General features: G+C 38.5%; 48 protein-coding genes and 1 riboswitch (2 of these 49 cut by a window edge). Of the genes, 28 read left to right on the top strand and 20 right to left on the bottom strand.

The features are described from left to right. Positions 1–348: the 5' end (the start) of a PcfJ domain-containing protein gene (locus PPBDW_RS07110; protein ID WP_230850430.1), read on the bottom strand. 843 nt of this gene lie to the left of the window's left edge; only the first 348 of its 1,191 coding nucleotides appear in the window; it begins with the start codon at positions 346–348; its stop codon lies beyond the left edge, outside the window. Between the two features lie 269 nt (positions 349–617). After that, complete coding sequence (locus PPBDW_RS07105) at positions 618–1,394, bottom strand: AraC family transcriptional regulator (RefSeq protein ID WP_036794359.1); 777 nt, start codon at positions 1,392–1,394, stop codon at positions 618–620. Between the two features lie 207 nt (positions 1,395–1,601). Between PPBDW_RS07105 and PPBDW_RS07100 the strand changes: the two genes are divergently transcribed. Then, entirely contained in the window at positions 1,602–2,774 is a 1,173-nt protein-coding gene (locus tag PPBDW_RS07100; RefSeq protein WP_036794357.1) for an MFS transporter, read from the top strand. 74 nt (positions 2,775–2,848) lie between these two features. On the opposite strand, the gene PPBDW_RS07095 is transcribed toward PPBDW_RS07100, so the two are convergent. The 3 genes from PPBDW_RS07095 to rsuA form a co-directional block, all read right to left on the bottom strand. Further along, positions 2,849–3,502: a DUF2913 family protein gene (locus tag PPBDW_RS07095; RefSeq protein ID WP_036794355.1), complete on the bottom strand. Its 654-nt coding sequence runs from the start codon at positions 3,500–3,502 to the stop codon at positions 2,849–2,851. A gap of 45 nt (positions 3,503–3,547) precedes the next feature. Continuing rightward, entirely contained in the window at positions 3,548–4,738 is a 1,191-nt protein-coding gene (locus PPBDW_RS07090; protein ID WP_036794353.1) for a Bcr/CflA family multidrug efflux MFS transporter, read from the bottom strand. 227 nt (positions 4,739–4,965) lie between these two features. After that, a complete protein-coding gene (gene rsuA, locus PPBDW_RS07085) occupies positions 4,966–5,664 on the bottom strand; it encodes a 16S rRNA pseudouridine(516) synthase RsuA (protein WP_036794351.1) in 699 nt (232 codons plus the stop codon). 307 nt (positions 5,665–5,971) lie between these two features. On the opposite strand from rsuA, the gene PPBDW_RS07080 reads away from it, so the two are divergent. The 3 genes from PPBDW_RS07080 (at position 5,972) to PPBDW_RS07070 (ending at position 8,134) form a co-directional block, all read left to right on the top strand. Further along, positions 5,972–6,466: a GNAT family N-acetyltransferase gene (locus tag PPBDW_RS07080; RefSeq protein ID WP_036794349.1), complete on the top strand. Its 495-nt coding sequence runs from the start codon at positions 5,972–5,974 to the stop codon at positions 6,464–6,466. 139 nt (positions 6,467–6,605) lie between these two features. Beyond that, entirely contained in the window at positions 6,606–7,157 is a 552-nt protein-coding gene (locus PPBDW_RS07075) for a LemA family protein (RefSeq protein WP_036794347.1), read from the top strand. A 17-nt stretch (positions 7,158–7,174) separates the two neighbouring features. After that, entirely contained in the window at positions 7,175–8,134 is a 960-nt protein-coding gene (locus tag PPBDW_RS07070; RefSeq protein WP_036794345.1) for a DUF3137 domain-containing protein, read from the top strand. A 51-nt stretch (positions 8,135–8,185) separates the two neighbouring features. Here the strand turns inward: PPBDW_RS07070 and PPBDW_RS07065 are convergent, their stop codons facing one another. Beyond that, a complete protein-coding gene (locus PPBDW_RS07065) occupies positions 8,186–8,590 on the bottom strand; it encodes an NlpC/P60 family protein (protein WP_158260008.1) in 405 nt (134 codons plus the stop codon). A gap of 438 nt (positions 8,591–9,028) precedes the next feature. Here PPBDW_RS07065 and PPBDW_RS07060 point away from each other — a divergent pair, with 438 nt between their 5' ends. Further along, on the top strand, positions 9,029–9,757 hold the full coding sequence (locus PPBDW_RS07060) for a 5'-nucleotidase, lipoprotein e(P4) family (RefSeq protein ID WP_036794342.1): 729 nt from the start codon (positions 9,029–9,031) through the stop codon (positions 9,755–9,757). A gap of 82 nt (positions 9,758–9,839) precedes the next feature. On the opposite strand, the gene PPBDW_RS07055 is transcribed toward PPBDW_RS07060, so the two are convergent. Then, positions 9,840–10,577, bottom strand: coding sequence for a hypothetical protein (locus PPBDW_RS07055; protein WP_036794340.1), 738 nt, complete (start codon positions 10,575–10,577; stop codon positions 9,840–9,842). Positions 10,578–10,758: 181 nt separating this feature from the next. Here PPBDW_RS07055 and radD point away from each other — a divergent pair, with 181 nt between their 5' ends. Continuing rightward, the gene (gene radD, locus PPBDW_RS07050) at positions 10,759–12,504 is read left to right on the top strand and encodes a DNA repair helicase RadD (RefSeq protein ID WP_036794338.1); all 1,746 of its coding nucleotides are present in this window, start codon (positions 10,759–10,761) and stop codon (positions 12,502–12,504) included. A gap of 66 nt (positions 12,505–12,570) precedes the next feature. Here the strand turns inward: radD and PPBDW_RS07045 are convergent, their stop codons facing one another. Next, positions 12,571–12,795: an amphi-Trp domain-containing protein gene (locus PPBDW_RS07045; RefSeq protein WP_036794337.1), complete on the bottom strand. Its 225-nt coding sequence runs from the start codon at positions 12,793–12,795 to the stop codon at positions 12,571–12,573. Between the two features lie 399 nt (positions 12,796–13,194). On the opposite strand from PPBDW_RS07045, the gene gss reads away from it, so the two are divergent. After that, positions 13,195–15,078 (top strand): bifunctional glutathionylspermidine amidase/synthase, encoded by a 1,884-nt coding sequence (gene gss, locus PPBDW_RS07040; protein ID WP_036794335.1) that lies wholly within the window; start codon positions 13,195–13,197, stop codon positions 15,076–15,078. A 152-nt stretch (positions 15,079–15,230) separates the two neighbouring features. Here the strand turns inward: gss and PPBDW_RS07035 are convergent, their stop codons facing one another. After that, a complete protein-coding gene (locus PPBDW_RS07035; RefSeq protein ID WP_036794334.1) occupies positions 15,231–17,273 on the bottom strand; it encodes a TonB-dependent hemoglobin/transferrin/lactoferrin family receptor in 2,043 nt (680 codons plus the stop codon). Between the two features lie 308 nt (positions 17,274–17,581). On the opposite strand from PPBDW_RS07035, the gene rplY reads away from it, so the two are divergent. Then, complete coding sequence (gene rplY, locus PPBDW_RS07030) at positions 17,582–17,860, top strand: 50S ribosomal protein L25 (RefSeq protein ID WP_036794333.1); 279 nt, start codon at positions 17,582–17,584, stop codon at positions 17,858–17,860. Positions 17,861–17,909: 49 nt separating this feature from the next. On the opposite strand, the gene PPBDW_RS07025 is transcribed toward rplY, so the two are convergent. Continuing rightward, positions 17,910–18,185 carry a DUF1289 domain-containing protein gene (locus PPBDW_RS07025; protein WP_036794332.1) on the bottom strand — a complete coding sequence of 92 codons (276 nt, stop codon included), beginning with the start codon at positions 18,183–18,185 and terminating at the stop codon, positions 17,910–17,912. A gap of 237 nt (positions 18,186–18,422) precedes the next feature. Between PPBDW_RS07025 and PPBDW_RS07020 the strand changes: the two genes are divergently transcribed. Next, a complete protein-coding gene (locus PPBDW_RS07020) occupies positions 18,423–18,740 on the top strand; it encodes a hypothetical protein (protein WP_036794331.1) in 318 nt (105 codons plus the stop codon). A 46-nt stretch (positions 18,741–18,786) separates the two neighbouring features. Here PPBDW_RS07020 and PPBDW_RS07015 read toward each other — a convergent pair whose 3' ends face one another. Continuing rightward, entirely contained in the window at positions 18,787–21,168 is a 2,382-nt protein-coding gene (locus tag PPBDW_RS07015) for a DNA polymerase II (protein ID WP_181319299.1), read from the bottom strand. A gap of 41 nt (positions 21,169–21,209) precedes the next feature. Further along, positions 21,210–21,980: a hypothetical protein gene (locus PPBDW_RS07010; RefSeq protein ID WP_036794329.1), complete on the bottom strand. Its 771-nt coding sequence runs from the start codon at positions 21,978–21,980 to the stop codon at positions 21,210–21,212. 214 nt (positions 21,981–22,194) lie between these two features. Between PPBDW_RS07010 and PPBDW_RS07005 the strand changes: the two genes are divergently transcribed. Then, positions 22,195–22,521: an HI1450 family dsDNA-mimic protein gene (locus tag PPBDW_RS07005; protein ID WP_036794328.1), complete on the top strand. Its 327-nt coding sequence runs from the start codon at positions 22,195–22,197 to the stop codon at positions 22,519–22,521. A gap of 107 nt (positions 22,522–22,628) precedes the next feature. Here the strand turns inward: PPBDW_RS07005 and emrD are convergent, their stop codons facing one another. The 3 genes from emrD to PPBDW_RS06990 all read right to left on the bottom strand — a co-directional run bounded on the left by emrD (position 22,629) and on the right by PPBDW_RS06990 (position 26,312). Continuing rightward, positions 22,629–23,810 carry a multidrug efflux MFS transporter EmrD gene (gene emrD, locus PPBDW_RS07000; protein WP_201257815.1) on the bottom strand — a complete coding sequence of 394 codons (1,182 nt, stop codon included), beginning with the start codon at positions 23,808–23,810 and terminating at the stop codon, positions 22,629–22,631. A 366-nt stretch (positions 23,811–24,176) separates the two neighbouring features. Next, positions 24,177–24,773, bottom strand: coding sequence for a GTP cyclohydrolase II (locus tag PPBDW_RS06995; protein WP_036794326.1), 597 nt, complete (start codon positions 24,771–24,773; stop codon positions 24,177–24,179). Positions 24,774–25,034: 261 nt separating this feature from the next. Further along, on the bottom strand, positions 25,035–26,312 hold the full coding sequence (locus PPBDW_RS06990; protein WP_036794325.1) for an alpha/beta fold hydrolase: 1,278 nt from the start codon (positions 26,310–26,312) through the stop codon (positions 25,035–25,037). A gap of 329 nt (positions 26,313–26,641) precedes the next feature. Next, positions 26,642–26,716: riboswitch (Fluoride riboswitch) on the top strand. A 212-nt stretch (positions 26,717–26,928) separates the two neighbouring features. Here PPBDW_RS06990 and PPBDW_RS06985 point away from each other — a divergent pair. The 5 genes from PPBDW_RS06985 (at position 26,929) to PPBDW_RS06965 (ending at position 33,916) form a co-directional block, all read left to right on the top strand. After that, complete coding sequence (locus PPBDW_RS06985; protein ID WP_036794324.1) at positions 26,929–27,621, top strand: iron-sulfur cluster assembly scaffold protein; 693 nt, start codon at positions 26,929–26,931, stop codon at positions 27,619–27,621. A 102-nt stretch (positions 27,622–27,723) separates the two neighbouring features. Then, entirely contained in the window at positions 27,724–28,731 is a 1,008-nt protein-coding gene (locus PPBDW_RS06980) for a GGGtGRT protein (RefSeq protein WP_036794322.1), read from the top strand. Between the two features lie 248 nt (positions 28,732–28,979). Then, complete coding sequence (locus PPBDW_RS06975; protein WP_036794320.1) at positions 28,980–29,888, top strand: manganese-dependent inorganic pyrophosphatase; 909 nt, start codon at positions 28,980–28,982, stop codon at positions 29,886–29,888. Positions 29,889–30,240: 352 nt separating this feature from the next. After that, entirely contained in the window at positions 30,241–31,470 is a 1,230-nt protein-coding gene (locus PPBDW_RS06970) for an outer membrane protein transport protein (RefSeq protein WP_036794318.1), read from the top strand. A 34-nt stretch (positions 31,471–31,504) separates the two neighbouring features. Next, positions 31,505–33,916 (top strand): VolA/Pla-1 family phospholipase, encoded by a 2,412-nt coding sequence (locus PPBDW_RS06965; protein ID WP_036794316.1) that lies wholly within the window; start codon positions 31,505–31,507, stop codon positions 33,914–33,916. A 77-nt stretch (positions 33,917–33,993) separates the two neighbouring features. Here PPBDW_RS06965 and PPBDW_RS06960 read toward each other — a convergent pair whose 3' ends face one another. After that, positions 33,994–35,193, bottom strand: a complete 1,200-nt coding sequence (locus PPBDW_RS06960) for a patatin-like phospholipase family protein (RefSeq protein ID WP_036794314.1) — start codon at positions 35,191–35,193, stop codon at positions 33,994–33,996. A 410-nt stretch (positions 35,194–35,603) separates the two neighbouring features. Between PPBDW_RS06960 and PPBDW_RS06955 the strand changes: the two genes are divergently transcribed. Both PPBDW_RS06955 and panP read left to right on the top strand, forming a co-directional pair. After that, a complete protein-coding gene (locus PPBDW_RS06955; RefSeq protein ID WP_036794312.1) occupies positions 35,604–36,596 on the top strand; it encodes a DUF2860 domain-containing protein in 993 nt (330 codons plus the stop codon). A gap of 160 nt (positions 36,597–36,756) precedes the next feature. After that, a complete protein-coding gene (gene panP / locus PPBDW_RS06950) occupies positions 36,757–38,421 on the top strand; it encodes a pyridoxal-dependent aspartate 1-decarboxylase PanP (protein WP_036794310.1) in 1,665 nt (554 codons plus the stop codon). A 577-nt stretch (positions 38,422–38,998) separates the two neighbouring features. Here the strand turns inward: panP and torR are convergent. After that, positions 38,999–39,712, bottom strand: coding sequence for a two-component system response regulator TorR (torR, locus tag PPBDW_RS06945; RefSeq protein WP_036794308.1), 714 nt, complete (start codon positions 39,710–39,712; stop codon positions 38,999–39,001). A 200-nt stretch (positions 39,713–39,912) separates the two neighbouring features. Between torR and torC the strand changes: the two genes are divergently transcribed. From torC to PPBDW_RS06905, 8 genes are all read left to right on the top strand, one after another. Next, positions 39,913–41,079, top strand: coding sequence for a pentaheme c-type cytochrome TorC (torC, locus tag PPBDW_RS06940; protein WP_080888833.1), 1,167 nt, complete (start codon positions 39,913–39,915; stop codon positions 41,077–41,079). A gap of 93 nt (positions 41,080–41,172) precedes the next feature. After that, the gene (gene torA, locus PPBDW_RS06935) at positions 41,173–43,701 is read left to right on the top strand and encodes a trimethylamine-N-oxide reductase TorA (RefSeq protein ID WP_036794304.1); all 2,529 of its coding nucleotides are present in this window, start codon (positions 41,173–41,175) and stop codon (positions 43,699–43,701) included. Between the two features lie 152 nt (positions 43,702–43,853). After that, positions 43,854–44,501: a molecular chaperone TorD gene (torD, locus tag PPBDW_RS06930; protein ID WP_036794302.1), complete on the top strand. Its 648-nt coding sequence runs from the start codon at positions 43,854–43,856 to the stop codon at positions 44,499–44,501. Positions 44,502–44,928: 427 nt separating this feature from the next. Continuing rightward, complete coding sequence (locus PPBDW_RS06925) at positions 44,929–46,065, top strand: hydrogenase small subunit (RefSeq protein ID WP_036794300.1); 1,137 nt, start codon at positions 44,929–44,931, stop codon at positions 46,063–46,065. A 3-nt stretch (positions 46,066–46,068) separates the two neighbouring features. Next, complete coding sequence (locus PPBDW_RS06920; RefSeq protein ID WP_036794298.1) at positions 46,069–47,772, top strand: nickel-dependent hydrogenase large subunit; 1,704 nt, start codon at positions 46,069–46,071, stop codon at positions 47,770–47,772. A gap of 13 nt (positions 47,773–47,785) precedes the next feature. Beyond that, positions 47,786–48,532: a Ni/Fe-hydrogenase, b-type cytochrome subunit gene (gene cybH / locus PPBDW_RS06915; RefSeq protein ID WP_036794297.1), complete on the top strand. Its 747-nt coding sequence runs from the start codon at positions 47,786–47,788 to the stop codon at positions 48,530–48,532. Positions 48,533–48,537: 5 nt separating this feature from the next. After that, the gene (locus PPBDW_RS06910; RefSeq protein ID WP_036794296.1) at positions 48,538–49,083 is read left to right on the top strand and encodes a HyaD/HybD family hydrogenase maturation endopeptidase; all 546 of its coding nucleotides are present in this window, start codon (positions 48,538–48,540) and stop codon (positions 49,081–49,083) included. Continuing rightward, positions 49,080–50,822 (top strand): Kae1-like domain-containing protein, encoded by a 1,743-nt coding sequence (locus PPBDW_RS06905; RefSeq protein ID WP_036794295.1) that lies wholly within the window; start codon positions 49,080–49,082, stop codon positions 50,820–50,822. The genes PPBDW_RS06910 and PPBDW_RS06905 overlap by 4 nt, the downstream gene beginning before the upstream one ends. A 72-nt stretch (positions 50,823–50,894) precedes the next feature. Here the strand turns inward: PPBDW_RS06905 and PPBDW_RS06900 are convergent, their stop codons facing one another. Then, positions 50,895–51,254: a hypothetical protein gene (locus PPBDW_RS06900; RefSeq protein ID WP_146145245.1), complete on the bottom strand. Its 360-nt coding sequence runs from the start codon at positions 51,252–51,254 to the stop codon at positions 50,895–50,897. 47 nt (positions 51,255–51,301) lie between these two features. Continuing rightward, positions 51,302–52,156 (bottom strand): aminotransferase class IV, encoded by an 855-nt coding sequence (locus PPBDW_RS06895; protein WP_054262006.1) that lies wholly within the window; start codon positions 52,154–52,156, stop codon positions 51,302–51,304. A gap of 82 nt (positions 52,157–52,238) precedes the next feature. Here PPBDW_RS06895 and PPBDW_RS06890 point away from each other — a divergent pair, with 82 nt between their 5' ends. The 3 genes from PPBDW_RS06890 to PPBDW_RS06880 all read left to right on the top strand — a co-directional run bounded on the left by PPBDW_RS06890 (position 52,239) and on the right by PPBDW_RS06880 (position 57,195). Beyond that, positions 52,239–53,228 (top strand): LysR substrate-binding domain-containing protein, encoded by a 990-nt coding sequence (locus PPBDW_RS06890; RefSeq protein WP_036794293.1) that lies wholly within the window; start codon positions 52,239–52,241, stop codon positions 53,226–53,228. Positions 53,229–53,481: 253 nt separating this feature from the next. Then, entirely contained in the window at positions 53,482–56,088 is a 2,607-nt protein-coding gene (locus PPBDW_RS06885) for a family 20 glycosylhydrolase (protein WP_036794292.1), read from the top strand. 204 nt (positions 56,089–56,292) lie between these two features. After that, a complete protein-coding gene (locus PPBDW_RS06880; protein ID WP_036794291.1) occupies positions 56,293–57,195 on the top strand; it encodes an EamA family transporter in 903 nt (300 codons plus the stop codon). A gap of 81 nt (positions 57,196–57,276) precedes the next feature. On the opposite strand, the gene PPBDW_RS22770 is transcribed toward PPBDW_RS06880, so the two are convergent. Beyond that, positions 57,277–57,671, bottom strand: the 3' end of a protein-coding gene (locus PPBDW_RS22770) for an HNH endonuclease (RefSeq protein WP_054262005.1). The gene runs 445 nt beyond the window's last position; the window shows 395 of its 840 coding nt (coding positions 446–840); the start codon falls outside the window, past its right edge; it ends in the stop codon at positions 57,277–57,279.

The following is a 57,671-nucleotide window of genomic DNA, read 5'->3' as shown; positions in this document are numbered from 1 at the left end:
ACGTTGAGACAATAACTGGCGTGCTTTATCACTCATAGCAGCAATCTTTAGCATATAAACACCAAGATCAGCATACACCCGCGCTTTATTCACTAACTCCGCAGGAATACTTTCAATCCACGCCTTACCACCATCAAGCGATTCAATATGTTCAATATAAAACGAACAACTCCCTTCCAATAATTCACGGTGACCATCAGAATAGGCTCTATACATCGCAAGACCATCACGCCAATCATAAAATTCGAGCACAAAAGGAAAAAAAGTTAATGTTTCATCAAATGATAATATCAATGGCGTCGAGACATGATCATTTTCATATTTAGTACAACAAACAGGCATAGACATCCATATTTATCTGTTGGTCTTAGCAACCATTATATCAATAGTCATAATGGCAATATTATTCACGGTAATTAATAAGACTATCATGACTGATAAAGATGAAGATTCAACTTAAAAACTACTAAGGTGAGAGTCTTACACAATATTTTCATTACATAATATGTCAGACTGTTTCGATGTTTGTTTAACGTTAAGTTGTCGCAAAAAATCAGTCAATTTAGGCTGAATTTTAACTTACTCTCTTTAAATAAAAACATAGAATGCAGGATTTATTATTTGAATTCAATCATAAAATTAAGTGGTGTAAATCCTGTTTTTTGACGGAAAAAACTAATAAATGCACTATCATTAGCAAAATTAAGTCGATATGAAATATCTGAAATACGTTGACCTTGTGAAAGTAATTCCACTGCTGCTAATAGTCGCCATTGTTGGCGCCAACTCTGATATGGCATCCCTGTTTCTTTATTAAAAATACGGGTAATCGTCTTCTCGCTCGCACCAACAAGTGCGCTAAGTTCTGCAAGTCTAGGCGCTAAAAAGTCCGGACTATTAATATCAACTAACCATTTCTGTAATCGTTGATCGTGCGGTAATGGTAGGTTTAAATGACTCTCAGTAGCAAGATTAAGTTCTTCAATCAATAAGTTAACTGAATTTAGTTGTTCTTGTATCGGCTTATCAAATGGCCACATTGACATTCTTTCAAGCAGTACAGCCAATAGCGGATTGATATCAATAATCCTCATCTCACGACTAAGTTGCGACTGCAATGATTGATCAAAATACAATGAACGATAATGGGTCACATTGTTCATTTGGGCATTATGTAACACACCCGCAGGGATCCATGCGGCTCTCATCGGTGGCAATACACACTTTATCCCTTCTAAGGTAATTATCATACAACCATGATGAGAAAATAGCAGCTGATCCTTATTATGCCGATGTTCACCAGAGTCATGTCCACCAAGATCGACGGCAAGGCCAATGACTAGGCTATCATAATCGTCAGCACAAAATTGTTGTTCCATCGTAATATAAGCCATCTTAACTCCCTTTATTAGTTTGTCCTTAAAGTAATATATATCGTCCCAATATTAATATTACACCATCTGTTAACACTATATAATTTTCCATATTGAAATTACAGTCAGACCAGCAGCTTTTACTATTGCGATAGTTAATATTTTAAATATTAATAAATAAGCAATGAATATAAATGCAGTGATTACTGGTTAAAAAGGATATTGGAAATGAATATAAAAAAAATATCAACACCATTAGCCATTGCTCTTTTGATGTTCCCACAATTAATTGAAACCATGTATAGCCCTGCACTTACATCTATTAAAAATCATTTTGCAGTTAGCGCTGAGAATGCAGCCCAAGGTTTATCCATATTCTTTATGGCATTTGCTTTTGGTGTCGTTTTTTGGGGTAGATTATGCGATATAATTGGTCGCCGCTATTCAACTTTAGCCGGTTTGGCTCTTTTTATTATTGCAGCAATATTTACTTATTTAGCCCCTAACTTTGATCTATTCCTCTTTGGGTTTGGCAGTTGTGCCTTTGGTGCTGCTGTTGGCTCGGTATGTACACAAACAATTTTAAGAGATAGTTTTGAAGGCGCTGAATTATCACGGCTGTTTTCAATTGCTGCAACATCTGTCGGTATTAGTCCTGTAATTGGCATGATTATTGGCAGTTGGCTAACATCTCATGGTGATTATACTTGGGTCTTTGCCGCTATGATTGTACTCATTGCACTACTATTTATTTGGTCAAGTATTCAGTTACCTGAAACAAAACCAGAAAATATTAAACGTGATAGTTTACTCTCTGTTGCCAATAAAATGATCCGCGATAGCCATATTTGGTATATCACATTAATGATCGGATTCGCTAACGTTGCCCTCTTCTCTTACTACAGTATTGCGCCATTTATGTTTGAACAACTAGGCGCAAGTGTGAAATTCTTTGGGTATACCGGTTTTGTTTTAGCAATAGGCTCAGTATTAGGCTCACTGATTAATATGAAGCTAATTCGTTATAAACTAAATGGCGATTCTATTGTATTTATAGCAATGGTTTTAATGGTCATCTCAGGTATCGGCGTTTATTTATTACAACACACTATTTGGTTCTTTATTCCAATGGCTCTAGTTTCTGTTGCTTTCGGTCTTGCTTTACCGAACCTATTTAGTACTGCTTTAACAAATTACCGCAACCATCTTGGCAGTGCTGGCGCTTTATTAGGGTTATCTTATTATCTCATTATTGGTTTCGGTTTAGATCTTGCGGCATCAATCGGTAACTTGGCGATAACATTATTAACCTGCGGCTGTTGTTGTTTATTATTAGTTTGCATCAAACAATTTCTCACTAAGTTGACCCAACTACGTAACGCGAAAATATTAACGGACTAAAAATTTCGTTTTTACTATAAAAACGCCGCATGAGTTATTAACCCATGCGGCGTTGTATATACTAATTATTACCACTAATTAGCAACTGTCGGTAATTCAGGTAGATGCCCACCAGCATTCATCGGGTAAATAATATACTCACCATGAAACTTAACTTTCGACTTATAGTCAGTAATTTTATAAAGCAAAATGCCATGTTGATAAGCAATATCAATAAATTGCTGCGTATTACCACGGACATAAAGAGATAATGGTTTTACTAACTCACCATTTTCATTCATTGATTCGGCATACTGAGCCGAACAAACCACTAACGATGCTTTACCATCTGTATGGTGGCTAACCTTACGGTTCACTTCATATTCATTGGTTACTAACCAGTCTTGCTGTTCTAGCGCAGTATAAAACGTTGCCATAACAGCAGGAGTAATAACGGTTGATTGTCCTTGCTCATTTGTTACATTCGCGTAAGTTTCAGCTAAACGCGAAAAATGCAGTTTTAGTTGTGCATTTTTACCCATAGTCCGTGATTGCTGTTGCCATTCTTGTAGTGTTTTCACGACACAACGATCAAAGCTATGTTGTTTAAGTACTTTTGTTACCCAAGCGCTTAAAAAGATACTTTCACTGACAGGGTTTTTCTGTGCTTTACCTGTTGCTTGCGCTTCTTGTAAAGCAGTTAACCCGCTACTAACTACATTGTAAATTTCATTAAAAAAAATGGTCATGATTTATTTCAAACAATCCAAAAATATCAAACCACGACACAACCTCTAAGCTGTGCGTGCAAGGAACCAATAAAAACCAGCTGATAATATAGCACATGATGCCATCGTCAATGCCATTGGCCATACATTACTATCTGGCATTAATGCAACAAGTCCGCCCACTATAGAGCCAATACCAAAACGGAATGTCCCACCTAAAGAAGAAGCAGTACCTGCCATCTGAGGATAACTCGATAATAAACACGCCATGGTATTACTACCAATAGTAGAAAGTGTGCCAATAAATAACGCGACGGGAATAACCACACCCCACAAGCCTAAATCTAACCATTGCCCAATAAGTAACAGTACGCCGGCAATTAATTGTACTATCAAGCCTAAACGTAGCATCCAATGCGTACCTTTTCGCTTAACAAAACGACCATTTATACTAGTAAAAAGGATCATGCAAAGAATGTTCAAGCAAAAGTAGTAGCCGAAGGTCTCAACACTGATACCATAAATATCAATATATACAAAGGAACCAACAGTTAGGAAAGTAAACATACCAGCAAAAGAAAATCCACTGCAGCACACTAACCCGAAGGCAACGGGATTTGATAATAACCGCTTGTAATTTTTAATAATTGACGTTAAATGAAAAGGGATTCGTTTTTCTTTCGGCAATGTTTCTTTAATTTTAAATAAAATCGAAATTAAAACAATTACAGAAAAAATAGCTAACGCCCAAAATACTGCACGCCAACCAAACCAAACAGAAAGATGACCACCAAGTACCGGCGCAATTAACGGTGCAATAGTCATCACTAAGGTAACAAATGACATTGTCCGAGAGAACTCCTCACGTTCAAACATATCACGTACCAATGCACCAATGATAACCGCTGCTGCCGCACCAGCAAAACCTTGTGCCACTCGAATAATGGTTAACTCTGTTATATTGGTACTCAGTGCACCAAAAACAGTTAACACCATGAAACAGACAGTGCCTGCTATCAACATCGGACGGCGACCATAACTATCCGCTAATGGACCGTGAATTAACTGACCAAAGGAAAACCCAGCAGTATAAGCAGTTAATGTGACTTGAACCGCACTTGGAGATACTAAAAAGTCTTTTGCAATACTAGGCATTGCTGGTAGATACATGTCAATGGCAAAGGGGGTTAAAGCAGCAATGGCACCGAGAATGAGAATGAGCTGTAAACTCAATTTAGATGAGGCTTGTTGAGTCATAAATATTCTTTTTATAAAAATAACAACGATAGGCAGGATATAATTGCTATTAAAGAGACAATAGGATCATTGTACGCTAAAAAACTGGAATCATTGTTTCCTGATAGGAAATAAAAAATTTCTAAGTTTTCTTAAAATAAAGGAATGATAATCATTTGATCTTGGGTGGATAAAAAAAGCATAAATAATAATATTTATGCTTTCTTGATATTAAAATAACAATAACGTTATTTAGCTAAAAATGATGCAACCTCTTCCGCCGTTAACGGACGGTATTGGCCAGGTTCAAGATCTTCATCCAACTCAAGCATACCGACTCGCTCACGATGTAATCCAACAACGCGGTTACCCACAGCTGCAAACATACGCTTCACTTGATGGTACTTACCTTCAGTGATGGTTAATACACCCTCACGCTCGCCTACAATCTCTAATTTAGCAGGTCGAGTAAGTCCTTCTTCACCATTTAATTGCACGCCCGCTTCGAATTGAGCAATATTCTCTGCAACAATAGGATCAGCTGTTTCTACAAAATACACCTTCTCACACACATGGCGTGGTGAAGTAATACGGTGTGACCATTGACCATCATCGGTTAATAACGTTAAACCAGTAGTATCACTGTCTAAACGCCCCGCTACATGCATTTTCTCAGGGCTAACTTCGTCAAACAACACAAAAACAGTGGGATTGAAATCATCAACATGTGAACACACAAAACCTTGTGGTTTATTCAACATGAAGTAACGAGGACCTTGTAGACGAAGTGGACGACCGTTAAATTCTACATCGTTATCATCACCGACAGAGAAAGAAGCACTACGGACAATCTCGCCATCAACTTCAATCATTTTATCTCGAAGAAGTTTACCGGCTTCTCTACGGGTGATACCTAAAGTGGTACCTAAGAATTTATCAAGCCTCATTGACTGGCTCCGCTACTTACAAAAGGGTCGGTATTATAGAAAGCAAATGACATAGATGCATTAAAAACTTCATTTTCATACACATTCATGCTTTGAACATAGATAAATATCTCGCCCACTAAAAAAATCAAATAATTAAACTTGTCATTATGTTATCAAAAATATGAACATTTCTATGACTCGATTGTCATATATCTGCTAGATTACAAATTAAAAAAACATTCACTCTATGCAAATACAACAATTTACTCACAAGTTGTAACCAATAAAGCCTTCAAAAAATAAGGGTTTAAATTAGGGACTCAGTATGAATATTTCTCTCAGCACACCAACACTTTCTTCGCTAGATAAATTTCTCCAATTGATAGATGAATTATTTGATTATGAAGCTTTACCCCAAAAAGCAGAACAAACAACAGCTGCAGTTAAACAACTGCTAAGTAATCCACAATTAGGGCAAGCATGGTTTATCGAGGTCGAACAACACGGTATTAAACATATCGCGGGGCACATTATCGTCAGTTATAGTTTTAGCCTTGAGCACGGTGGTAAAATTGGCTTAATCGATCAGTTCTATTTGAAATCTGATTGGCGCCAACATGGAATTGGCACTGAATTATTACCGCAACTAGAAACATTAGTGATCCAAGACGGTGTTAAAGCATTATCGCTAGAAGTCAATATTGGTAATGCGGGAGCACGTAATTTCTATGAAAAGCATGGCTTTACCCCTCGTCGTCAGTTTTGCATGATGACAAAAAACCTAACTGAATCCCATATACCACTCACTGTTGTCTCGTAGATAAATCTAGCAATAACAATAAATCTGCATTTAAGCCTTGTTTTGACAAGGCTTTTTTCGTTATAACTAGAACATAACCTTAATATCTGCCGTGAAAATCATGAATCTCGGCCGTTGGTTTATATAAAGGGAAATACAAATGCTAACAAGTATAATCGTCTTTGTGGTACTGGTTGCATTGTTATATATGACAATGCGTAACAGCCTCATCGGTAAAAAAAATCAAGTCGCTAATGCAGAAGCCAGTATTGATGTAATGCTAAAAAAACGCTTTGATTTATTACCTAATTTAATTGAAACCACCAAAGCTTATATGATACATGAACAGGCAGTGCTCACTGAGCTAACGGCATTGCGAGAAAAAACACACCATCTCGACACGGTTAATAAGCCACAACTAGATAAACAACTATCAGCAGTAGTGTCTAATTTTAGAGTCGCTGCTGAGGCTTACCCTGAATTAAAAGCCAATGATAATACAATGCTATTAATGCGTTCTATTAATGAAACGGAAGAACAACTATCGGCTGCTCGACGCAGTTTTAATGCTGCTGTAACGCGCTATAACAACGCCATTGAGATGTTCCCATCAAGCCTTATTGCTAATCAAATGATGCTGACCACTTTACCTTTATTTGAAATTGCTGACACCGAACGCATCAACATTGATGCAGCTCGTTTATTTAAGTAATTAGGATATGATTACCTATGGATAGTAAGCTAACTGTACTGTATGAAACACACCTCAAACCTCAACTTGAAGCGCTTGATCATGATCGTAAGAAAGTTATAAAACAATACTGGCTATCATTACTGATCGGTGTCGGTTTTGCGGTTACTATCATCCCGTTAAGTTTCATGTATGACTTACAAGCATTTGGTATTATCTTTACCATTATTATCGCTATCGTCATGCATCGCTTATACAACAAACGTTGGGATCAATATAAAAAAGATTATAAGCATAAAATAATCACTAAACTTATTAGCTCAATTGACAATAGTTTTAGTTATAAACCAACACAATGTATTGATAAACAAGACTATAACAATAGTGCCCTCTTTGGCCGACATTATGATCGTTATCGCGGTGAAGATTTTATTGAAGGTCAAATAGACAAAACGCATTTACGTTTCTCTGAATTACATACTGAATATAAAACTCAAAGTCGTGATAACAGTGGTAAAAACCAAGATCAATGGCATACCATTTTTAAAGGTCTTTTTTTCATCGCTGATGCTAATAAGCACTTTTCTGGCCAAACAACCATCATGCCTAATAATCACAGTATTTTTTCAGCATTGGGTCAGAAACTCTCCGATATATTCAGCAATAACCAACAGCAAGTTATCCTTGAAGATCCTGAATTTTCGCAGCTTTTTAATGTTTATAGTAACGATCAAGTAGAAGCTCGTTATCTACTTTCACCAACAATGATCCAACGCTTGATTAATTTCAGTAATCGCTCTGAACATGCGATAGCCTTCTCATTCGTCAATGATCATCTGTATATAGCAATTTCAAGTTCAAAGAATTATTTTGAACCTAAACTTTTCCAGCAAGCCGATTCTCTCGCCTTTATTGCTTCTATTTATTACGATCTTCAATTTGTGATAAATATCGTTAATGAATTAGATCTCAACACTCGAATATGGACTAAACCATAAATAGCACCTATAAAAAAACGGAAGCTCATGGCTTCCGTTTTTTATCACACATTATATTGTAACTAGTCGTCTAATCTGCCAAAAATGTCGTTTCCAAAAAATATGATGTAAATTTGAAATGGAAACCCCTCGCGAACTAGCAGAATTCATAAAATCACCATTAGAGAGATAAATGCCTACATGTCGCTCATTATGACCAGTTTTAAAGAAAACTAAATCCCCTAACTTAGCTTGATCCTTACGAATTCGTCGACCTAATTTTACTTGCCCTAACGTTGTTCGAGGCAGATAACGATGGAAGACTTGACGATACATTTTCATCACAAATGCAGAACAATCAATTCCTCGATGGCTTGAGCCACCAAAATGATAAGGCGTTCCTTCCCATCCATAATATGCATGAAAAATTTTATGTTTTACCAATCGAACATGTCGTAACTCTTGCAACTTCGTCAAGTGATGATGCTTAAGTGTATGGTGCGTGTGGTGTATTATTCCTCGATGCTTATTTATATGTGAATAATGACGATAAATACGAGAATGATGTACTATCGTATGAGCAGTCGTTTTTGTTGTCGAAGCAGCGGCATACCATGATAAAAATGCCGATAAAATAATAACAATTCTAAAAATATAAAGCATTGGTCGTAATTTTTTAATTATAGGTAAAAATCATAGCTAAGTTACAATGTAACATTATTATTAATTTGTATATTATTGTATTTCTGCAATATATAAATTCAATAACGACCATACTAATCCACACAAAATAGCTCAATATTTCCTTGACAGTTTGAGCTATGAGATATCCTATCTATGTTAATACAAATGACACATTAATCTACTAGCCTACCCCTAATCTCAATACATACCTTTTAGGGATAGAACGTAATTATGAACATCAATTTTTCTCTCATAGCTCTTTTACTGTCAGTAGTTAGCGCACCAACATTTGCAGCAGATACTGCATGCAATATAAAACAGTACGAAATGGGTCTACGTTATCAACAACAATCCGCTGAAATTATGGCACTACAATTACAGACCTATAAGTTTGCTCAACAACAGCTTAATGAGAACTTAACCCGAATAAAAACAAAGAAAAAAAAAGCTATTATTATAGATCTCGATGAAACGGTATTAGATAACACACCATTATTAATAAAAGATCTGAATAAATGTCACGACTATACTCAATGGGATACATGGGGAGATTGGGAGAAAAACGGCAAGCCAAATTTAATTCCAGGCGCTAAAGATTTCCTTAACTTCGTAGATAAGCAACATATTGCCATCTTTTATGTTTCCGATCGCAGTCAGGAAAATAAGCAATCAACGATAAAAACCCTCGCTAGTTTACACCTGCCGCAAGTTAATAATAACCATATATTACTTGCTAATAAATCAAAACAACTACGGCGAGAAGATATCAACCAACACTATCAAGTTATCATGTTATTAGGTGATAGCTTGGCTGATTTTGCTGCAGAGTTTAAAACTAAAAAGCCAACAGCCGAACAACGTCAGCTTGTAGAACAACACCAACAGATGTTTGGTACTCAATGGATTATTATGCCTAATAGCAGTTATGGCTCATGGTCACAGAGTCAACTTAAAAGCTAATTAGTATTAAATAGGCGTAAGAGTGATAATTAAATAATACTCTTGCGCCTTAAATTCTAATTCCATTTATATTCGTTAATTATTATATTCTCAATGCTAGCTGAGTCACAATTTCTTGTACTGTTTTATTCATTTGCTGAGTATTATTAGTATTAAAATCTTTAATATTAATATTTGACTCATTCGCCTCAAACACAATAGCTTGATAACGGGCATTTTTCACTTGGGTCATATCAACAATAGCCAAGATACGATCATCTTGATGGTTTAAAATGGGTAAATCAAAATTACCATCAGAGTCAACATCAACTTTTCTCGCTAATTTAACAAATGCCGCATAAGCAATTCGCTGACGTTGCATATTAATAGCATTCGATATAAAAGAACTATTCTTAATAATATGTTGTTTTAATTGATACTTTACTCTCAATGCTTGACCACTATCGTTATCACTTGTTGTTAATGATAATAGCGTCTCTTTTACCACAGCATTCCAGTCAGGTTGAGTATATTGATAACCTTGCATGATTGTTTGTAATTGTTGAACTTGTGCAGGATTAATATCAACTAACGGTGTATCTATCAATGCATTCATCACCTCAATATCATTACCAAGAGAAATAAATGATTGCTTTTCGATTATTGTCTCTAATTGTGAAATTTGACGTTGATGTAAAACGTACATTTTTGCGCCATCAAAATTAGCTTCTTTTTTATTTAAAAAGCTATTATGGCTTAGATGATTATCATTATTACAACCGCCTATAAGTAATAAGGGTATTATAAGTGACAACATTATTTTTTTATTTAAAAAATCCATTTTATAATCCTAAAAACACATCTAATTATAATGTTACTATTTATTAATAATATTAGACAACTAATTACTTTTTACTGTTTATACCGCAATACAATTCAAATATATAAAATCAACTGAGCCTCTTGCTAAACCACTGGGTAAATGTACACTAGTCATAGTTTATTTGTAGCAGATTTACGGTATGTATACTTTACGCCCTTACCAACAAGATAGTGTTAACGCCACCCTTCATTACTTTCGTAAACACAACTCTCCCGCTGTACTTGCTCTACCAACAGGAGCCGGTAAAAGTCTTGTCGTCGCAGAATTAGCCCGTATTGCACGTGGTCGAGTTTTAGTACTCACCCACATTAAAGAATTAGTCGAACAAAACCATGCTAAATACGAAAGCTATGGCCTTAAAGCAGCCATCTTTTCAGCAGGTTTAGGGCGTAAAGAAACCGATCAGCAAGTGGTATTTGCTTCCGTACAATCGATGGCCAATAGCCTTGATAAATTTAATGAACAATTTTCTTTATTAGTCATCGATGAATGCCACCGTGTTCCTGATGATGAAAATAGTGCCTATCGTAAAGTTATCAAACATGTACAAACGGTAAACCCCAACATCAAGGTGCTTGGACTTACAGCAACACCTTATCGGTTAGGCATGGGCTGGATTTATAAATACCACACCCGTGGTCAAGTAAAAACCGAGACTGAACGCTTCTTTCGTGATTGTATTTTTGAATTACCGATCCGTTATTTACTTGATGAAGGTTTTTTAACTGAGCCTAAGGTCATGGATATGGCAGTATTAGGCTATGATTTCTCATCACTGACACCATCAAATACAGGCCATTATAAAGAAGCAGATCTTGATAGCGTAATCGAACAATCAGGCCGCGCAACACCGATGATCATCGAACAAGTGATCGATTACGCTAAAGATCGTCGCGGCATCATGATCTTTGCTTCAACCGTTAATCATGCTCAAGAGATCATGGGCTATCTCGCACATGAAAATGCGGCCTTAGTCATCGGAGATACCCCTCTCGATGAACGCGATAGGATCATTAACGATTTCAAGCAACAAAAGATTAAATACTTAGTTAACGTCTCAGTATTAACGACCGGTTTTGATGCGCCCCACGTTGATCTTATTGCTGTATTACGACCAACGGAATCTATTAGCCTCTACCAGCAAATTGTCGGCCGTGGCTTACGCTTATTTGAAGGTAAAAAAGACTGCCTTATTCTTGAATATGCTGGTAACTGTTACGATCTTTATCAACCAGAAGTAGGTGATCCTAAACCAAATAGTGACAGTGAAGTGGTTATGGTTCCCTGCCCTGCTTGTGGTTTCAATAATAGCTTTTGGGGCAAACTTGATCCTGCTGGTTTTCTCGTTGAGCATTATGGTCGTCGCTGCCAAGGCTACTTTGAGGATGATGATACCGGTGAGCGTGAAGAATGCGGCTACCGTTTCCGCGCTAAATATTGCGAAGAATGTGGTGCTGATAATGACATTGCTGCTCGTCGTTGCCATCAATGTGATGCGGTAATGGTTGATCCTGATAAAAAGCTACGTGAAGCGTTAAAACTCAAAGATGCAATGATCATGAAATGCCATGACATGCGTTTAGAACCTGGAAAAAATAAGTTTGGTAAGCCACAACTTAAAGTGGTTTATATTGGCGATGAAGACAATGAAATTAACGAAATTTGGCAGCTATCAACTAAGACTCAAAAAAATGACTTTCTCGCCAAGTTTATTAACCCACACTTAGTGGATCGACATCGTCCTTTTACTGATACAGCACCGACAAAAGTGGCGAATAACGAACATCGATTACGGCCACCAGAGATCGTCATTGCTCGTAAAAATGGTCGCTTTTGGGCGATCCGCGATAAATTGTTCGATTTGGATCAGTATCAAAACAAATGATCGTCGCCAACATAAATGCCCTATTCTTGTAGGGCATTTATGCGCGTAATATGATCATAATTACGACTAATCATTACGCCATTTAATTTGAAACTCAATTTCTTCTTCCTTACCTTCCCGCTCATGTTCTACGCTGTATTCTGCACGAACAGGAACATAGATACGCTCCCCTGCAATTTGAATTTCAAACCGAGTACCACTTTCTACCGCATCAGCCAAACGACGTAATTTAGCCGCAAACTCAGCATTGGAGTATTGTTTTTCAATGTCTCTTTGTTTTTTCTCTGCCATTTTCACTGCCTCCAAAAGGGATATAAAACTTATTTAAATTACACCACCACAACCTCAATCAATAAATCCATCTTATGCAATAAATTACCAAATCAATGATAAGTAAAAAACCACATGTAAACTGCGACTTATAATGGGTAAATCAAAAAATAATATCAGCCGACTATCGTTCAGTTGCTAATTTCTCACCTTAAATCCAGTCGATTTCACATAACGTTCAAATCATTGAAATATAATTACAATTTTACGTTCCGCATTGAAAACTGTTCCCGAAAGTTTTAGGTTAATAAAGACTTTATTTCCATACTCCCCCTGATGCGAATGCATACCTTACTTGCTCAATATTTTGAGCCACATCATCGGTCGTAAAAAGATTAAACCATCAACTAGGCCAAGATCATGAATACAAGCAATACCTTAAACAATGCCCCTTTTGGTGCTTTGCTCGGCTATGCCCCTGGTGGCATCGCTATCTACTCTTCCGATTACAGCACCATAGATGAAGATAAATATGATGATGCCTGTGACATGCGTAGTTATGTTCATGGTGAATATATGGGTTATAAATGGCAATGCGTCGAATTTGCGCGACGTTTTTTATATATCAACTATGGACTGGTATTTACCGATGTTGGTATGGCTTATGAGATATTCTCGTTACGCTTTTTACGCCAAGTAATTAACGATAAGATTTTACCTTTACATGCTTTTGAAAATGGATCGCGCCAAGCACCTGTTGCAGGCGCATTACTGATTTGGCAAAAAGGCGGTGAATTCCAAGATACTGGTCACGTTGCAATTATTACTCATATTGCAGACGATAAAGTGATGATTGCCGAGCAAAATGTCACCTTTGAGCCATTGCCATTAGGTCAGCAATGGACCCGTGAACTGGCACTACATGTTAAAGATGGTCACTACATCATTGAAGATAGTTTTGATGATACCGAAATTTTAGGTTGGATGGCTTATAATACTGACTCAACCTATAGTTTACCGCAGTCCTCACCTGATCCTAAATTACTTAATATTCAATGTGCCCAACGTTTGAATAGTGGTCAATTTGCAGCTAACTGGTTAGATAGTACAGATCAACTTGAGCAGACTTATTTACAGGCCAATGCCAATAAACTACTTAATGATGATATATATCGTTATTTTACTATTTCAGAAAGTGCCGAACACGAACTCGCGAAAGCAACCAATGAATTACATCTAATGTACTTACATGCCACGGATAAAGTACTGCAAGACGATAATTTATTAGCACTGTTTGATATTCCTAAAATTCTTTGGCCTCGTCTACGACTATCATGGCAAAAACACCGTCACAGTATGTTAACGGGTCGTCTTGATTTTTGTATGGCTGACAATGGCTTAAAAGTTTACGAATATAATGCAGACTCAGCCTCTTGCCACACCGAAGCTTGTTTAATTATTCAAAAATGGGCAGAACAAGGCGGCGATATCACTGAAAATAGTCCTGCCGAAGACTTACTAAATGAACTCGCCAGTGTATGGAAATATAGCCAAGAATATTCATTTGTGCATATCATGCAAGATGATGATGCAGAAGAAGATTATCATGCTTTATTCATGCAAAAAGCGCTCTCTTTAGCCGGTATTGAAAGTAAAATACTCAAAGGTTTAGATTGTATTCACTGGAATCCAGCAGGCCAATTAATTGATGATAACGAGCGTTTGATTGAATGTGTGTGGAAAACATGGGCATGGGAAACCGCAATAGACCAAGTTCGTGAAGTCAGTAGTACCGAGTATGCCGCAGTACCTATTCATACCGGCTACCCTGATACTAAAGTACGCCTGATTGATGTGTTATTACGTCCAGAAATAAAAGTGTTTGAGCCGTTATGGACAGTGATCCCAAGCAATAAAGCTATTCTGCCAGTATTGTGGTCTTTATTCCCCAATCATCATTATTTATTAAATACTGATTTTAATATAACAGATGAATTACGCAGTACGGGTTATGCAATTAAACCCATTGCTGGTCGTTGTGGCAGTAATATTGATTTAGTAAGTCACAATGAATCAGTATTAGATAAAACTGACGGTAAATTTAACGATCAAAAGAATATTTATCAGCAATTATGGTGTTTACCTAAAGTTGCTAATAAGTATATTCAAGTGTGTACGTTTACGGTTGATGGTAATTACGGTGGTGTATGTTTACGCTCTGATAATTCACTCGTGATAAAAAAAGACAGTGATATAGAGCCATTAATTGTATTAGAAGATAATGCGTTTCTAAGAAATTTATAGCCTGAATGTTTAATTCGCTAATTTGACATAAATATTAAATGAAAAGCCGCGTAATAGCGCACTATTACGCGGCTTTTTTATCTATTTAACACCTAACGCTAAAGAAAAAACCATATATCATTTAAGAAATATACAGCTAATAGCAAAGAGTATTAAAACTGATATTGAGCAGATATTTTATAAGAACGACCAGGCTCATACACTTGTGTCCACGGCGTGCGATAGTTTTCATCAAAGGCATTAGCAACAGTGAAATCCACTGTTAAGCCTTCTAACCTCGATGTTGGTTCCCACGTTGCATAGAAATCAACTAGCTCATATGAATCGTAAGAGCCTTCCTTATCATCTTTAGGTAATCTATCTTGAGTATTGGCAAAAATAGCTCGAGTACCGACCTTTGTATCTATTTCCCAAATACCATAATCAACTTGAGCAACCCACTTATCTGCTGGAATATTGCTTAACCACTCGCCTGTTTTATCATCTTTTCCACGAGTTTGTCCGTACGATAGCAATGTATTTAATCGGTTATAACGATATTGAGCAACGACTTCAAAACCTTGTAATTTCGCGTTATCAATATTATCTGAGCGGCTCGTACCACCACAACCGTCACCGGAACCACGATTAGCCATCATACAAGCAATCATATCATTACGATTTGGGACTGTTACGTCTAAATTAATGAAGTCTTTTACTTTATTTTGGAAAGCGCTCGCGGTGAGTAATAACTCATCATCACCTAAAATGTTTTCAAAATTAAATGTACCTTTCAGTTCAATATTATGTGCTTTTTCCGGCTTTAAATTAGGATTAGGTTCAAATACATTTGTAATAGGTCCCATAGCAAAGTGTGTACCGTCCATATAAAGTTCAGAAGTGCTTGCTGATCTAAATGCTTCATCATATCGTAAAGACCATGCCATCCACTCAGTAACTTGCCAATTAGCACCTATTGATGGTGACCAAGCATCTTCACTATTACCTTCATAGCCTTTAGCTTCTGACTTAAAAGTATCGTACCGTAAGCCAGCATCTAGATCTAATGTTTCAAGTAATGAGTAATTCACATGGGCAAAACCCCCCAAGGTTCTCGTCTTAGCCCCATCAGGTGGTACTGGACGTCCTGCTGTGGTAGTTGGACGTTTGGTATCTAATTTATCTTCATAGCCATCAGCTCCGATAAAGATCTGATAACGATCTAAGTTTGATGTGTTAGTAACAGAAAAACCATTCGTCGTAATTGAACTAATATCTTTTTCAGTCCTGCCACTACCAAGCTCTTTAATATCCGTATCATTTCTATAAATACGAACTGAGCTATCAATTAGCTTGCTTTCTGGATTATAAGCATATTTAAAAGTGATATTTTGATCTGATGAGGTGCGATCGATCAGATTATCTTTAAACTCTAAAGACTCACTAGAACCAACAACAGGAGGACGGCCATTATAATCTGAAATTCGATAGTCTAAACCAACACTTTGACTATCTGTAAACTGCCAATTAAACTTTGCCAGACCCGTTTTATTTATTGCTTCAGTACCATATAACTTATAGCCATTACCTTGCTCCATAACGCCACTGTCTTGGTAACTACCAGCAATTAACCAATCTACATTATTTTGCTTATTCGCTATTGCACCAACTGTAGAAACTACATTGCCATTACTCTGATAGCCCGTTTTAACTTTTCCGCCAAAACCAGAATTATCAACAAGATCATCTGCTATTATTGTATTTTGAATTACAATGCCACCAATAGCACCAGAACCATATAGCGAACTAATTGGTCCTTTAACAACTTCAATATCACGAATTAAACTTGGATCTAAAAAGTACGATGGTCGATGCTCAAATTGTGCATTTTGGCGATTACCATCAATAATTTGAAGAACTTTATTTCCTTCTAAACCTCGAATATTAATCGATTGGTTACTCGCAACATTACCGCCAGCAACAGATACATTAGGTATAAAACGCACAGCATTGGCAACAGAGTTAACTTGCATTTCATCAAGCTCTTCGCTGCTAATTTTTGCAACAGTCCTTGTCTGATCTTGGTTTGTTTTGTCCACTCTTGAACCCGAAACAACAATTTCATCAAATTGAGAAACGCTATCTTGCGCAAAAAGTGATGGTGAAGAAAATGCCATAACGAGTGAGCTGGCGATAAGTGTCAGTTGCTTATTCATAATTCCCTGCTTTAACAAAAATCCAACGATACGGTTCGATGATGATTATACATACCGAAATGATAATTACTATCATTATCATTCAATTTTTGTAAAGTAAGTTTACTTTAATAAGCAGCTGTTTAGCCACATAAAAACTAAGGAAAACGCCGATATATTCACCAATAATGTGCTGAGATAATAAAAATAACAATATCGCGTTTAATATGCTTGCATGTACTTATTGGGATTGTTAGTATGCGCGCTCGTTTTACGACGCTAAGTAAGGTCGCATTACTTAGTGAATTATTAAATTAAAGAGTATTATTATGAAATTTAATGCAATTGTACGTACAGACCTTGGTAAAGGTGCGAGCCGCCGCCTACGTCTTACTGAGCACTTCCCTGCAATCGTTTACGGTGGCGAAGCTGCACCAGTAGCTATCACTCTAAAGCACAGTGATATCATCAACCAAATGGATAAGCCTGAGTTCTACGAAGGTTTTGTTCTTGTAATCGACGGCCAGGAAGTTAAGGTTAAGCCTCAAGACATCCAACGTCACGTGTACAAGCCAAAGGTTGAGCACATGGACTTTAAACGCATCTAATTGCGTGTTCATAAAACTCTTCAAAAAAGCACTCTTCGGAGTGCTTTTTTTATGTCTTCGGTTTATCGATATCATCAAATATAAATTGCTGCTGCGGTGACTGAATACTACTTTCTTGATCATTCTTATGTTGTTTACGTCGCATGACTCGTAAATAACGTTGCCGACATAATTTTATGACCTTTATTTTTTGATCTGCTGTCATTTGTTGCCAATAAAATCGCTCATCACGGCTGCGATAACATCCCTTACAATAGCCTCGATTGTTTACCTGACAACAGCCAACACAAGGGCTAGGCACATCAAAAAAATCAAGTTGCTCCATGTAGATTCACTCTTTAGTCATTCTAACTTAGCTGTATTAAAATCGTATAAATACGCACCAAATGTTATTAAAAATAATGACAATGTTTTTATTGTAAATCTTATTTGTTATTTTGTCGTATTGATTTTTAGTCACTAATTCTGCTAAGGTTATTAACATTGTCACGGTAGATGATTAATTATTGATTATATACATCAATTATCCATAACATAATTAATGTATTAACTGGAGGGAACCATGGATTTTTTTGTACCATTAGCTAAAGATATTGATCAAGCTCAATCTGTTTATACATCGATTGCAGAGCATGTCTCAGCACCTACACCAACTAATGATAAACGTATTCAAAAGTTAATTTGGACCCATGAAGGTGTTGAATGTATTGGCGAAGTAGGGAAATTACCGCCAGAGGTATTCCGTGCTGACGATGAAATTTTAGCTATTTTCGAATGCGATAATGTTTACAAAATTTGTACCCAAAACCGTGGTGTTATCAATTTTGATCCTATTTTAGCAACGACTGATACCGTAAAACGTGTGATTTATTTTGATTAAAATCATTCTTTAAAAACGCGCTTATAAAAGCGCGTTTTCTTTATTATTAAAATAGACCTAACTGCGACGCGGTTATATTATCAAAAGACTTTCCGATAAAAATAAGAATACCATCAGCGACTGGCTTTAATTGTTTTTCTAAATAATGATTATAATCGATAGCGCTTTGGCGATATTCTACAGGCTCAGCGCCTGAAGTCGTAAATACATATTCTATTGCACCTTTTTGTTGATATTGTAATGGCCGTCCTAATTTAGCATTCATTTCATCAGCCAGTCGCGCAGCACGCACCTGTGGTGGAATATTTTTCTGATAATCATCTAAATTACGCCGTAAACGCTTACGATAAACTAATTGATCATCAAACTCACCTGCCAAAGTACGATTAGTATAGTTACGTACATAATCATCGACGTCCTGATCATGAAATACCATTGAATACAGCGTTTGCTGAAAATGTTGAGCTAACGGCGTCCAATCGGTACGTACCGTTTCTAAGCCTTTAAAAACCATTTTTTCAACATCACCACGCCATACTAATCCTGCATAGCGTTTTTTACTGCCTGTTTCTTGTCCACGAATCGTTGGCATCAAGAATTTGTGATAATGGGTTTCATATTCAATTTCAAGTGCTGATACTAACCCATATTGCTGCTGGAGATGCTGCCCCCACCATTGATTGATATGTTCAACTAACACATCACCAATAGCATTTGCATCTTGTTGAGAATGGGATTTTTTAAGTGATACAAATGTTGAATCAGTATCACCATAGATCACCTCATAGCCTTGTGCTTCAATCAACTCTCGAGTTAACTTCATGATTTCATGACCACGCATAGTAATGGATGAAGCTAAACGATGATCAAAGAAACGGCATCCTGATGAACCTAAAACACCATAAAATGAGTTCATAATGATCTTAATCGCTTGTGAAAAGGCTTTATCGCCATCACGCTTGGCACGATCACGGGCAGCCCATAGCGATTCAATCATTTCAGGTAAAAAATGACGTGTGCGATGAAACTGCCCGCCACGAAAACCTGCAATAGCTTGATGCTCTGCTTGACCCTCTTCTAACAATAATCCCTCAACCAGTCCCATCGGATCTATCCTGAAGGAGCGAATAATTGATGGATACAAGGATTTGAAATCCAACACCAAGACTGAATCATATAGACCTGGTTTAGAGTCCATGACGTAACCGCCTGGACTTGCTATCCAGTTTTCACTTTCAAGATTTGGAGCAATATAACCAGCTCGGTGCAACTGTGGCATATAAAGATTAGTAAATGCTGCCACTGAACCACCAATACGATCAAGCTCAACGCCAGTAAGACGACTACGCTCTATGGCAAATTCTAATAAATGCGTATGTTTAAAAATTCGAGTAACGAGTTTACAATCTTGAAGGTTATATTTAGCTAATGCTAATTTATCATGCTTAAACATATGGTTAATTTCCGCCATACGATCATGCACATTATGAATAGCTTTTCCTTCTCCTAACAATTCTTGCGCTACCGCTTCTAATGACCAAGAACGGAAATTATAAGTGGCTGTTTTTAAGGTATCGATACCATCCATCACCACTCGGCCAGGGATACTAATAAAACCTTGATTAGCATTTTGTGTTGATCGGCGGTAATGAGGCGTTTGCTTACCACGACCAATACGAAGATTAATCTTGTTCCATTCTGCGCGATGTAATAATAATCGAAAGTCAAAATCAATTACGTTCCAACCAATAATGATGTCAGGATCATAACGAATAAACCACGCTTCTAGCGCGAGTAATAATGCTTTCTCATCTGCAACCCACTCGATATTCAATTCAACATCATCTTTAGAATTAGCCGAAGGTTCACCGACCATGATGACTCGACTATCAAGATCACTGTGCATACCGACTGAATATAAAACCCCTTTTTCTGAACACTCAATATCTAACGATACTAAGGTTAAATCTGGAATATAATTAGCGGCTTTAGCTTTCGCAAATAGCACATCATGGTATCCATTACGCAGTTTAGTATCCCCAGTGAACACTAAACCACCACGAATAAAACGCTCCATCAAAAAACGGTCAGCAAGTCGAATATCGGCTTCAAACGGTTTAATTCCTTCAACCTGTAAACATTTACTAATGGTGAGGTTATCTCGAATCGTTTCGCTATAGCACCCAACAACATTCTGATGCTGAAATGTTTTGAGCGGCAAAGGTTTCCATTGCACTTGAATATTAGCAGCCTTAATAATTTCCATGGCTTGCTGCTGCTGGCTCGCGCAGATAAAGAGTACTGGTTTATCGCCTATAATAGATAAGCGACAAGGACCTGTGGCGGTTTTCACCCACAGAACAATTTCCGTTTGTCCTTTAATATCTCGACTTTGACGAGTTAATACAAACCCAGTTGAATTTGACAGCAAAGAAACCTCAATCTGATCTTGATACGACAATAACGGCGTTAACCAATTTTTCGTTCGATATTATTAAACTCATTTACAATCCAGTCACCAAATTGCGATAGCATAAACAACGATGCTTTCTTAGGTACTTGTGGACCATTAATTAGCACAAATAGTCGTTCAATCTCAGTGGCTTTATCTGGATAGAACGCTAGAAAGAAATCAGCACATTGTTGATCTGTATATGCCCAGCCATCAATACGGCACGCGACTAGCATAAAACAACTTCTGAGCATTTTTTTACCAGCACTACGGCAATAACCTTGATACTCAATCATGCTTTTAGTGCGCTTAATTTGTTGCTGCATATATATTAAAAAAGAGGCTATATCATCATTAAATAGTTTAGCAATTTCCCAACAGGGTTCAAAATCACCAAATTGTTCACTAAGATTAGTCCCGTACAAACACACACTACAATGCTTAAGCCAAAAGCCCCACTTAAAAATAGTGGCAATAGAAAGTACGTCATCAAGTAATAGCCACGTAATATCAACATTTGAAATAACAGGATACCGACGTTTTAAATCTTGGCATATAACAGTCATTCGGTGCTGTTCTTCAACTGTCAACGGGGCTGTTATCACCACAGTAAGGTTCAGATCAGAAATACCATTCGTTGCCTGTCTATAGGCAACACTGCCATTAAGATAAATACTATGTAATACCGTTAATTGGGATTGTAAATCCATAACAGTAGCCATAATCAATGGCATGAAATCTAATTGAAAAGATGTTTGATTATCCAAACGAGGTAAAAATTTAGCCACAAACCATACTCATTACATCAACCAACAAATATTAATGACACTTTATTGCTAATCATGGTCATTAATTTACCGAATAAATACTAATATCACCAAACCATATCGACTTTAAGCGTCAATTCCATCAGCAAAGCTAACGATTATTGCTAAACATCGCATATTTGAAGTGTTTCGGTATAATAACACTACTAAACATAGATAGAGATCAATCAGTATCATGGAAACAGAAAACCTTATTTCATACGATGATGTTATTGACGTTGCATACGATATTTTTCTAGAAATGGCAGCAGATAACTTAGAACCTGCTGATGTACTTCTTTTCACCATGCAATTTGACGATCGCGGCGCTGCAGAAGTTGTTGAAACTCGCGATGATTGGGAAGAGCATCTAGCTTGTGAGATTGATAAAGATCTTTACGCGGAAGTGTGTGTTGGTCTTGTGAATGAAGAAAATGACGAACTTGATGATGTTTTCGCTCGTTTACTAATCAGCCGTGATCCTGAAAATAAAGGCTGTCATATCTTATGGAAGCGTGACTAAGTCCATACGCGCCATATAAAAAAGGCGCTAGATATAACTCTCAACGAAAAAAGAGTCGTATCCTGCGCCTTTTATTTATCTAATCTTATAATGAACAATAAGTACTATTAACGAGCAAGAATGGTTGTATCTTGCTTACTATAACGGATCCACCATAGACTCATCACCACGATAATTGCCATCACCGTCATAACGACGCCTAGGCTAAATTGGCTTTGCGCGCTCATAAATGATGCTGCTAATGTTGCAGCTCCAGCACCGACATTTTGCAAACCGCCAAGTACAGCCCCTGCCGTTCCTGCATGATTAGGAAATGGTTGCACTGCTGCTGTCGTTGCAACTGGACACAACATACCTGTACCAATAAAGTACAAAAATGCACCGCCAATCAAACTCTTAATTGTAACTAAGCCAGCAAAACCCGGTATAATAATCGTCACGGCACCAAGTACCAGTGCAATCATGCCGATAATCAGCACTCGATCAACACCTAAACGACGTACTAAACGACCAGATAACCATGCCCCACCTAAATAACCTGGTAAGGGTAAAATAAACAGCCAACTAACCGTAATCGGATCAAGTTTAAGCACACTACCTAATAACACCCCTGCCGATGCTTCAAACACTGCAATACCAGCAAATGTTGCGATAAGGCAAATAACATAGCCTTGGAAACGGCGATTACCTAATACATAACGGTAACTCACTAATACACGTTCAGCATGGCGTTTTTCTGGTGGCAATGTTTCGCTAAAGTATTTCATCATCGCAACAGTTACCGCGGCACCAAACACTAATAGAAATCCGTAAACCGATTCCCAACCCAAATGTTTAGAAAGGTAACCACCCAAAACAGGTGCAATAAGTGGAGATAAAATCACACCCATACTAATTAAACTATTAGCTTGGTGTAAATCATCACCGTCATAACTATCACGAGGTACAGTACGACACATTGCGCCACTACAACCAGTACCACAACCTTGAATAAACGTCGCGAACAGGAACCAATGGAAATTTGATGAAATTAAGGTACCAACAGTACCAATAAGAAAGATCACCATCCCAGAAATAATCACTGGGCGACGCCCAATACGATCAGATAATGGACCATAAATAAACTGTGATAACCCATAAGGAATAAGGTATACAGCCATTACTGCTTGTAAATACGCGGATTTAACAGAGAAAAATGTTGCCATATCAGGAATCGCTGGCACATACATTGTCTGTGTCATCTGCCCAACAGCAACCAAAATAATGAGCAATAATAATAACTTACTCATGTTACTAGCCGAAGATTGCTTAATCACAACCATCACCCTCAAAAAAGATTAATATTGTTAGTTAATTATTAATAATCAACATATTAAAGAAGAAGAAAAAATAGAATAGAGTATCTCTGCTATCGAAGACGAAGCTTGTTCGTTTAAATAGTATCTATGCCTGTAAATCAGCGCAAATAGTAATATTCTGGTTAATAACTAACAAGTGAATCTTGTACATACAGCACGATAGTTTATTATGAATTACATTAGAAAAACTAATGCCAACAAAATACGAGAATTTAACCTCATTTTTTGTATAAAAAAAGCCCCGTAATACTTTCAATTTACAAGAAAATACTATGGGGCTGTTTGATTTTATAAATATTAGTCAAACTTTAGGCGATGTTTACCGTGTGAGGCCTTTATTTTCAAATAACTTTCATTGCCATCTTTAACGTGTGCTTTAGTACCAACAACTTCAACAATATTGATGCCATGCTCTTCTAAATCACAAATCTTTTTAGGATTATTTGTTACTAAACGTATTTCATTAACCCCTAATGCATTTAACATTTGGGCTGCTTCAGAGAACTCACGCAAATCATCACCAAAGCCAAGATGATTATTAGCTTCATAGGTATTCATACCTTGGCTCTGCAATTCATAGGCATCGATTTTGTTATACAAACCAATGCCACGCCCTTCTTGGCGTAAATAAAGAATAATACCGCCGACATTACCCATTTTTTCAATTGTTTCATCAAGCTGCTCACCGCAATCACAACGCGAAGAATGAAACACATCACCCGTTAAACATTCAGAATGCATACGGACTAAAGGTGCTAACGTTTTGTCTGCACCTTGAAAAATAATAGCAACGTGCTCTTTACCTGATTCAAGACCATTGAATGAAAGCAATTCAGCTGGGATATTGCTGTTAAGACCTACTTTAAAAGGCACTCTTGCCCTAACATTTACCATATTCTTCCTAAGCACTTCTTCATGTCCCTGCCGTAGAGGGGCATTTGATTATGACTAAATAATACCGAAATTAGGGTACCAACAACAACTATATCAAAAATCAATTAGGATCATTGATCCACATCTATTTTGAATGCGTTACATTACCACTTAGTGCCACAAATATAAATGTTATATTATAACATTTTGTAACGATAAACCGGATTTTTGGTATAAATGATAAAATAAATACATCTTTATCCATTCGCTTTAAATCTATGCCTAGATATTATCGGCTAGCGCAATAAGCTGCTCTAGAATATGTTCACCATCAACACGTAAACCATTATGTTCATATTGATTGGTTTGCCATGACTTAGTGTTAGTCAATAAGGCCAATGTTTCGCAACTATAACGATACTCAACATACATATCTTCAACATACACTGCGGCAGCAACAGGTACAGTATTATTGGCTAACTGTTGTGCACAATATAATTGCGGCCAATCATTTTTTTGCGCCAATAAATGTGCGGCTTCTCGTAATGGTTGTAGACATGTCATTTGATCAAACATCCACGGATAAACCATTTCACCCGTAAAACTCAAGTCTTTACCCGTTTGATATTGGTACTGAGGATATTGATGACGCACTCGTTCAGCTGACCAATCAGATGCCTGCTGCTGGCAATAAATAGCTTCATGCAAAATGGCATAAATAGGGTTGGTCTGATAGCTTTGTTGATTCAGCATAGTGTTAAGAAAAGTATAGCTCAGTCGTTGCTGCCCTTCGACATCCACAAAAGCGCTCTCTAAGGCATAATACATCGCTAAGTCACCGCCAGCGCCACCTAAGGTTATGCCCCATGTTTGAAATTGCTCAACCGTAAATAATTGTCCATTCGGCAAATAAGTTTGATTATTTGAAAGATACTCAGCAATGGCATTACATTGTTGTTGAGCGCCAGCAAAACGCTTAAAGAATGCCTTATTCTTATCTGCAACTCTTTTATACGTTGCTTGATACACTTCATCTGCAGTTGCAGTTATTGATGGTATACCGCCAGTAATAAAGACACGAGATAAGCTTTGCGGATAAAAAGACAAGTAATGTAATGCGCAGAAACCACCAAAACTTTGTCCAAGTAACGCCCACTGCTTAATACCAAGATGTTGACGTAATTGCTCAGCATCCCGAACAATATTATCAGCGCGAAAATGGGTTAAATACTCAGCTTGCTGCTGGAAGGATTTAGTCGCTAAAGTTTGATGAGAAATAGCACTACTTGCTCCGGTACCACGTTGATCAAGTAATAACACACGATAATATTTTAATGCCGTTTTTAACCAGCCACTATTCGCTTCTGGTCGTGGTGCCGCAAAACCTGGACCTCCTTGTAAATAAACTAACCAAGGTAAATTTTTATCTATGTTTAATTTATGTACTACTTCTCGAGCATAAATTACTAATGAACCGTCGCTTATTTGTTCATAATTAACCGGGACATTAATATTTATATTTCGAAAACAAAGTTCATCACTATAAATAAAGTCTTGCAATGGTATTCTCCAATGACGTAATAAAAACAATTATCATTTAATGTTGGTTAAATAATAATACATTCAAACTAAATATCCTTATATGTATTTTAAAATATGTATCGTAAAAAATAAAAAACCTTAAATATCAAAATGATATATATTTTAATTCACACCTAAAATACATAAACACTAATAAGAATAATTATCAGTTAATGATTTCATATTTGAAATCTTTTTTCCAAAAATTAAATAACCTTGGATACAAAAAAAAGCGTATATTTATTCCATTAACAAAATAGACAGTAAAATCAATTTTGTTGCTATAAATGATAGCTTTAATAATAAGCTTTATAGCGGGAGATGATGTTCCTCCTTTAACCGCCTTATCGAATTTCTTTAAGGATAATGACGTCTGACAACATTCGGCTTTTAATAGTCGAGGACCGTGTTAATTTCTATTGAATACCTAACGATATTCGTTTTCAAACACGTCACGTTGTTAACGTATAAAAGTCCTCTTCTTATTATCTGCACGATAACGAATTATCAATTCTACACTGCTAACAGTAATACGCTAATGCATACATTTTGTATTATCTTATTGCTTATACTGCGGTGTCTATGAGGCAGAGCAATGCAATACTCAAGTGAAGTTCAAAACATGTGTCCTATCTCTCGTGGTCCACAACACGAGTCAGCGCCAATTCCAGTAGAAGGTCGCTGGGTTAGCCCTAAAGATGTTATTGCTATTTCTGGTGTAAGCCACGGTGTTGGTGCTTGTGCACCACAACAAGGCGCAGCAAAATTAACTCTTAACGTTAAAAACGGCATCATCGAAGAAGCACTAATCGAGACTATCGGTTGTTCTGGTATGACTCACTCTGCAGCAATGGCTTCAGAAATCATCACTGGTAAAACAATCCTTGAAGCACTAAACACTGACCTTGTGTGTGATGCTATCAACGTTGCAATGCGTGAAATCTTCCTACAGTACGTTTACGGCCGTACTCAAACTGCATTCTCTTTAGACGGCCTACCAATCGGTGCTGGTCTTGAAGATCTAGGTAAAGGTTTACGTAGCCAAGTAGGTACACATTACGGTACACGTGAAAAAGGCCCTCGTTACATGGAGATGGCTGAAGGTTACGTAACTAAAATTGCATTAGATGACAACGAAGAAATCATCGGCTACCGTTTTGTAAACGTAGGTAAGATGATGGAATCTATCGGTAAAGGCGTTCCTGCTGCTGAAGCTATGGAACAAGCTACTGGTCAATACGGTCGCTTTGATGAAGCCGCTCGTACTATCGATCCTCGTCACGAGTAATCATAGACCTATATCACACAAGTAAATGACGCATTTATTTTAACTTCTTTAGAGTTACAGCGTCACTGAAATTGATTTTACCGAATTAGAGGAAACTCCATCATGGCTGCATTATTTGAAAGTTTTGATCGTCGTATTGCAAAAATTACTCCAGTACTAGAACAATACGGTTTCGCTTCACTAGAAGAAGCACGTGATTTCTGTAACGAAAATGGTGTTGATGCATACAATATCGTTAAAGAAACTCAACCTATCGCGTTTGAAAACGCATCTTGGGCTTATGTTTTAGGTACAGCTATTGCACTTAAAGAAGGCGCAAAAACAGCTGCTGATGCTGCTGAATACCTAGGTCAAGGTCTACAAGCTTTCTGTATTCCTGGTTCTGTTGCTGACCAACGTCAAGTAGGTCTTGGTCACGGTCGCCTAGGCGCTCGTCTACTAAGCAATGAAACTCAATGTTTCGCATTCCTTGCTGGTCACGAATCATTTGCAGCAGCTGAAGGCGCAATCAAAATTGCTCTAAACGCTAACAAAGTACGTACTAATCCACTACGCGTTATTCTTAACGGTCTTGGTAAAGATGCTGCATACCTAATCGCTCGTATCAACGGCTTTAACTACGTTGAAACTAAATTCGATTACGTAACTGGCGAACTAAACGTTGTTTCTGAGCGTCGTTTCTCTAAAACACAACGTGGTGACATTAACTGTTACGGTTCTGATGATGTACGTGAAGGTGTTGCTATTATGCACCGTGAAAACGTTGATATCTCAATTACAGGTAACTCAACTAACCCAACACGTTTCCAACACCCAGTTGCTGGTACATACAAAAAAGAACGTCTAGAAGCAGGCCAAGCTTACTTCTCTGTAGCATCAGGCGGTGGTACTGGTCGTACTCTTCACCCTGATAACGTTGCTGCAGGTCCAGCTTCTTACGGTCTTACTGATACTATGGGTCGTATGCACTCTGATGCTCAATTTGCAGGTTCTTCATCTGTACCAGCTCACGTTGAAATGATGGGTCTTATTGGTATGGGTAACAACCCAATGGTTGGTGCAACTGTTGCTGTTGCTGTTGCTATTGAGCAAGCTGCTAAAGCTAAATAAGCTCAGTAGACTTAAAAAGTTTATCTTCAAATAACGAAAAAGGCGCGAGATTAGACACTCGCGCCTTTATTTGTTTGTCACAATTGTTATTTCTGCAAAATACTCTAGAATCATCCCCCATCCCAAGTTCTTGATCACGCTTATCCCTATAAAACAGTCTGTCTTCAAGGTATAATCAGTAAAGAATCAAGTTAGTCTTATATATGTTACACAGCACACGCTGTTACAGATAAAGTAAAGGAAATATCATGATCCAAGTTGTAGGGCACAAAAACCCAGATAGTGACAGCATTTGTTCTGCACTAGTGTGTACAGCTTTTCTTAAAGCTCGTGGTCTTGAAGCGACAGCAATTCGTCAAGGCGAAATGAACCGTGAAACTCTACACATCCTTGAGCTAGCTGGCGTTACAGCTCCTGAGCTACGCACAAGCGTTGCGGGTGAGAAAGTATGGTTAGTGGATTACTCAGATCTTGCTCAAGCACCTGATGATCTAGCTGAAGCAGAAGTTGTAGGTATTGTTGATCACCACCGTCTAGGTGATGTGATGACAATTAACCCAATGGAAGCTTGGATCTGGCCTGTAGGTTGTACTTGTACTGTTCTATTCAACTTATTTAAGATCGAAGGTCACGAAATCACACGTGAACTAGCGGTTCTTATGATGTCAGCTATCCTGTCTGATACAGTAGGTTTTGCATCTCCGACTTGCACACAAAAAGATAAAGACGCAGTACACGAGCTTGCTCAAATTGCTGATGTACAAGATCTAGAAGCATTCATCAAAGCACTACTAATCGCGAAGACTGATATCAAAGGTCTAACTGCAGCACAACTTGTTGAAAAAGACCTTAAAGGTTACCCTTTCAACAACCGTGATGTTGTTGTTGGTCAAATCGAACTTGCGACTCTTGAGCAAGTTGATAGCATGATTGAAGAGCTTCAAGCTGATCTTCAACGTCGTTGTGACGAAGATGGTCTAGGTATGGCTGCATTGATGCTAACAGATATTACAACAAGCACTACGCGTCTACTTTACACTGGTGATTGGAACCACATTCTTGATACACACGCTACTGACGGTGTATTAATGATGGAAAATACCCTAAGCCGTAAAAAGCAAGGCTGGCCTTGGCTACAAACAGTACTTGCTAACTAAATAATCACCACGATTATTGATTATAAAAGGTCCTTTTAAAGGGCCTTTTTTTTGAGCCAAATTTACGATCTATCTTAGATAAAATACGGCTAACTCCGCCTAAAAAGTAAAACATCATGGCTTAAAATATCGATATTAGAGTAAATGCTTTAATTATTTTATCAATCAAAAGCTATCTATTAAGCACCAATATGAACAAAGTTTAAGCGAACAAACTCTTTTATTGTGATATTTATCTATCTTTGCTTATTATTCTCTTGAGGTATAACTATACTCCCCTCTCTTAAAAATCCTGCCTTCCTTGAAGGGTGAAACAGCAAGAAGCTATTCGAAATTATAGAGAGACAGTATAATGTCCATTAATAAAAAATATATCGCCTTAGTTATTACAGCAGTACTTTCGAGCCAAGCTCAAGCTGCTGGGTACCAAGTATCGGAACATTCTGCCGCTGGTCTTGGTCGAGCATATGCAGGTGATGCAGCAGTAGCAGATACTGCAGCCGTACTAGCACGTAACCCCGCAGCAATGACACTCTTTAAGCATGCTGAAATTTCTGGTGTGGTGAGTGTTATTAATCCATCGATTAGCATTAATGACCATACTCATGGTGAAACAGCAAAAGACATTGCGCCAATCAGCATTGTACCTGCTAGTTATTACATTCAGCCTATCAATGATAAAACTGCCGTTGGTCTAGCGCTTTTTAGTAACTATGGCGTAAGTACCGATTACCCGAAAGCGATGCAAGCTGGTAGCTTAGCTGGTAAGACATCACTTGAAACAATTAACTTTAATCCAAATATCGCTTACCGTATTTCGCCACAACTAAGTATTGGTGGTGGTGTTAGTCTTGTTTATGGTACCGCAGAGTTTAACCGCCGTTTAGGCTCTTTAGCTTACGCAGCACCAAGCCATAACCTTATCGATATGAAAGGCACAAGTTGGGGCTGGGGTTGGAATATTGGCGCGTTATATGAACTCGATAATAACAACCGTTTTGGATTAAGCTACCGTTCACAAGTAGACCTCAATTTTAATGGCCACTTTACTGACTACTTGGGTCAAGCAACATCCAAACCAAATGAAACTGTTTCAGCAAGCCTTGCCCTGCCTCTTCCTGCTATTGCTGAATTTTCAGGTTTCCATCAGCTAAACCCACAATGGGCAATTAGCTATAGCCTGCAATGGACTCAATACAACAAATTCAAAGAAATTAGAGCAACAAGTTCTCAGTGTGCAACAGGTACTTGTTTTGTTAAAAAAGAAAACTTCAAAGATACTTATCGCTGGGCTGTAGGTACAACATATACTCTAAATCCGACGTGGACACTGCGTTATGGTTTCGCTATTGATCAAAATGCAGGACAAGCAACGCTAAGCATTCCCGATACGAATCGTTATTGGTATTCAGCAGGTGCGACCTACCATTACAACTCAGCGCTATCCGTTGATGTAGGTGTATCGTATATCCATAGTAAGAAAACAGATTTTGTTGAACAAACACCAGTGGGTGAAAATGATCACTTTACTTCATCAGGTAAAGCCTACCTTGCTGCCGCACAAATTAATTACCGCTTTTAATGCGAAATAAACTATAAAATCATTAGGAAACACAATGAAAATACGTTCTATCGCATTATTAGTCACCTCTGCGCTAAGTTTAATTGCATGTAAAGGTAATAGCAGCTTAGACAATCAGTCGCCGATTGATCCCAATACAGCTACAAGTTTGAAAGCAGAAACAAAAGTTAACTTTGACCTACTATCAAAAAATAAAAAGCTAATATTACCGACATATTTAGCAATGGATCCGCAAGATGGCACCCTTGCAACTGAAACAATGGCACAAGATAAAACCAATACCTCAGATCCATTAGTTGCTATGGGACAAACTGATGGTTGGAGTACAACCCAGCCGATCACCATTAATTTCACGGGTAAAGATCTCGATTCTACAACCGCAGCAAATAGCTTTTATTTAATTAAATCAGGTGATCCAACTAACCCTGACGATACAACAAAGCCAACTCTATTATCTCAGGAAAATAGAGATTTTACTCTTCAAGTCTCTGGTCACAGTTTAATTGTGATCCTGCTTAAACCATTAGATCCTGCTAGTAACTATATGTTTGCGGTGACTGACGATCTAAAAGATGTCAATGGTCAAGCAGTAGGTATGAGTAACTCATACGCATTATTAAAGTCAGATAATCTGCCACCAGCACCGGCATTATTACCGGCACAAAAAATCACCCATGCGACTGAAGAAGCTTTCCACGGTATTGTGGAAAAACGCGATATCATCTTCTCATCATGGTTTACAACGTTATCGTCTGGTGATGTGCTATTTGCCGCCAAGATGGCAACCGAAGAAGCGATTAGTTTTGGGGCTAAAAACGTATGGCAAGGCTCTGCAATTGCAAACACAATTACTCAAGAGCAACTCGATAAACTATTTACCTTCTCTCAACCTATAGAAATTGAGGACACGAATAAAGTTAATGGTAAAAGTAATGTCCGTATCTACCACGGAACACTTTCTCTACCTTATTACTTAGATATTCGACCAAACAAGTTTATGAACACCCCTTGGCAAAGTGGTATGCCGAGCCTTGCAAAGATTAAATATGTGTTAAGTAATGGCAGTAATGCAGATAAAGCCACTATTTTAAATCAATTAGCAGCTGCTAATGTATCACTACAAGACATGGCGCAAGTGGCGACTAACCCACAAACACAAGTTGAAGTATTAACCAAGTTAATGGGTAAAACACTGTATTTAGCCAATGGTAACCAACTGGATCCTGAGCGTTTGATCACTCGTTACAGTGCTGTTCCTGAACTAAAATCAGTACAAACCATTGATTATACTTTAGTACTACCAAGTAATAAAAAATGCCAAACGCTAGGTGCTAACGATGTCACTATCTTCCAACACGGTATTACTTCGGATAAAAGCGTATTAACAGCACACAGTGATGGTTTACCGTCTTTAGCTGAAACGTTAATTGGTAATCAATGCCGTGCAATCTTTGCCATCAACCAACCATTACACGGTGAAGATCGTGGTATTCATACCATCGATAGTGAGGGTAATAGTCACTATAAAAATGCCGCAATCGATCCATCAATGTACTTAAATCTTGAAAACTTAACCGTTGCACGAGATAACTTACGCCAAAGTACTATTGATGTGGTTAACCTACGTGCTTCTATTGGCTCATTGTTTGCTCATATTCAACAACAAAATAACCAAGATCCACACACTGTTTCACCGTTAGAGATGTTAAATCCTAATAACGGCGTTAGTTTTGCAGGTCATTCCTTAGGTGCAATTGTTGGTACCAATGTCGGTAATATTGCTAACCGTCCGACAATGAACCCAGCATTTGATAAACAATACTTTGCAATTAACAAATTAGCATTAGCCAACCCAGGCGCAGAGATCCCTTACCTACTATTAAACTCAGGTAGTTTTGGTGGTCTTCTAAAAGCAGGGGTTTTACAAAGCACCGTATCTAATCCAACAGAAATTACACCTGAAGTAATTGAAACTGGTAAATTTTTACAAGCTTTGAATATTTGTTATATCGCTCAAGACGATAAACACAAAGATTTAAATAAATGCTACGTTGATAACATTCCAACGATTAAAGAAAATAATTCGAGTTTATTCGCTAAATGGACTGAGACTTACGTTAAATTTGCTTATGCCGCTCAAACAGTAATGGATCCAGTCGATCCAATTAACCTTGCTAAAGGCATTCCAGCATCAGTACCTGTATTGGTACAGATGGTTGAAGGTGACAGTACTATTCCAAATATTAGTGCTCCTAATAACTCACCTTATTCACCTTTCACTGGTACTGAGCCTCTAATTAAACAATTAGATTTAACCTCAAGTAATATAAATAAGGGTTGGAAGGTATATACACCAGGAAGCCATACATCATTATTAGATCCAACTATTTCACAAACAACTACAACCAAAATGCAAAGTGATATGGCTGATTTTTTAAATAGATAATCTAATATTATAAACAGCCTTGATAATCTTATGAGTGTACATATCATTCTGGTTATCAAGGCTTTTTTATTCCCTGACTATCGTAAATGCTGCATTAGACTGGTTTTTTGATTTAATATCTGAGAAAAAGATCGCACAAACTGTTCGCCAATCTGTTTTCCTTGCCGATAATCAAGCTCTAAATCTTCATAACTACTTAATAAAGCACTACTGTTTAACGTTTTCTCTGGCGCAATTTGAATCACTTGTAACCCTAGCGGCGGATTAACTAAAAAATCATTTACGTCTCGATATGTACGATGATAACGCGCTAACATTTCTAATATTTCAGAGTTCGTCCCCTGCCCTGTCAATTCTAATAGCCGTTCGACATTTAACTGCGAAAACCAACTCTTTCTAGTTAAAACTTTACTTTTAATAACAGCGTTTTCTTCATTACTGTCTTTATCTTCCCAATAGTGCTGTCGCCATTGTTCAAATCGTTGGCTCAATTCTTGATGAATATTTTTAATTTTATCAACTGACTCATTCAAACTTAACTTATCAATATAATAAGGTAATTGCGTTTCAACATTTGCGCGCCAATCATCAAAAATACCCCGTTCATCGCCACGACTAGCCTCTAGTGGTTCAGTACGAATAACCACCACTAAATCAGCTCCTCGTCGCCATGCTTCTTTAACAGGAATTGCAGCGCTGACCCCACCATCAACCCATTGTAAATCATTCATATTAACCGGTTGATTATAAAGTAATGGAATAGCGCAAGTTGCCAATAGCACCTCACGCCAATCTTGCTGGTACATTGGTAAATAATAATCTTGAAGAGTATCTTTACGGGTCGCACACGCGAGTGCTGTACGATGAATTAATGTTTTATGTGCAGTAACAACATCTAACGGATATAGCCCTGATGGTGAGACTTGTTGTAATGCCCACTCTAAGTTCATCGGCTGTTGTTTGCTAAGGTATTTATATAAATTAAAAAACTTATCGTCCATCGATACATCACGAATAAAATGATAACCAAATCGAGGTTGACGACTAATAAAAGAAGATAGATTAAGCGCCCCGGCAGAAGTGCCAATATACAATTCAAACGGATCAAACTGATGAGCGAGAAAACTATCAAGTACACCCGCAGAGAAAATACCCCGCTGACCGCCACCTTGGACAATTAGCGCAATTTTTTTACGAGGTGCTGCGTGTATCAACGAGGAAAAATCAGCGACAGATTTATCCTTGATATCACGTAAACTAAATGGAAGATAATTCATTTCTCCTCCCTGTTAAATATGTAAACTGACATACATTAATATATCTAGAGAGTCGAATATACAATTTGTAGATACTAATAGGAAATAATGTTAGAAAAATATAATTATCCAATATTACTTACTTTAATTGCTATGCATGTAGAGCAACCAATCCATAACTAGCTATAGTAAAAAGTGTCACCGTTACGATTACTAATGCAATTTTCAATTCGATATTCATAACAAACCCACCTTTAAATGTTATTATTATGTTAACTTAAGTCTATGGTCAGATTGTTAAGAAAATCAATATCAATTACAATAATTACAAAGATGATCACACCGTTAGCTGTTTAAGTGCACTCTATACATCATCGATAAAATACCGCATTACTCATATGATCTAAACACCTTATTTTATAGGAAAAATAATGAAACCATTACTCACTGTAGGGTTAATTGCTACCACTATGATTTCCACGACAGCAATAGCGAAACCTGTCGATTGGACACCTGGCATTGGTGGTGATATCTCTTTAATGGTTGGTTACAACAAATCAGACTCACAATTTAATACTGACAATCACACCACACCTAACTTAAACAATAATGGTAATGAACAAGATAAGATGTTCGTGGCTCCTATTGGTAGCCTCAGTTACACATTTAATAGTGGTAATAAACAACTCTACTTTGGTACTAGTCGTTCAGATATTGCACTCGGCCGCTTTCACATTGAAGCGGGCTATCGACAAAAGCTTGCTGATGCATCAACGCTAACACTGAGTTATATTCCTGGCATTTTAAGCCAAAAAACATGGCAAGATCCTTACCTTCAGGGCGTAGAGCGCAGTAAAACAGAATCTAACATTAATGCCTTTAGTGTTAAGCTCGATAATATTCGTGGTTCCCGTTTTTCGGGTCAAATAGCTTACGGTAAATTCAGTGTTGATCATGAACAAAGTGGCAACGATCCTTTACTTAAATTGACAGCAAATGAACGTGCCTCTCTAAATCGTAATGCTAATGTTCTTTATACTGAAGGAACTTATGTTCAACCTTTTAGTCGCAGTTTAATGCTACGCACAGCCGTTAACTTTACGAATATTGATGCGAATGGAAACGCCATGAATAATAATATTTATGGTGCTGCTGCGACTATTATTCAGTTATTACCACAATCTAGCCTCGCATTTACATTAAGCTATAAAAAAGCGCTGTTTGATTCAACCAACCCTGTGTTTAATAAAAAACAACAAGATAATAAGTTTGGCGCTTTCTTAGCGTATGAATATAGCCAACCATTTAATTGGAAAAACTGGGGCTTAGTTTCTCTTATTGGCTATAGCTCAACTCAATCAAATATAAACTTCTATGATAGTAGCGATGTTTTAGTAAGTGCCGGTTTAAACTATAAATTCTAATACAATGTAATAAATATCTATTCGATTAGCTCGTCATTAACAAATAGGTTGTATTTCGGGTGGTTATATTTTAGCCACGCCGAAATAATTCGAGACATCGACCAGAATATCGATTAGATTGACTACACTTTGCCAAAGTTATGGAAACGTTAAATAAATTATGGCGGCTAATAATCGTACTGCCGATGCATCTTTAGAATCCTTGCATCGCATTTTCACTGTACCAGAAGCACCGGATTCAACATTAGGTTTAATCGAAAAAGAACTTTCAGAAAACCTCAATGAATTTCTGCGAACCCATATTGCAGCAACAGAGAAGCCACTAGCTGAAATTGAAAAAGATTTCTCTAATGCAGGTATTCCTGAGGTTCCCTCTTTTGTTTCTGAGCACACTCAATTTTTACTCAATAAACTGGTTGCTCAGTCAGTGCATACCGCCGCACCGACATTTATTGGTCATATGACCTCTGCTCTACCGTATTTCATGATGCCTTTATCTAAAATCATGATTGCTTTGAACCAAAACCTGGTCAAGATAGAAACCTCAAAAGCTTTTACACCACTTGAGCGCCAAGTATTAGGGATGCTGCATAAGTTAATCTTTAATCAAAATGAAAGTTTCTACCAACAATGGATGCACAGTGCGGACCATTCTTTAGGTGCTTTTTGTTCTGGCGGTACTATTGCTAACATCACGGCATTATGGGTTGCTCGTAACGCTGCATTACAGCCTGATGGTGATTTTACTGGCGTAGGTCAACAAGGTTTACTGCGAGCGATGAAACACTACGGCTATGATGATCTAGCTATTTTAGTCTCAGAACGTGGCCACTATTCACTCAAGAAAGCCGCTGATGTTTTAGGCATAGGCCGAGATAGCCTTATTGCAATTAAAACTGATGATAACAACCGTATCGATCTTGATGAACTTCAAACCACTCTTGCAGATTTAAACCGCAAAAATATCAAACCATTTGCCATTATTGGTATTGCAGGTACTACAGAAACTGGCAATATCGACCCTCTCGATCAACTTGCTGATATTGCAGCAGAACATCAATGTCATTTTCATGTTGATGCCGCTTGGGGCGGTGCGACATTAATGTCGAATAAATACCGTCACTTACTTAAAGGCATAGAACGCGCAGATTCAATTACCATTGATGCCCATAAACAGCTCTATATTCCTATGGGCGCTGGTATGGTGATATTTAAAAACCCAGAGTTAATGACAGCAATTGAACATCATGCCGAATATATTCTTCGTAAAGGTTCAAAAGATTTAGGTAGTCATACCCTTGAAGGTTCACGCAGCGGAATGGCAATGTTGCTCTATGCTAGCATGAATATTATTAGTCGCCCTGGCTATGAGTTGTTAATCAATAATAGTATTGAAAAAGCACACTACTTTGCACAATGTATTGAGCAACATCCTGATTTTGAATTAGTCACCCGCCCCGAATTATGTCTTCTTACCTATCGTTACGTGCCAGCCAGTACGCAACAAGCATTACAGCAAGCGACGCCAGAGCAACGTGATATTTTATTGGAGCTCTTAAATGATCTCACTCAATTTATCCAAAAACGCCAACGAGAATCAGGGAAATCATTTGTCTCACGGACTCGTATTACACCTGAAAAATGGCAACGAAAGCCGACCACAGTCTTTCGTGTCGTACTTGCAAACCCGCTCACAACCACTGAAATATTAGAAAATGTGCTTATTGAGCAGCAGCAACTTGCACAACAAAGCACAATTAGTCTGCCTAGAATAGTGAAATTAACTGAAAAAATTACGGAAAAAAGAGCGAAAAACGATAGATAAAGACTTTATATCTACACGTTATTTTTTGAATATTTAGGATATCTCGCACTTTTCCCCTTTTTTTTAGTGTTTCACTGTATGGTAAACGGTATTCAATATATGACTATTTTATGAATAACTCGCGACTCAACTATGAACAGCGGATGATTACAGTATGAATAGCACCATGAAATAATACCGTTTACCCTTCTCAATATTCACTCAATCACACACCAAAACCATGACTTTTGAGTAAAATAAATTTTTCAAGGGAATATTGCTCAAAAGTCATGTTCATAAGATTTCATTTTTCAATGCCATTGTTATCATCAAGAACGGCATTCATTAATTAATATGTTGTTATACGTTTATGGAATGTTACAAAAACAACCTCTTATTAATATTGATTCTCAACAAGACATTTTGTTCCATTTTGACCCAAAAAAATAACTTGATAAATCATGATCTAAATCAAAATAAGCCGTAAATTGAGCCAAAAAAAAATGCCCTATTTGCTTTAAATAGGGCATTTTTATGTCAATTTATGTCATAACTATTTCTTTACAACTGTCTTTTTCAGGTCAATTTGAGGCCTAAATTAATCGCCAGCAAACATATAACCTTCGCCGTGAACGGTGACAAAAATCTGTGGATTTTTCGGATCTAGTTCCATTTTAGAGCGCATTCTACGAATTAAAACATCAATAGTTCGATCGTTTGGAGCCTCTACACGATGGCTCAACATATTCAAAATACGCTCACGGCTTAACACTACATTTGGATGTGATGAAAACGCAACTAATAGCTCGTATTCAGCTTTTGTTAGTTTCACTGGAAGACCATTATGTGTCAGTGCGCGCTTGTTAATATCAAACTGCCACTCACCAAAACGAATGATGTTATCTTCCTGCATTTCAACCATGGTTTCGTCACGCGCTTTTTCTACTAACGTCATGCGCCACAACAAGTTTTTCACTCTTACCAATAGCTCACGAAGTTCAAAAGGCTTAGTTACATAGTCGTCTGCACCCATCTCTAAACCGACAATTCTATCAATACTGTCAGTACGCCCAGTTACCAAAATAATACCAACTTCAGAACGACTACGAAGTTCACGAGTTAGCATTAAACCGTCTTCACCAGGCAGGTTAATATCAAGCATTACAAGGTCAATCTTTTCCGTTGCCATTACCTCGCGCATCTGTGCGCCACTGTCCGCTTGGCTGACCTTGTATCCTTCATTCTCAAAATACCCAACTAATTTTGTGCGGGTAACAATTTCATCTTCTACAACAAGTACGTGATGGGTCATGTCGTTCTCTTTTTTAGTTTTTGGCTTTCTAGCTGAACGGTAGCACAAACTAAGACCATTCACAATTTGTCATAACTATGCCTTTGCTATTCATTCGAAGCGTTAACCTTATTCATATCGTGACAATAAGATTACCCCATAAAATTTTAACCGTCACCGTAACCTACGGTGAGCATTCTTTTTAAATGGAATCTTTCAAAATGAAGAAAATTTGGCAGATGTTGACGAAACCAAGTAGCAAGTACTCAATTCTTGCTCTGGTGCTTGTTGGTATTGGTATCGCCGTTAGTGGTATTTTTGCTGTACACAAAGGTTTTGAGTACGCATCCACTAATGAATTCTGTGTTGGTTGTCATACCATGAAGCAGAACTACGAAGAATATACACAATCTGTACACTTCAAAAATGCTTCTGGTGTTCGTGCTGACTGTGTTGACTGTCACCAACCGAAAGATTTAGTCGGTATGGTAGAAACAAAGTTAATGGCATCAAAAGATGTATATAACCAGTTTATTACTAAGAAAATCGACACGCCTGAAAAATTTGAAGAGCACCGTTTAGAATTAGCTCAGATGGTTTGGAAGCGCATGGAAAAACAAAACTCAAGCACCTGTAAGAGTTGTCATAACTATTCAGCTATGGACCATGCTAAGCAATCACCTGAAGCTGCTGCTGCAATGACAGACGCTGCTGCGAAAGACATGAACTGTATTGAATGTCACAAGGGTATTGCACACGAACTACCTAACATGGCTGGCGGTTTCCAGAAAGATTTCCAAAACCTACAAGCTGAAGCAACTACTCAAGGTGCTACTGCTGAGAAACTTTACTCACTGGGTGAGAAAGACATTTTTGCAACTGATGATGCTAACGGTAAATCAGAAGGTAAATTACTACCCGCTTCTGAAGTAACGGTACTTGAACGTAAAGGCGACATGCTAAAAGTTGAAGTTAACGGCTGGCTAGAAAAAGCAGGTAAAGGTCGCGTAATGACTGAGTACATGGGTAAACGTGTCTTCAAGGCAACTATCCGTGGCGAAGTGAAAGCGAACGAGAAAATCATTAAAGAAGAAACTGATCCTGCAACTAACATTGTGTGGCAGAACATCAGTGTTCAAGGTTGGGTTACTAAATCAGACATGATTGATAGTATCAAACCAATCTGGAACTATGCAGAAGATATGTACGCGTCTACATGTAACGCTTGTCACGCGGCGCCAGACCCTGGCCATTTTACTGCAAATGGCTGGATCGCAAGTCTGAAAGCCATGAGCTCTTACTACCGTCTGACTAAGACTGAAGAACGTACACTACTTAAATATCTTCAGAACCACGGCAGCGATACAGGTGGTGCTGGCGCGCATTAATCCAGCGCTCCAATAAACGATTAAATGATAGGCGGGTGATAATTGTTATCCCCGCCCCATCGATAAAAATTAAAGTTTAAGGATTCTCCAACTATGGCGACTCAAAACAATCATAAAGGCATTACACGCCGCCGCTTTCTTTCTGGCCTTGCAGTAGCAAGTGCTGCGTCAGTTGTTGGCACTAGCCTGCTTGCTCCTCGCAAAGCAATGGCAGCAACTGATGCCATAACTGGCTTTAACGGTGAAGTGCTATGTGGCTCTCACTGGGGTGCTTTCCGTGCCAAAGTTGTTAACGGCGTATGGACTGAAACTACACCATTTGAAAAAGACAAAAACCCAACGGATATGATTAAAGCGGTACGTGAAGTGGTTTATAACCCTGCACGTGTTAAGTACCCAATGATTCGTATCGATTGGCTAAAGCAAGGCTACAAGTCAGATACAACCCAACGCGGTAATAACCGCTTCGTACGTGTGCCATGGTCTCAAGCATTAGACTTCCTATACCATGAAATGGAGCGCGTACAGAACAACTTTGGTCCAAGTGCACTCTACGCTGGCCACACCGGTTGGCAGTCAGTAGGTAAACTGCATAACGCAGGTACCATGATGAAGCGTGGTGTTAGTCTTCACGGTACAACACTAGGCAAAATGGGTGACTACTCTACTGGTGCTGCACAAGTCATTCTTCCTTACGTTGCTGGTGCAATGGAAGTTTACGAACAGCAAACATCATGGCCGCTAGTGCTTGAACACACTGACACTATCGTGATGTGGGCATCTGACCCAATTAAAAACCTGCAAGTGGGTTGGTTAGTACCAGACCACAGCCCATACCAATACTATGAGCAACTTGCAGAGAAAGTGAAGAACAAAGAAATCAAAGTGATCTACGTCGATCCAGTGGTTTCTTGCACTCAAAAAGCCGTTGGTGGTGAGCAGATCCGTGTTAACCCACAGACTGACGTTCCACTGATGCTGGCGATTGCGCACACGCTATACACTGAAAACTTATACAACAAAGAATTCGTTGCGGATTACACAACGGGTCTTGATAAGTTTATGCCTTACGTATTGGGCGAAACTGACGGCATTACTAAAAACCCTGAGTGGGCAGAAAAGATCTGTGGTATCAAAGCTGATGATATTCGCGCTCTTGCTCGCACGATGGCTAAAGGCCGTACCCAAATTATTGGTGGCTGGTGTCTACAGCGTATGCAACACGGCGAGCAGTATGCTTGGATGTTGGTTGTTCTTGCTGCAATGCTGGGCCAAATCGGTCTACCTGGTGGTGGTTTTGGTTTTGGCTGGCACTACAATGATGCTGGTTCAATTACTTCTAACGGTCCACTAATGTCTGGCTTTAGTGGTGTAACAGGTGTTGACCCAATTCATAGCGGTTCATACGACGGTTACTCTACTTTCATTCCAGTTGCACGTTTTGTTGACTGTATTGATAACCCAGGTAAGACCATCGACTACAATGGTCAAAAGATCAAATATCCATTTATGAAGATGGCTATTTTCAGTGGTAATAACCCGTTTGGTCACCACCAAGATCGCAACAAAATGATCAAGGCGTGGACTAAGCTACAAACTGTTGTATCGATTGATCACCAGTGGACAGCAACGTGTCGTTTTGCAGATATCGTATTACCTGCAACAACCACTTACGAGCGTAATGATATCGAACAATACGGTAACCACTCTAACGCTGGTATCATTGCTCTGCGTAAAGTTGTTGAACCAATGTACGAATCTAAAGATGACTACGAGATCTTCAGTGAGTTATGTTCTCGCTATGACCGCGAAGAAGCATTCACTGGTGGTAAAACACAAATGGAATGGATCGAAGAAATCTACAACGGCGCTCGTCTACAAGGTCGTGGTCTAGGTGTTCGTATGCCTAACTTCAAGAAATTCTGGGATGGTGAAGGCTTTATTGAATTCCCTGCAGGTAAAGAATGGGTTCGTCATGAATCATTCCGTAGCGAACCCGATCTTGAGCCATTAGGTACAGCATCTGGTCTGATTGAGATTTACTGTAAGACAATTGCAGATATGGGTTACAACGACTGTCAAGGTCACCCAATGTGGTTCGAGAAAACAGAACGTAGCCACGGTGGTCCTCGTTCTGATCGCTTCCCGATTAACATGCAAAGTACACACCCGAAAGATCGTCTGCACTCGCAGCTATGTTCATCAACGGACTTCCGTGCAACGTATGCTGTAGCTGACCGTGAGCCTATCTTCATCAACACTGAAGATGCAAAAGCACGTGGCATTCAATCTGGTGATATCGTGCGTGTTTACAACGACCGTGGTCAAGTAATGGCAGGTGCTGTTGTGACTGACGATTACCTACCAGGTGTTTGTCGTCTACAAGAAGGTGCATGGTACAGCCCATTAGAAGGCGGTAAAGTAGGCACTATCTGTACTTACGGCGATCCAAACGTACTAACTGAAGACATCGGTAGTTCGAGCCTAGCACAAGCAACATCTGCGGCAGCTGCATTGGTTCAAATTGAAAAATACACCGGTCCAGTTCATGCAGTAACAGGCTTTAACGGTCCAACGTATGAAACAGGGATTGACCCACTATTCCCAGCAATGGATAAGTAATTAATCCGTTGCTAACATAGTGAATTAACTTATAAAGGCGATGAATAATAATTTCATCGCCTTTATTTCATTTTTTAGAACCTATTCTAATAACCCTTAGGTATACTCTGCCTAATTGCTTTATTTGAATATGTTTTATGTCTGGAGTGACCATGCAAGAATTTATCGCATTCAACGAACAACGTGCTGAAATCTACTGGTGGATGTCTTCACTTTTCGCCCGTGAATTAAGTGATGCCGACCTACATGAATACCATGGCGGTGAGATGTATACATTTCTGTCTGGTCTAGGTATGACAGAAGAATTAAAAGCACCTGTTGATACTTTCCGTGCTGCAATTAAAAAATCTCATGCTCGCAGTGACGAACAACTAGAACTGGCTGCTGACTTTTGTGGCTTATTTCTAAGTACTCCCAAATCAGGGGCACTACCTTACGCGTCAATGTATGTCGGAAAAACAGGACTATTAAACGACAAGCCAGCCCAAGAAATGCATGAGCTTATGGCCTCTTTTGATATCGCACAGCGTAAAGAATTTAATGAGCCAGCGGATCACCTCGCGATTGAATTAGATTTCATGGGTAATCTAATTATCATGGCTAATCAGCAACAAACCGAAGAACAACGTGAAGCACTAATGCAATCACAACTGTCATTCATCGATACTATGTTGCTAAACTGGTTACCGTTATTTGCTAAAGAATGTCAACGTCATGACCACTTTGGCTTCTATGCTGCTGCTGCAAACCTGCTACTTGCATTCTGTATGCTAGATAAAAAATTCCTCGTAGGCGAATAAGTTTTTTAAGCACTAACAGTACATTTTAAACGCCCTTTTTTAACCAAATAAGGGCGTTTTTTATGTCTCATTTCTAAAAATTGCTAATTTTAGAATTTAGCAAGTTATTCTGCCAAAATATTTATATTTTAAGCTGGTTTTATATTGCATAACCACGCACTAAATTAAAAATAGCCATTATTCCCCCAAATAATAAAACCATTATTTATCATATGGTTAATTCGCACAAAAAACGCATAACACATTGAAATAATAGTAGTTCTCATTACCGAGCGTTATTTTATGCATAAGCTCATTTTTGATTTTTTATATTGTCATACAAAAAATTAAAATCTGATTCAGATCAACTAATTGTATTGATTTAAGTCATAAAATCATGAGGTAATACTTATAAAGTATATTTATTCATAGCTAACAAGGTTGATAGATGGACTCGCATGCAGCCCTTTTTGAACTCGGCCAGAAACGTCTTGCCGAACTTCGAAAAACGAAACCTCTTCGTGAGGGATCTTTCCAAAAAAAATTAGAAAAAAATGGCATTACTCGTCGTGACTTCATGATTTGGAGTGCGACTATCACTTCATTGCTGGCACTACCCTTACCTTTTAGTACCATGGTTGCGGAAGCTGCTGAGCTTTCTGACCGTGTACCACTTATCTGGTTGAGCCTTGCTGAATGTACCGGTTGTTCTGAGTCATTAGTGCGTAGCACTACACCGGATATTAGTACGTTATTGTTTGAGCATGTTTCGCTTGAATATCAAGAAGTACTAATGGCAGCAGCTGGCGATCAAGCGGAAGAAAACCTTGATAACGCCATGAAAGCTTATAAAGGTAAATATCTACTTGCAGCTGAAGGTGCAGTACCAACAGCCAACAATGGTACTTTCCTAACATTAGGTAGCCAAGCTGAAACAGGCCTATCACTAATTAAGCGTGTTGCAGCAGATGCAGCAGCTGTTATTTGTGTTGGTACATGTTCATCTTACGGTGGTGTCCAAGCAGCACGTCCTAACCCTACAGGCGCTAAAAGCGTGGGCGCAGTCATTGATCGCCCAGTGATCAATGTTGCTGGCTGTCCACCAAATCCAGCCAACATTACGGGTACATTAATGTACTACATCATGTTTGGTCGTTTACCTGCATTGGATATGTTTAACCGTCCTAAATGGGCTTATGGTGCACGTGTTCATGATAACTGTGAGCGTCGTGGTCACTTTGATGCTGGTGAGTTTGTGACAGAGTTTGGTGATGATAATGCCAAACAAGGTTACTGCTTATTCAAAATGGGTTGTAAAGGCCCTTACACTTACAATAACTGCCCTACTGAGCGTTTCAATGCTCACACTAGCTGGCCAGTACTTGCAGGTCATGGTTGCATTGGTTGTTCAGAACCTGATTTTTGGGATGACATGGCCGATTTCGAAAAACCATTAAGTCGCCAACCAATTCATGGTTTAGATGCCACTGCCGACACGATTGGTGCGGTTATTTTAGGTGTCACAGCTGTTGGTATTGGTGCACACGCAGTCAGTAGTATTTTTGCTAAAAAAGTCGAGGAATAATTCATGAGCAAGCGCGTCGTTATCGATCCTATTACTCGTATCGAAGGCCACTTACGCATCGAAGTTAAACTTGATGCAAATAACGTAATCAACAAGGCATGGGCATCTTCTACCCTGTTCCGTGGTCTTGAAATTATTATGAAAGGCCGTACACCGTACGATGTTGGTCTACTAATGCAACGTATTTGTGGTGTATGTACATCATCACACTACCTATGTGGTACGTTAGCAGTTGAAGATGCAATTAATGCACAAGTGCCTTTAAATGCGAAATACATTCGTAGCTTAATCTTAACTACACTACAAATGCATGACCATATTGTTCACTTCTACATCCTACATGGACTAGATTGGATAGATGTTGTTTCAGCATTAAGTGCAGATCCAGCCAAAGCCGCGAAAGAAGCAATGAAGTACTCAGCCACGCCAATTGCGGCTGGTGAGGGTGATCTACGCGCCGCACAAGAGAAAGTACAAGGCTTAGTAAATACTGGTAAGTTAGGTCCATTTGCAAACGCTTATTGGGGTAACAAAACTTACAAGTTCACTCCAGAGCAAAACCTTATTGGTCTAAGCCACTACCTTAAAGCACTTGAAATTCAGCGTATTGCGGCAGAGTCAATGGCTGTTTGGGGTGGTAAAAACCCACATCCACAATCCATTGTTGTTGGTGGTGTAACATGTGTACGTGACATGTTAGATCCCGCTCGCTTACAAGAGTTTAAGCAAAAGTATGTGCATGTTGCTGAGTTCATCGAACGTGCGTACCAAGCTGATATTCTAATGGCAGCAGCAGCTTACGGCAAAGAACCAAGTGTATTGGGCGGCTGTAATGTTGATACTTTCATGTGTAGCGAATCAATTTTACTTAGCCCTGATGACCACCTTTTTGTCAGTGGCGTGATCCGTAACAAAGATTTAGCTAAAGCTGAAAATATCGATCTTAACCTGATTGCTGAAGATGTGACTCACTCATGGTATGACGCTAATAAGCCTCAACACCCATACGATGGCACTACAATCCCAGAACATACGCCATTTATTGAGCGCGATACCATTGTAGGTAAACGCCCTACTATCAATGAAGCTGGCAAATACTCTTGGGTTAAATCACCACGTTACAATGGCGAGCCAGTTGAAGTTGGTCCACTAGCAACTATGGTGGTTAACTATGCCAAAGATAACCCTCGTGTTACCACGATTGTAAACGAGTTCTTGCAACAAACAGGCCTACCCGCTGGTGCATTATTTACCACCCTTGGTCGTACTGCAGCACGTATGTTACATACCCTAACGATCTCTCGTCATGGTTTAGAAACATTTGAATCTATGGTAACTAACCTAAACTCAGACCAAACAACTTACATTGAGCCAACCATTGATCCTAAAAAGGAATACAAAGGTGTTGGTATCATTGAAGCACCACGTGGTTTCTTGAGTCACTGGTTACGTATTAAAGATGCCAAAGTTGAAAACTACCAAGCGGTTGTACCAACAACGTGGAATGCGGGTCCTATTGATGGTAACGGTAAAATTGGGCCATACGAAGCTTCATTAGTTGGTTTACAACTTGAAGATCCGAAAAAACCATTAGAAGTATTACGTGTTATTCACTCTTTTGACCCTTGCATGGCGTGTTCAGTACACGTAATGGATTACAAAGGCCAATCACTTAGTGAGTTCCGTATTCCAGCTCAGGCAATGTAACTAAGGATTCATCATGTCAACAGATACCGTGTTGTATAAACGATCCTATGTATTTTCATTCGTTATCCGTTTATGTCACTGGTTACGCGCCTTTGCAATCTTTGGTCTAGTGATCACAGGCTTTTATATTGCTTGGCCATTTTTGGTTGCTCCAAATAGTACCAATGTCCTTGAACAAGGCTGGATTCGATTAGCACATGAGGTGTTAGGCTTCATTTTGATAGCTGTTACACTGATTCGTGTTTATTTATTCTTTTTCAGTCGCAGTAACGTTGAACGACGCTCGGTTAAAGATATTGTTAGCCCGAAAAGCTGGATTCAACAGATTAAAGCCTATTTTTGGATGGGTAATGCACCACACCATGGCGCTTATGGACCATTGCAACTTATGGTTTATGCAGGTATTTCTGTCGCTGCAATCTTCATGTGTGTGACTGGCTTAACGCTATATGCTAATGTATACCACTTAGGTATTGGCGGCATGATGTGGGAACCTGCTCAATGGGTCGCATACGCGATGGGCGGGTTAGATGAAGTGCGTAAATGGCACCATTATATTACTTGGGCATTCATTATTTTTGTGTTGATCCACGTATATATGGTTATTTGGACAGGGATCCGCTTCCGTAACGGTTCTGCTGATGCCATTATGTCTGGCTACGATTACCATCCAGTAAACGTAAAAAAAGCAGATAACGGCAATCATCCAGTCCAGCATCATGCTCACCACAATAGTCATTCAAAAAATAAAGGCCACTAGCGCAAATGAAGATATTGCTGCTTGGTATTGGCAATGTCTTGTACGCCGACGAAGGAGTCGGCGTACATTTCGTCAATTATCTCACAGAAAACTACCGCTTTACGCATCCCGACCATCAGATTGATCTTATTGATGGCGGGACGCTAGCGCATTGTCTTATTCCTACGTTAACGCAATATGATCATTTAATTGTGGTTGATACGGTTAACGCCGCAGATGTGGATGCTGGCGAAGTGTATTTCTTTGACTTCGACAAAGCCCCTGCCGAAATTGATTGGCAAGGTAGTGCTCACGAGGTTGAGATGCTACAAACACTTATCATGATGGAGTTGGTTGGTGATCGTCCAAAAACGTATGTTTTAGGCGTAACGCCAACAGTGTTAGAGCCGATGCATATGGGTCTAACCTCTAAAATTCATGCAGCAATACCGGTAATGGAATCTGCATTACTCAATCACCTTTCCGCATTAGATATCCACTGCGAAAAAGTGAATAACATCGATATAAATAGCTTAATTCCAACAGCTTATAAGCGAGGCGTTGAACAATGAAATTAATTCAATTTTCTTTTACCTGTTCACGCCCTGTGCCTTTTTATGCCCAATTATGTAACGATTATTTGGCTAACCAAACGTTAGAAATTACCATTGGTTATGATAAAAACCGTTACTTAATTGAAGCCGTTGGTACTCAACCACAGCTTGAAGCATTAGCAGATCAAATAGCAAAAGACTTCTTATTGTCTATTTGGTTGGTTGATTCAACGGTTAAAGAAATTCGCCACCGTGAAGGTCGTGTTGTTCCTTTGCTCACCTCACCGCATCATTTGCCATTTTGCAGTTACTGCGAACCAGCATTAGGTGATAATCAATCAGAGCTGTTTGGCGAAATTTCTATCGCATGCTCACATTGTCATGGTGAAACATCTGTTGAGGCATCAGTCGACTATAAGCAGATCCAGCAATGGGCTGAAGCGGTAATAAAAACCGGTCATGTGACTTTTAGCTTACCGTTGGCGAATAATCACCAGCATGAGTTTCATTTAAGTCGTGGCCCAATTGCGACTACTCGTAACCAGCGTCAACAAGTGATTATTTGTAATCCTAATAATGTACCGATGCATTTTATTGTGCCGTCGCTGCATGTGTTAGCATTATCAAGTTTAGAAAAACCACGGGTTACAGTACGTGCAAAACAGCATCATGCCCAGCTTGATCAACCCTTGTATGATCTCTGTTTCAGCTACAATCGTATCTTAACGGTATTAACAGAAATACTGCGAGTACGCGGTATTGATTATCTACACATTGAAACTAATCACCAACAACCTTTAATTGCCCGTATTAATAAAGGTTGGAGTCAGGTTTGCAGTGATCCCGTCACCCACCCATTAGTGCCTTTTAAATCGGTTGAGCCTTTACATGATCAAGCCTGTATCAATGGTTTAAACGCCTATTGGAGCAAGCGTCGAATTCGGTTTGATTACCAGCCTAATCACTCCAATGATGCCCCTGCGCATACACTGCCTATTTGTGCTCTACATGGCGGTATGCTGGAATCAGGTGTCGGTCGTCATAGTGCGGCGATTTATTTTGGTCGCTATTGCGCAGGTGAAATTGTTAGCCAAGATAAATTCACTCGTACTGATACTTTCTTGGTAATGCCAAACCTGCCACGTTCTGGCTCTGAGATGATCGCTACATTAGCTGCGGGTGAACAGGCTGAAGTATTAGCTAAATTTAAGCATCAAATTCCCGTTAGTTATAACGCACTCAACAAGTTAGTGTTAAACGAGTGCAATGATCAGCTATCAGGTTTATTTGCGCTTGCTGCGATAATATTAGGCCTATCAAAATCAAGCCAAGATAATGTCCAATATCTTAATGATGCGCTGATCGCTAAATCACTGCAGAATGCCGATAATAAAGGCCATCGTGTCGATTTCTCATTAGATATGGTTGATAGTAAACGCACTATTGATTGGGCAAAAATGGTCGGCAGTTTAATGAGTTTCTGCTTAGTGGTTGATGAAGTCGATTATGACAAACTCGCTTTTGGCATTATGGATTCTCTGGCTGACTATATTGCTAATTGGATTGAGCGTATGGACGAAACCACTGGCATTAAAGCTGTTACCCTTGCTGGTAGTGATTTTGCCAATGAAGTGCTGGCTGATCGCATCTGCTTACGAGTGGGTAAAAACTTCCCTATCGTGGTTAATCGAAAACTAGAACTTGATGGTAGCAACCTCAGCGCTGGTGCATTGTTCTTAAAAATGCGTCGTCGTTAATCCATTATCACCACCATTATTTAAAGCCCAGTATGAGTTAAAAATGTATAACAAATTACTGGGCTTTATTATTTACGGCGATTGTAGATACGTCAGTGCTTTACAGGCTTTATTACCATTACTTAGCATCAACAAGTTTCTATACTGACAAGCTTCAAACCAATCCGTACCATGTAGATCTAATGCCTCCGCTTCAAATATATCTAAATTAATATTATCCGCACTCGCATATTGATAAAGTTCTATCTTTTCGTCATGCCATTTTCCTTCCCAGCCATCAGTCGCACCAATAGCGAGATAATTCAGATGGCGATGCTTTTCAAAACCGGCCTGTACAGCTTGATCAATTTCTAATTGGATAGGCTCTTTATTAACCCCCATTGCAGGGCCAGTTAGCATAACCAATGCTGCTGCCATTAATATATTTTTCAAAGTGATTCCTCGTATTAAAATATGACTAACTGCTAAACAAGATTGAACTAACCTTTTTTATGCTGATAATGCTGAAACAATTCTTGCCATACTTTACCAGGCACTCCCGATCCAATAATTTGGCCATCAATGCTGATCACAGGCTTTAACTCTTCAATGGAATTTGACACCCAGACCTCATCAGCATTTTTCAACATTGCTGGGCTTGGAGCCAACTCATAGACCTGATAGTTAAGTTTTTCCGCAATCTGAAGGATAATATGACGCGTAATTCCAGGTAAAATGTTATCAACTGGAGGCGTATAGATCAGGTTATCTTTCACCATAAATAAATTGCTGCTTGCGGCTTCTACAACCACCCCATCTCGTACAAATAAAGCCTCATTTTCAGCTAAATCATTACAATATAACTGCTGATATGCCAATACATTAGCCAGTAAACTGGTCGCTTTAATATGGCAATTTTGCCAACGTTTATCGGGCTGTAATGTAGCAGCACAACCTTGATATTCCATCGTTACGGTTGGTGTAAAAGGAGTAGCGAAAATCAATACTGTTGGCTCTGATACAACAGGGAATCGATGCTTTCGAGAAGCTTCAACGCCTCGCGTTACCTGAATATAGAGCATCTGTGCCGCTTCACGTGTCGTCAATACTGTACGAGATATGGCGCGCCAATCACTCAGCGTATAAGGCGATGTAATCCCAATCGCCGTTAAGCCATTCAGTAATCGTTGTAAATGAAGATCCCCTCCCAGCATTTTGCCGTTATATACCGGTATCACTTCATAAAGACTATCCCCAAATAAAAAGCCGCGATCAAACGGTGATATTGCGACCTCAGTGATTGGCATATACTTTCCATTAAAGAACGCCAACTGGTTATTATTCTGTTTTGTCATAGCCCTACTCGTTTCAACTATCTAATTAGTGCAGGTTATGGGAAAATTATAGGATCAACAAACGACTTCTGGTTACCCAATCATGATAAACAGTCATACTAAGCTGCGATATCAACGCCTTCCTGCTCAACAATCTATTCGCGTTTTTGAAGCAGCAGCACGACACTTAAACTTTACGCTTGCGGCTGAAGAGTTGGCGATGACTCAAAGTGGGATCAGCAAACAGATAAAAGCACTTGAAAGCTTTCTCAATACATCGCTGTTTATTCGCAAAGGGCAAAAAATTTATTTAACTGATATGGGACGGTTATTTTACGACCGCTGTGTCGAAGCATTGGATTGCCTACAACATGCCGTTGATGAGATCCAAGGTCAAACAGGACAATTGCGATTACAGGCTCCACCAACATTCGCATGTCGCTGGCTGATCCCTCGCATGGAACAACTACACAATAGTTTGCCTAAACTATCATTGCATATCGAAACAACGTGGCTACGCTCTATCCATGATCATATTCAAGCTGAGACAAATCAATTAGTTATTCATGCTTGTATCAACTATCCCTTTAATAACTTACATGCTGAACTACTTCGAAAAGAATCACTGTTTGTCATGGTCTCCCCTAGTTATATGGCTCGTCATGGTGACATTGATTGCGCTAAAGATTTAATTGGAAAAACGCTCATTCACACTCGCGTTGATGGACATATTCATTGGGAAGCTTGGGCTAAAGCAATGGGAGAAGAGGCTTTAGATACCAGTAAGGGCTATGAATTCGAAACATTAGACATGGCACTTTCCGCGGCAGAAAACGGTTTAGGCGTATTAGTTTGCGACTTATTATTTGCGCTTAATGCATTACGTAATGGTCGCCTTGTCATTCCGTTTAAAATGCCAATAGTAACTGGATTGTGTTATTTATTACTACGCCACCTAAATAGCAGTTATCAGCCATTACAACAGAATTATCGCCAGTGGTTACAACAACAAATTCATCAAGATAACCAAGACATGGCCGAATACCTCACGGAGCTAGGTTTTGATAATCAAGATCAGCGTAAAGGTATTTGATGTTTATATTTAAACCATCACCGATATAAATAAATAAGTAATAACTTATCATTCTACCTTTAGTATATAACGTCATAAACACTATATATAACACATCCTCAACAAAAATAATTCTTATTAATTCAATAATCTAACTGGATTAGTAAGAATTATTTCATTTCTTTACTTTTTATTAAAAATAAATCGTGTAACATTTTATGTGTCATTTGTTATACAAATAAATTATTAATATCATTTTAAAGGATATCTTCATATGAAAATAAAACCTCTATTATTATCAATAATTACTGCGCTATCATTTAATGCTTATGCATATAATGACACCCAATCATACCCAATAGAACATAACGCAAATTCTATATCCAGCTCACAATCAACTATTAATTATATTGCTCATCATTTGTTAATTAACGTGAATATTAAACAAAACTTTAATGAAAAAACAAAAGAAAAAAAACAGATCGTTGATATAATATTAAAAAATAATGGGGATAAACCTATCCCGATTAGTGACTGGTCTATTTATTTTGGAATAAGACGAGATATTCAAGATACCGTCAATAATGGATTCATTATAAAACAACAGCTTGGTGACATGAAAACCTTAACCCCGATAGCAAATAGTAAACCTATTAAAGCGGGTGAATCTCGTGTAATTACACTGAGTAGTAATTATTTTATTATTTCTAATTCAGCTATTTTACCTAACTGGTATGTTAGCTCAAGTAAAACAAAACCCATTATTATTGATAGCACCAAATTTGACGACCCAATTTTTGTTAAACCGTTCACATCAAACATTCAATTAAAACGTTCACCACAAGATATTATTCCTTTAGCTACTCCTAAGACTCGATTTGAGCAATATAAAACAAATTCAGATCAAAACTTAAATGACTTTGCAATCACACCAACACCTAAATCTATTATCCCCCAGCAAGGAAAGACAACTATTGATAATAGTTGGTCTATTGTATATACAGAAAAAAATAAACATCAATCACTTGCATTGTATAATGCGTTACGTAATGAACTATCAACCGCTAATACTCCAACGTTAACTAATGCAGCAATATCACCTCAAACTAAAGTAATTCGATTAATTGATCATGACGTTGGAAAAGAAGCCTACACACTTAATATTAATAATAATTATATCGATTTAACAGGCAAAGATGCTGGCTTATTTTATGCCCAAACAAGTTTGCTTAGTCTAATAAAACAACATGGTAATACATTACCCAATGTTATAATTAATGATAAGCCTAGAAAGCCATACCGTGGTTTTCTATTAGAAGTTGCGCGTAATTTCTATACTAAAGACACCATTTTTCGATTACTTGATCAAATGTCGACATACAAAATGAATGTCCTCCATTTACACCTTTCTGATGACGAAAGTTGGCGGCTTGAAATACCCACTCTTTCAGAGCTCACAGAGTTTGGTGCAACGCAATGTCATGATATATCAGAAACCAAGTGTTTAATGCCCGTACTAGGCGCTGGCCCTGATAAAAAAACGCAATATTATAGCGTGGAAGATTATAAAGACATATTGAGATACGCTAATGAGCGTCATATTACAGTCATTCCTGAATTTGACATGCCAGGCCATGCACGTGCTGCTATTTATGCAATGGAGTCACGTTATCGAAAATTGAAAGCAGAGGGTAAAATAAACCAAGCACAACAATATCGCCTTTTAGATCCGTTAGATACCACTCAATATAAGTCTGTTCAACTATATTCAAATAACGCCATTAATGTTTGTTTAGATTCAACGTACAATTTTGTTGATACTTTGCTTACCCAAATGCAAAAAATTCATGCTGATATTCAGCCGCTCAAAACTATTCATTTAGGCGGCGATGAAATAGCAGGTGCTTGGGTTAACTCCCCTGCATGTAAGAAACTCATATCAGACAACAAACACCTTAACTCAACCGAACAACTTGGCGAGTATTTTTTCAATAAGGTTACTCAAATATCAACCCAGCATAAACTTGAATTACATGCCTACGGTGATGCTTTCGATCATAAAAACCAGACGATAAAAATCAAAGGCAACCTTGTAGCGCAAGTCTGGAATAGTATATGGGAATGGCAATCAGGTGGGCGAGCAAATCGGCTTGTTAATGCCGGATACGATGTCATATTAAGTAACGCACCTTATTTATATTTAGATCAGCCACAAGAAGCCTCACCACAAGAACGGGGCAACCCTTGGGCGACTCGGTTTATTAATACCGAAAAAGTATTTAGTTTCACGCCAACAGATGTTTATAAGAATATTGATATATTCCAAAATGGTACAAAAATAACCAATAAAGACATTACTAATGGCTCTCTTGGCTCGTTACCACCGCTAAAGCCAGCAGCAGCAAAACATATTTTAGGTATTGAAGCGGCAGTCTTTGGTGAAACTATCCGCACAGATGAGCAATTAGAATATATGATTTACCCTCGCCTAATTGCGGTAGCTGAACGTGCTTGGCATGAAGATAATTGGGAAAAAATTGAAAATAAGGCGCAACGCAATAAAGCAAAGCACACCGCTTGGGAGGAGTTTGCTAATCGCTTAGGTAAAAAAGAACTGTTACTAATGGATAACTATCATAACCATGGAAATAGCATTCACTACCGATTGCCCATGGTCGGCGCTAAAGTGGTTAACGGCAAACTCATTGCAAATACTGAATATCCGGCGGTGAAAATCCAGTATTCAATGGACAACGGCAGCCACTGGCTTGACTATTCAACCCCCGTAAAAATCTCCCATGATAAAAAAGTCTTACTGCGTACATCTTCAAGCAACAATCGTTATAGTCGAGTCACACAACTCGATATAGGCCAAGAATAACAATCATTAAATGATAATAGCTCCATACATTTAAGGTAATGGAGCTGTTTTATATTAGCCTTACTATTGTTATTACTGCTGGAAGCAATACCTCATAACTTGTAGCTGTAACAAAACATTCAATAATTACCACACATACATTCCTATTAGGTTGATAGCCTGCGGTTTCCATCATCCGCAATCAACCTAGAGAAGCCTGTTTGCATGACCCATTTCGCGATTCTACTCGTTATATTTTCATCACTTCTGCATGCTGGCTGGAATATTTTAGGTAAGAAAAATACGGGCTCAAGCTTGGCATTTGCTCTTGCCGCCAGCAGTACAATCTCACTGCTGCTGTTGCCCTATCTCATTTGGTTTTTATCGACTATCGGCATCAATAGCCTTCCCGCTAATTTCTGGTATCTCGCTATATTAACGGGTATCGCGCAAACGGTTTATATCATGGCATTGGTCACTGCCTATCAATATGCAGATATCGGGGTTATTTACCCGATGATCAGAGCACTCCCGGTATTGATGGTCGCGATTGCAACAACCCTACTCGGTCAACCATCAACGTGGTTACAATGGCTTGGGTTTGGATTAATCACTATTGGATGTGTTGTTATTCCATTGCAGCGCTTTAATCAATTCAATATCAGGGCTTATTTCAATAAAGGGATGTTTTGGTCACTGATCGCTGCCCTGGGAACAACGGCTTATTCAGTTATTGATAAATCAGCCCTGACGATTGTCACTCACATCGCCGATCCTATTTTAGCCAATCAATATAGCGCGCTATTTTATTTAGGGATCCAATTTATGATGATGTTGCCACCACTACTGGTTTGCTGCTGTTATAACCGCAATCTTGAACCCATTATTCAAGCATGGCAGATTAAATACAGTGCTGGCCTCGCTGGAATTATTATGGGCATTACCTATTGCTTAGTGCTACTCGCGATGACAACCACCGCCAATGTCAGCATGGTGGTCGCCTTACGCCAGATCAGTATTGTTTTTGGGCTGATTATGGGGGTGCTGTTTTTAGGTGAGAAATGGTATTTAACCCGCACAATTGGCGTAAGTCTTATCCTTTTAGGGCTTATAGCGTCATTGGGGTGAGGGCTTAAAAATGGAAGAATGAATACTTTTTGATGTTAAACCCCATTGCAGTATAGCTATGGGGCTTTTTCTTATTAAGATCTAGCCGAAATGCATTTTACGATGACAATTGGGGCATATAGCTTGCACATTATCAAGTGAGTCCTGACCACCTTGAGACAATGGCTTAATATGATGGACTTCTAAATAAGGATCACCATTCGATTTTTTCATAAATGGCGCTGGCTGATGGCAAGCTTCGCAATTTCCTTTCGCTCGATATAAAGCCTCGGCGACTATATCTGGATTGCGAGTATAATCTTCAACATACCTTAATACTTTTTTAGGTTTGTTATTAGCTGCTGCTAATATTCTTTGTTGTCGTTTAGCTGATGTTGTAGTGAGTGAATCCCCTACAGCCATATCAAATTTGTTTTTATATTCAGCTTGTATTTCTGTTACTAATCCAAGCTCACTAATATCTAATTCTTTCAAAG

The sequence above is a fragment of the Photobacterium kishitanii genome (genome assembly GCF_000613045.3).
GTDB classification, from domain to species: Bacteria; Pseudomonadota; Gammaproteobacteria; order Enterobacterales; family Vibrionaceae; genus Photobacterium; species Photobacterium kishitanii.
This window is presented reverse-complemented; position numbering and strand designations above follow the sequence as displayed.

Excerpts from the sequence above, each read along its gene's own strand:
- PPBDW_RS06925 (WP_036794300.1), top strand. The coding sequence starts at position 44,929 with ATGGACTCGCATGCAGCCCTTTTTGAACTCGGCCAGAAACGTCTTGCC.
- PPBDW_RS06895 (WP_054262006.1), bottom strand. The coding sequence starts at position 52,156 with ATGACAAAACAGAATAATAACCAGTTGGCGTTCTTTAATGGAAAGTAT.
- torA (WP_036794304.1), top strand. The coding sequence starts at position 41,173 with ATGGCGACTCAAAACAATCATAAAGGCATTACACGCCGCCGCTTTCTT.
- PPBDW_RS06890 (WP_036794293.1), top strand. The coding sequence starts at position 52,239 with ATGATAAACAGTCATACTAAGCTGCGATATCAACGCCTTCCTGCTCAA.
- PPBDW_RS06965 (WP_036794316.1), top strand. The coding sequence starts at position 31,505 with ATGAAAATACGTTCTATCGCATTATTAGTCACCTCTGCGCTAAGTTTA.
- radD (WP_036794338.1), top strand. The coding sequence starts at position 10,759 with ATGTATACTTTACGCCCTTACCAACAAGATAGTGTTAACGCCACCCTT.
- gss (WP_036794335.1), top strand. The coding sequence starts at position 13,195 with ATGAATACAAGCAATACCTTAAACAATGCCCCTTTTGGTGCTTTGCTC.
- rplY (WP_036794333.1), top strand. The coding sequence starts at position 17,582 with ATGAAATTTAATGCAATTGTACGTACAGACCTTGGTAAAGGTGCGAGC.
- torD (WP_036794302.1), top strand. The coding sequence starts at position 43,854 with ATGCAAGAATTTATCGCATTCAACGAACAACGTGCTGAAATCTACTGG.
- PPBDW_RS07035 (WP_036794334.1), bottom strand. The coding sequence starts at position 17,273 with ATGAATAAGCAACTGACACTTATCGCCAGCTCACTCGTTATGGCATTT.
- PPBDW_RS07055 (WP_036794340.1), bottom strand. The coding sequence starts at position 10,577 with ATGGATTTTTTAAATAAAAAAATAATGTTGTCACTTATAATACCCTTA.
- PPBDW_RS07075 (WP_036794347.1), top strand. The coding sequence starts at position 6,606 with ATGCTAACAAGTATAATCGTCTTTGTGGTACTGGTTGCATTGTTATAT.
- PPBDW_RS06885 (WP_036794292.1), top strand. The coding sequence starts at position 53,482 with ATGAAAATAAAACCTCTATTATTATCAATAATTACTGCGCTATCATTT.
- torC (WP_080888833.1), top strand. The coding sequence starts at position 39,913 with ATGAAGAAAATTTGGCAGATGTTGACGAAACCAAGTAGCAAGTACTCA.
- PPBDW_RS06880 (WP_036794291.1), top strand. The coding sequence starts at position 56,293 with ATGACCCATTTCGCGATTCTACTCGTTATATTTTCATCACTTCTGCAT.
- torR (WP_036794308.1), bottom strand. The coding sequence starts at position 39,712 with ATGACCCATCACGTACTTGTTGTAGAAGATGAAATTGTTACCCGCACA.
- emrD (WP_201257815.1), bottom strand. The coding sequence starts at position 23,810 with ATGAGTAAGTTATTATTATTGCTCATTATTTTGGTTGCTGTTGGGCAG.
- PPBDW_RS06905 (WP_036794295.1), top strand. The coding sequence starts at position 49,080 with ATGAAATTAATTCAATTTTCTTTTACCTGTTCACGCCCTGTGCCTTTT.
- panP (WP_036794310.1), top strand. The coding sequence starts at position 36,757 with ATGGCGGCTAATAATCGTACTGCCGATGCATCTTTAGAATCCTTGCAT.
- PPBDW_RS06955 (WP_036794312.1), top strand. The coding sequence starts at position 35,604 with ATGAAACCATTACTCACTGTAGGGTTAATTGCTACCACTATGATTTCC.
- PPBDW_RS06970 (WP_036794318.1), top strand. The coding sequence starts at position 30,241 with ATGTCCATTAATAAAAAATATATCGCCTTAGTTATTACAGCAGTACTT.
- PPBDW_RS07105 (WP_036794359.1), bottom strand. The coding sequence starts at position 1,394 with ATGGCTTATATTACGATGGAACAACAATTTTGTGCTGACGATTATGAT.
- PPBDW_RS07025 (WP_036794332.1), bottom strand. The coding sequence starts at position 18,185 with ATGGAGCAACTTGATTTTTTTGATGTGCCTAGCCCTTGTGTTGGCTGT.
- PPBDW_RS06980 (WP_036794322.1), top strand. The coding sequence starts at position 27,724 with ATGGCTGCATTATTTGAAAGTTTTGATCGTCGTATTGCAAAAATTACT.
- PPBDW_RS07045 (WP_036794337.1), bottom strand. The coding sequence starts at position 12,795 with ATGGCAGAGAAAAAACAAAGAGACATTGAAAAACAATACTCCAATGCT.
- PPBDW_RS06910 (WP_036794296.1), top strand. The coding sequence starts at position 48,538 with ATGAAGATATTGCTGCTTGGTATTGGCAATGTCTTGTACGCCGACGAA.
- PPBDW_RS07005 (WP_036794328.1), top strand. The coding sequence starts at position 22,195 with ATGGAAACAGAAAACCTTATTTCATACGATGATGTTATTGACGTTGCA.
- PPBDW_RS07020 (WP_036794331.1), top strand. The coding sequence starts at position 18,423 with ATGGATTTTTTTGTACCATTAGCTAAAGATATTGATCAAGCTCAATCT.
- PPBDW_RS07100 (WP_036794357.1), top strand. The coding sequence starts at position 1,602 with ATGAATATAAAAAAAATATCAACACCATTAGCCATTGCTCTTTTGATG.
- PPBDW_RS07095 (WP_036794355.1), bottom strand. The coding sequence starts at position 3,502 with ATGACCATTTTTTTTAATGAAATTTACAATGTAGTTAGTAGCGGGTTA.
- rsuA (WP_036794351.1), bottom strand. The coding sequence starts at position 5,664 with ATGAGGCTTGATAAATTCTTAGGTACCACTTTAGGTATCACCCGTAGA.
- PPBDW_RS07090 (WP_036794353.1), bottom strand. The coding sequence starts at position 4,738 with ATGACTCAACAAGCCTCATCTAAATTGAGTTTACAGCTCATTCTCATT.
- PPBDW_RS07060 (WP_036794342.1), top strand. The coding sequence starts at position 9,029 with ATGAACATCAATTTTTCTCTCATAGCTCTTTTACTGTCAGTAGTTAGC.
- PPBDW_RS07070 (WP_036794345.1), top strand. The coding sequence starts at position 7,175 with ATGGATAGTAAGCTAACTGTACTGTATGAAACACACCTCAAACCTCAA.
- PPBDW_RS07080 (WP_036794349.1), top strand. The coding sequence starts at position 5,972 with ATGAATATTTCTCTCAGCACACCAACACTTTCTTCGCTAGATAAATTT.
- PPBDW_RS06975 (WP_036794320.1), top strand. The coding sequence starts at position 28,980 with ATGATCCAAGTTGTAGGGCACAAAAACCCAGATAGTGACAGCATTTGT.
- cybH (WP_036794297.1), top strand. The coding sequence starts at position 47,786 with ATGTCAACAGATACCGTGTTGTATAAACGATCCTATGTATTTTCATTC.
- PPBDW_RS06920 (WP_036794298.1), top strand. The coding sequence starts at position 46,069 with ATGAGCAAGCGCGTCGTTATCGATCCTATTACTCGTATCGAAGGCCAC.
- PPBDW_RS06995 (WP_036794326.1), bottom strand. The coding sequence starts at position 24,773 with ATGGTAAATGTTAGGGCAAGAGTGCCTTTTAAAGTAGGTCTTAACAGC.
- PPBDW_RS06985 (WP_036794324.1), top strand. The coding sequence starts at position 26,929 with ATGCAATACTCAAGTGAAGTTCAAAACATGTGTCCTATCTCTCGTGGT.
- PPBDW_RS06960 (WP_036794314.1), bottom strand. The coding sequence starts at position 35,193 with ATGAATTATCTTCCATTTAGTTTACGTGATATCAAGGATAAATCTGTC.